This is a genomic window from Micromonospora sp. CNB394, assembly GCF_000374985.1.
GTDB lineage: Bacteria > Actinomycetota > Actinomycetes > Mycobacteriales > Micromonosporaceae > Micromonospora > Micromonospora marina.
Genome location: NZ_KB895844.1, coordinates 56,703 through 113,933 on the forward strand (window position 1 = coordinate 56,703; position 57,231 = coordinate 113,933).

The following is a 57,231-nucleotide window of genomic DNA, read 5'->3' on the forward strand; positions in this document are numbered from 1 at the left end:
TGCCGGCGCCGTTGGGCCCGATCACGCCGAGGAACTCCCCCGGCGCCAGATCGAGGTAGACGGAGTCGACGATGGCGACCTCACCGATCCGCCAGGTCAGACCGCGGGTGGCGAGCATCGGTCAGCCCTTCATCTGCGCGACCGGCGGCGCGCTCTCGTCACCGGTGAGCGACTTCTGGACGGTGGCCGTGAAGGCGGTGCCACTGCCGGAGAGCTTGGCCTGGTACATCGGCTGGAGCAGCGCGTGGTCCTCGGCGCGGATCTTCATGGCACCCTTGACGCCCTCGAACTCCCAGCCCTCCAGCGCCTGCACCATCTTCTCCACGTCGTCGCCGCCCTCCTGCACGGCACGGACGACCATCTGCGCGGCGGCGAACCCGTCCGGGTGGAACAGGTCGAGCGTGCCGCCCGGCACCTTCGCCTTCGCGGCCTTGGCGGCCTCGGTGTCGCTGGCCCCGTCGAAGTAGTGCGAGAGGAACGAGATCTTGGTGCCGGCCGCGCCGAACGTCGGCCACGAGGCGCGGATGTCCAGGCCGGTGACGACGGTCGTGGAGGCGAGGACGCCCTGCTGGTCGAGCGTCTGCCACATCGCGCCGGCGGTGGTGCCGGCCCAGGCGACGAAGAGCAGGTCCGGCTTGGCGGCCTTGATCTGGCTGGCGAACGGCGTGAACTCGGTGGCGCTGGCCGGGGCCCGGACGCTGCTCACGTTCGCGCCGGCGCCGCCGATCACGGCCTTGACGGCGGCCTCGTTCGCGTCGCCGAACGCGCCGTCCTGCGCGAACACCACGACCTTCTTGTCCGCCGCGTCGCCGATGAACGACCGGGCGGTCACCACGTCCTGCCACGACTGCCGGCCGGAGCGGAACGTGTACTTGTTCGCGCCGGTCACCGCGTCCGTGGCGGCCGGGCCGGAGATGAACAGCACCTTGTTCTGCGCGGCGATCGGCGCCACCTGGAGTGCCACACCGGAGGAGGTGGACCCGGCGATGATCTTCGTGCCCTTGCCGATCATGTCCTTCGCGGCGGACACGGCCTTGGCCGGGTCGCCCGCGTCGTCGGCCTCGGTCAGCTCGATCGTACGGTCACCGACCTTGCCGGTGCCCTCGGTGGCGAAGTCGAGGCCCGCCTTGAAACCCTCGATGTACTGCTTGCCGTAGCTGGCGAGCGGGCCGGACTGCGAGTAGACCAGACCGACCTTGACCGGGGCGGCGTCGCCGCCGCCGGATGCGGTGTCCTGCGGGCTGCCACAGGCCGTGGCGGCCAGAGCGACCGCCACCGAGGTGGCGGCGGTAAGGAACACCCGTCGCGTGTGCCGGATCGTCATTGCGACTCCAGGTGAGGACAGGGGGAATGTCAGTTGTCGGCTCACGCTAGAAGTGACGTCACCCACGGGCTATGTGGTCGGCGCACACAAGTGCCCGCGACGGGGTGGCCGCACGTTACAACGCCGGACATCGGCGCGTAACCGTACCGACCCGGGATGGCCACGCCCGCCACGCACGCCCCGCCGGGAATGTCGGCCCACGCCATCGCGGGCCGGGTCAGCGCCCGCCGCAGTCCCCGTCGTGGTCGGCCGCCCGCGCGCACCGCCGGCCACCGTCACGTACCCGGTCGCACCAGACCCAGTGGCGTACGGACTGCTCGTCCTCCCGCGACACGGTCGTCCCGGCGCGTTCCACGTCGGCCAGGAACCCGAGGGCCCGGCAGATGGCCCGCGCGAACCCCCGTGCGCCGTCGAGGTCGGCCGCGAGCACCGGCAGGTGTACGACGAACCGCTCCCGGCTCACCGCTGCGCGCCCGGAGTGAACCGGGACTGCCAGCTCTTGAGCGCCTGCTTGATCCGGGTGTTCTCCTCGGCGTGCCGGGACGCGTCGCGCCGGGCCAGCGCCAGGTCACCCGCCACCCGGTAGAGGAAGGCGTGCACCTCCGCCGGGTCGAGCCCGTGCCGCACGGTCCGGAACCGCCGCTCGCGGATCTGCCCGACACTCAGCGGGCGGCACGAGTCCGAGCGGTACCAGCCCTGGTTCGGCGGGCCGCCCTTGCCGCGCCGCCGGGACGGCTGGAACAGGTTGAGCACGTTACGCACGCCGATCCTCCTCGCCGAGCCGTGGAGGCGGCCCGCCCGCAGACAGGGGACGCGGGCGGGCCGCCGGCCCCGAGACCGCAGCCCGTTCGGCGGTACGACCCCGGAGCCCATTCGGGGCCCGGCTCCCGAGGTTTGCCGAACCAACCGGAGCCGGACAGGGTCAACCTACACCAGGATCTGGTTATGCGCGAGCCTCCACTCTCGACGCGCCGGGCAACTTGTTGCAGTTACTTGTGCAGGTAGGGCAGGATCGGATTCGCCGAACCAACCGGAGTCCCACCATGCCCACAGCAGAAGCACCGTTCCGCCGCATCGCCAACGACATCGCCGCCAAGATCAAAAGTGGTGAGTTGAAGCCGGGCGACAGGCTGCCCTCCACCCGCGAGTTGGCCGAGTCCTACGGCGTCCACATGAACACGGCCTACCGGGCGATGTCGTTGCTGCATGATCGCGAGCTGATCACCGGCCAGCCCGGCCGAGGCACCTACGTGGCCGAACCCCCGAGCTGACCGGCCCCGATCTTGGAAAGTTCTCGTTCATACCGAACGAGAACTTTCCAAGATTCACATCGATCTTCCGCGAGACCGGGCGGGATGCACCGCGTACAGCGCCCGGAGTGCCTCCGGAGTGACAGGTCAGAGCTGGACGCCCACCTTGCGGCGCATTCGGCTGAGGCCGATCAGCAGGCCGCCCGCGGCCAGCAGCCCACCACCGATGCCGACCATCGGCGTCGTGCTGCTGCCGGTGACGGGCAGGTGCTTGCCGGGTCGACCACGGCGACGTCGGTGATCGTCACCGTGCCGGTGTTGGTCACCCGGTAGGTGTAGAGGATCTTGTCTCCCTTGGCCGCGTACCCGTCGGGCTCGCACTCGTTCTTGCAGGTCGACTCGACCCGGGCCTTCTTGTCGATCGACAGGCTGGCCCGCACCGGCGGGGGCGTGACCGTGGTGACTGTGAACGTGGCCTCGTTGGAGGTGACCTGCTGCTCACCGAACGAGCCGTTCGCCCTGGCGGTGTTGACGATCTCACCCGCCGCCACGTCGGCCTCCGTCACGGTGTACGTCCCCGTACAGGTGGTGCTCGCGCCGGGCGCCAGCGAGGTCGTCGCGCAGGTGATGCAGGTGACCTTGTCGTCGGTGATCGCGATGGCCGTGATCGGGTCCGTCGTGCCCGTGCTCGCGTTCCCGACGGTGTACGTGTAGGTGACGACCTGGCCGGCCTTGAGCCCACTCGCGGGCGTGCCGGTCTTCGTCAGCGTCAGCGAAAGGCCGATGTCGCCGGCGGCGCACGTGTGCGTGAGGACGAAGAAGCGGGCGGTGCCCGAGATGACCGCGGTGGCTCCCGTCAGCGTCCAGCCGGCCGGGGTCCGGATCCAGGCCTTGCTGGTGCCGAGGTCGTTGACGATGGCGCTGTTCGGGTCGATGGGAATGGTCCGGGTGACCGGTCCGCCGGGCGTGCTGAATGTGGCCGTGATCGTCTGGAAAGTACCCGTCGTCGCCTGGTTGCCGGGCAGGTTGAAGACCCAGACGTCCTCGTCGGCGAAGGGCGGACCGGCCGGAACGACCCGGCCGGTCCGCCACGCCTTTCGAGGGTCAGCGGCCCGCTCGGGCGGCCACCGCCGTGTCGGGGTGGTCGCTGAACACCCCGTCCAGGCCCAGGTCGAAGAACAGTTCGTACTCGGACGTGATGTCCCCACGCGCGTTCGGGTCGGTGCCGATGCGGAAGTCCACCGGCAGGAACTGGTTCTCGGCCCGGAACGTCCATGCGTGCACCACCAGCTTCTGCCGGTGCGCGTCCCGGATCACCGAGGTCGGCGCGAGCAGCCGACCGGCGGAGTCCCGGGGCACGATCAGGTTCTTGTTCAGGCCGACGCCGTCGGCGTACCGGGAGATCCAGGCCAGCCCCGCGGGCGTGGCCAGGTCGGCGTAGGTCCGCTTGTCGCCGCCGGCGACAAAGTCGTAGGGCGCGCCGCTCGCGTCCATGAGCTGCACCAGCCGCACGTCGATCATCTTGTCGAGCTTGCGCAGGTTGGCGGTCTCGAAGCTCTGCACGAACACCGGGTCGTTGCGGTGGGTGAGCCGGTTGCGGCGCAGCACCGCGACCAGCGGCTCCTCCAGCGGACGCCCGATCGACGCGAAGTAGGTGGGGTGCTTGGTCTCCGGGTAGACGCCGATGGTCCGGCCCCGGGCCTTCGACTCGGCCCGCGCCAGGTCGATCACCTCCTGGAACGTCGGGATCTCGAACTTGCCGTCGAACGCGGTGTTGGCGACCCGCACCTGGGGCAGGCGCTCCTTGGCGCGCAGCGTCTTCAGCTCGGCCAGCGTGAAGTCCTCGGTGAACCAGCCGGTGACCGTCACCCCGTCGATGGTCTTCGTCGCCTTGCGGCCGGCGAACTCGGGGCGGGCGGCCACGTCCGTCGTACCGGAGATCTCGTTCTCGTGCCGCGCGACCAGGACGCCGTCCCTGGTCGAGACCAGGTCCGGCTCGATGAAGTCGGCGCCCTGGCGGATGGCGAGCCGGTAGGCCTCCAGGGTGTGCTCCGGGCGGTAGCCGCTCGCGCCGCGGTGGCCGATCACGATCGGCCGCTGGGGCGCGCGGGCCTGCTCGGCGCGGTGGTCCGGGCCGGCCTGGGCGGCCACGGCCGGCACCACCACAGCGGCCGCCGCGAGCAGCGCGCCGGCCACGCCGAGGGCGGAAAGGGTACGTCGCAACGCCGTCTCCTGTCGTCGATGGGTACGCACAGCAGACCGGGTGTGGTTGACCGCCAGTTGGTCGGTTCCTGACCTGCCGGTGAATCTCCGGACGGAAGATGACGGGATGCGCCGCCTGCTCCGGAAGCCCGTACGGCTGGTGCCGTTGGGGTTCCTGGCGGTGATCCTGGTCGGCACCGGTCTGCTCATGCTGCCCTGGGCCACCAGCGAGCAGCGGCACACCCCGTTCGTCACCGCGCTGTTCACGTCCACGTCGGCGGTGTCGGTGACCGGCCTGACCGTCACCGACACGCCGAACTACTGGAACCACTTCGGGCTCGTGACGATCACCGTGCTCACGCAACTCGGCGGGCTCGGCATCCTGACCGGCGCGTCACTGGTGATCCTCGCCGTCTCCCGCCAGCTCGGCCTGCGTAACCGGCTGCTCGTCCAGGCCGAGACCGCCGAGTTCGGGCTCGGTGACCTGCGCCGGCTGCTGGTGCGGATCGCGGCCACCGTCTTCGTCACCGAGGCGCTGGTGGCCGCCGTGGTCGGCGGACGGGTGTGGCTGGTCTACGACTACACGCCGGGGCGGGCGCTCTGGTCCGCCGTGTTCCACTCGGTCCAGGCGTTCAACAACGGCGGCTTCACGCTCTACTCCGACAGCCTCGTGGCCTTCGGTCGCGACCCCTGGGTGACGCTGTCGCTCAGTGCCGGGGCGATCGTCGGCGGGCTCGGCTTCCCGGCGATCTTCGAGGCCACCCGGGAGTGGCGACGGCCGACGCGCTGGACGGTGGCCACCAAGCTGACCGTCTGGGGCAGCGTGGTGCTGACCGTCGTCGGCGTGGTCTACCTGCTGCTGGCCGAATGGTTCAACCCGTACACGATCGGCACCTACGACGTGCCGGGCAAGGTGCTCGCGGCCTTCGGCCAGATCGCGCTGAGCCGCACCGGTGGTTTCGACCTCGTCAACGTGGACCGGCTCACCGAGGAGAGCTATCCGATGTTCGTCGGCCTGATGTTCGTCGGTGGCGGCAGCGCCAGCACGGCCGGTGGCATCAAGGTCTCCACGTTCTTCCTGCTCGGCTTCGCCATCTGGGCCGAGCTGCGTGGCGAGCCGGACATCACCGTGGGACGACGCCGCGTGTCCCCGTCCAGTCAGCGGCAGGCGCTGACGGTGGCGCTGCTCAGCGTGGCGCTGGTGGCCGTCGGCACCGTCGTCCTGATCGCGCTGACCGCGCAGGTGCCCTTCTACGCGGCACTGTTCGAGGTCACCTCCGCGTTCAGCACCACCGGCCTGAGCGTCGGCCTGTCCCAGCAGCTCTCCCCGGCGGGCCAGTACGCGCTGACCGCGCTCATGTACGTCGGCCGGGTCGGGCCGCTCACGCTCGGCTCGGCGATCGCGTTGAACACCCGTCGGCGGCTGTACCGCTACCCGGAGGAGCAACCCATTGTCGGTTAGACATCCGAACGAGACGGGCATCGTGGTGATCGGCCTGGGCCGGTTCGGCTCGCGCCTGGCCGAGTCGCTGTCCCGGCTCGGCCACGAGGTGCTCGCGGTCGACCGAGACCCGGTCCGGGTTCAGCACTGGTCCGGCGAGCTGGACCGGGTGGTGCAGGCGGACAGCACCGAGGAGGAGGTGCTGCGCCAGCTCGGGCTGGCGGACTTCCGCCGGGTGGTGGTCGCGATCGGCGCGTCGCTGGAGGCGAGCGTGCTCACCGTGCTGGCGCTCGCCGAACTGGGGATCGAGCAGATCTGGGCGCGGGCCACCTCGGAGAAGCACGCGAAGATCCTGCACTCGGTCGGCGCGCACCACGTGGTCTTCCCCGAGGCGGAGACCGGCGAGCGGGTGGCGCACCTGATCGTCAGCCGGATGCTCGACTTCATCGAGTTCGACGACGACTTCGCCATCGCCAAGATCCGGGTGCCCGCGCCGCTGGTCGGGCGGTCGCTGCGCGACGTCGCCCCGCAGGACCGGTACGGCGTGATGGTGGTGGGCGCGAAGCGGTCCGGACAGCCGTTCCGGTACGCCGGACCGGACACGGTGCTGACGCCGGACAGCGTCCTCATCGTGGAGGGCGGCATCACCCAGGTGCAGCGGTTCTCCGCGCTGGGCTGAGCAGGCACCACTGCCCCTCAGTCGTCGTCCTCGTCCTCGTCGTCGTCATCGTCGTCGCTCTTCCCGGCCTCGCCCTTGGCGGGCTTCGGCGCCTTGGGCTTGGGCGCCGGCTTCGCCTTCGCCGGGCCACCCTTGGTGGCCTTGGTGGCCGGCTTGGTGGCCGGCTTTGCGGGTGCCTTGGTGGTCGGCTTGGCGGGCGGCTTGGCGGGCGCCTCGGTGGTCGGCGCGACGGTGACCGGCACCGAGCCGGCGATCCCCGACACCTGCACGCCGCACGTGCGACCACCGACCGTGAACTCCACCGGCAGCGTGTTGCTCCCGGTGTAGCGTCCGGCCAGCGTGAGCTTCGTCGACGCGCCCGGCGCCAGCGCCGGGGTCGCCGCCGCAGCGGTGACCGACACGGTCTGTCCCACCTGGCGTGCCGGCGGCTGGGCCGTGGTGACCGTCTGCTTGCCGGGGAACGTGAAGTTCATCGTCCAGCCGCGCAGCTCGCGGTCGCTGGTGTTGGTGAGCGTCAGCTCGGCGGAGAAGTCCTTGCCGGTGTCGCGGCGCAGCGAGTAGTCGACAGCGCAGGGAGTCGGCTCGGGCAACCCCATCTTCGCCTCGGTCGGCTCCACCCCGCCGCTGGCCGGGCTCCGCGACGTCACGCCCCACAGCGTGGCGGTGACCGCGATCAGTCCGACGGCGGCCACACCGGCCTCCAGCTTGCGCCGCCGCGCCGCCGCCCGCCGGGTCCGGGTGCGCACCGCCGAGAACGGCAGCGCACCGGTCTCCGCCGACCACGGCAGGATCGTCGTGCCCGCGTTCTCCGCGAGCGCCGGGTCCATCCGGCCGAACGCCGGTGACACCGGCACGACCGCCGCGATACCGGCCGCCTCGGCGAGCGTACGGGCCACCTCGGCGGTGGCGGGGCGGTCCTCGGGGCGCTTGGCCAGGCACCGCTGCACCAGCGCGGCGACCGGCTCGGGCAGGCCCGGCACCGCGGGCATCGGGTCCGGGTCGCGGTACATGTGGGCGCGCAGCATCTCGGTGGTGGTGCTGGCCTGCCACGGCAGGCGGCCGGTGAGCATCCGGTAGAGCAACAGCCCCACCGCGTACACGTCGGTGGCAGGCGAGACGTGGCCGTTGTCCAGCCGCTCCGGCGCCAGGTACGCGGGCGTGCCGAGCAGCGCGCCGTCCGGTCCCTTGTCGCTCTCCCCCACCAGCGCCGAGATGCCGAAGTCGACGACCTTCACGCCGGTCGGCGTCAGCATGACGTTGCCCGGGGTCACGTCCCGGTGCACCACGCCCCGGGCGTGCGCGGCGGTCAGCGCCGAGGCGACCTCCGCGCCGATGGTCATGGCCTCCCGCCAGGGAAGCTGCCCGTCGCGGCCGAGCCGCCCGCTGAGCGGACCGCCGTCGACCAGTTCCATGACCACGTACGGCACGGTCAGGCCGACCTGCACGGACTCGCCGTAGTCGTACACGTTCGTGATGTTGGGGTGGCACAGTCGCGCCGCGGCCTGCGCCTCCACCCGGATCCGATGCCGGAACGCCTTGTCGCTGGCCAGCCGCGAGGCCAGCACCTTGACCGCGACCTGCCGGCCCAGCACCTCGTCGTAGCCGCGCCAGACGACCGACATGCCGCCCGCACCCAACTGCTCGACGAGCCGGTACCGCTCGCCGAGCAGTTGCACGCCGTTCCTGACCGGTCCACCCATGGTCGGTCCTGTTGCCCGAAGTCGACCCCGGTACACCTCAGCGGTCGGAATCGGTCAGGAAAGTCACCCGTTCAGGCTGTCGCGAGCAGTTGGTCCACCGGCGCGTAGTCGTCGGTGAGCACCATCGCGTCCCCGACCCATCCGGTCACCGCCGCCTCGTCCATCAGTTCGGCCCGCTCCGGCAGCAACTTGAGCCCGGCCGGGATCGCGGCGAGCGGCAGCGGCGCGTCCGAGGCGACGATCACGAAGTTGGCGCCCTGCTCCCCGTCGATCGCGCCGGGCGGGGCGATCAGCGCGACGTGCGCGAACTCGGCCTTCACGGTGGCCAGTTCGGCGCGGATGAACCGGCCCGGCGGATAGTCGATGACGTTCTGCACGTAGATCCCGTCCGGGCGCAGCACCCGCCGGATGTCGGCGGCCATCTCCCGGGTGGCCAGGTGCCACGGCACCACCAGGTGGCCGAACGCGTCACCGACTATGAAGTCGCGGCTGTCGCCCGGCTCGCCGCGCAGCAGCACCCGCGCGTCGCCCACCTCGGCTCGCATCTGCGGGCCGGTGCGCAGGCCCAGCTCCCGCCGGTCCAGCTCGACCAGGCCGCCGTCGAGTTCGAAGACCAGGTTGTCGGTGCCGGGCCGGGTCGCGACCAGGTAGTTCGGCACGGTGAAGCCGCCACCGCCCAGGTGCAGCGCGTCCATCGGCTGCCGCGCCGGCCGCGCCACGTCCGCGACCAGGCCGATCCACTGCGTGTACGCGTACTTCAGGTGGTTCGGCTCGTTCAGGTCGACGTACGAGTGCTCGGCCGAGTTGAGGTAGAGCGTGCGCCCCTGCGGCCACGACGGGTCCACCTCGACGCGGGCGCAGTGGTACGCCGTCTCCACGTCGCACGGGTTCGGCGCCGCGGCGGTGAGCCCGGCGGCGGCGAGACCGAGCAGTGCCAGCGCGGCCTTGACCCGGCCCGGCGCGGACAGCCCGGTGGGGCCGGCCTGCCGGCGCAGCCAGACGCCGAGTGCCAGCCCGGTCACCCCGATCACCGCGGCCAGTGCCAGCACGATGACGGAGCTGCGCAGCGCGGCCACCAGGATGAAGCCGGTGCCGAGCGTGGCGGTGATGCCGCCGAGCGTGCCGATGCTGGACAGCTTGCCCACCACCTGGCCGGTGCGGCGCAGGTCGGCGAGCTGGAGCTTCACCACGAGCGGGGTGATGGCGGACAGCAGCGCCGCGGGCAGCACCACGGTCAGCGCGGTCAGCAGGAGCACCGCGCTCGCCGCGCCGCCGCGCAGCACCTCACCGGCGTACCTGACGATCGGCAGCGTGACGGCGGTGGCGATGCCGGCCAGCACCAGCGCCGGGGCGAGCAGGGTGCGCGGGTCACGCCGGTCGGCGAGCCACCCGCCGAACCACGCCCCGTACGCGATGGCGGCCAGTGCCATGCCGATGACCGAGCTGGTCACCTGGAGGGTCACCCCGACGTACGGGCCGACCAGGCGCAGCGAGACGGTCTCCAGCACCAGCACCGCCCCGCTGGAGAGGAAGACGAGGAACGCGGCGAGCCCGTTGGGCAGGGCCCGGGGCGGAACCGGTGCGTCGGCGGCCGGTTCCGCCGTGACGTCGGACGAAGTGCTGCTCATCGTGGCGATGGTACGCAGCGCCGCTGAGACACCGGGTCAATACATCGAGATGTGAACATGGTTTGTGTGGTCCGCCGCCGGGCTGCCGCCGCCGCTGTACGCCCGCCAGCCGGTGTTCGGCATCCAGATCTGCCGATACCAGATGACGTACATGATGCCGAGCTTGTTGGCGTTGTTCTTCGCCCAGGCGGCGAGGCTGTCGCCGTACGACTTGTCGCCGCCGGTGGCGGTCTTGTCCTCGAACCCGCCGCTGGCGGCGGAGAAGTCGCAGGCCCGGCCCTTGGGGTGCTCGCCGCCGCCACCGCTGCGGTGACACGAGGCGTAGCGCTTGTAACCGGCCGACTGGGCCTGCTGGAGCATGTGCAGCGTGCGCGGCGTGATGCAGCCGGACGCGGGCGTCGGGTCGTCCACCGAGCAGGACTCCGACGGCCACGAGCCGTCCGAGTTGCGCGGCGCGGGCTTCGCCGACGAGGAACTGCCGTTGAACCCGGACCCGGCGCCGGAGCTGACCTTCGCCAGCGCCACCTCGGCGTCCTTCTTCTTGCGGGCCTGCACCGCCACCTGCTTGGCCTGCTCGCGTACCTCGGCGTCGATGGCGAGCTTCGCCTCGGCCGCCTGCGCCTTCGCGTCGGCCAGCTCCCGCAGCCGCTTGCTGTCGCGCTGGGCCATCACGTCCAGCTCGGCCGCGCGCTTGAGGAAGTCGTCCGGGTCGGCGCTCGCCAGCAGCATCGACGTCGCGGTGAGCCGGCCCAGCCGGTACGACTGCGCGGCGACCTCACCGGCCTGCGCGCTGAGCCCGACGAGGCGTCCCTCGATGTCGGTGAGCTGGGCGGCGAGCGCCTTCTGCCGGCGCTTGGAGTTCTCCAGCTTGTTCTGGGCCTCGATGTGGCCCTTCGCCGCCGCCTCCAACGCCGCCCGCAACTGCTTGCTGTCGCCCTCGTCCGGGGCGTTCGGGCTGGGTACGGCGGCAGCCGGTCCGGCGGCCACGCCGGAGCCGAGCAGCACGGCCACCGCGGCGAGCGCGGCGAGCAGCGACCGCCGGACGCGCCGGCCGGTAGGGCTGGTCCTGGGCACGTGATGGTCCTTCCGTCGACCGCCGGCCCCCGTACACCGAGCGGCGTCTCCGCCGGCGCCGGACGGCGGCCTGCTGGCGGAGACCGCCGGTCACGATACCGGACCACGCGCGCCACGCCAGGCCGGCGACGGCGTACGGCCTCCGGTGTCGACGCAGCGTGCCGCGCCCGTCGCGCAGCGCCGCTCAACCGCTCAGCAGGGCCGCGCTCACCTCGTCCCAGATCTCCGGGCTCGCCGCCACGAGCAGTCCCCGGCCCTCGTCGGCCGGCTGGTAGTCGGCGCCGTCGAACCGGCGGGCCACGCCCCCGGCCTCGCGCACCAGCAACGCGCCGGGCGTGTGGTCCCACGGCAGGGTGCGCCAGAACAGCACGAACTGCTGCGCGCCGGTGAGCATGTCCAGGTACTCCCGGCCGGCGCAGTGCTGGCCGGGCAGCAGCTCACCGACGCGACGCCCGCCCTCCTCCACCTGGCGGCGGAAGTCCGGGGGCAGGAACTTCGTCGCCGCGGTGCCGCGTAACGCGCCCACCCGCGGTTCGGCCTGCGGCGCGCTCAGCGACGCCCCGTCCAGCTCGGTGCCGGCGCCGAGCCGGGCCGCCGCCATCGTGCCGTCCAGCGGGTCGTACACCCAGGAAGCCACCGGTACGCCGTCGGTGAGCAGCGCCGCCATCAGCGCGAACGGCCGGCGACCGGCGGCGAAGTTGGAGGTGCCGTCGACCGGGTCGACGAGCCACACGTCGCCGCTGCCGCGCAGGTGCCGCAGCAGGCCGGGATCCTCGGCCACCGCCTCCTCGCCGACCACCACCGAGCCGGGACGCAGCCGCCGCAGGCCCTCGGAGATCAGCGCCTCCGCCTCGCGGTCGGCGACGGTGACCACCTCGCCCGGTGCCTTCTCGGAGATGTCGGACGCGTCGAGCCGGCGGAACAACGGCACGACGACCTTGGCCGCCGCCTCCCGCAGCAGCGCGCCGACGTCGTCCAGCAGCGGGTCAGCCACGCGGCGGCAGCTTGACCACGCTGACGAAGAACTCGTCGATCTGGCGGACCACCGAGATGAAGCGCTCGAAGTCCACCGGCTTGGTCACGTAGGCGTTGGCGTGCAGCTGGTAGCTGCGCAGGATGTCCTCGTCGGCCTGCGAGGTGGTGAGCACCACGACCGGGATGCGACGCAGCTCGTCGTCCTTCTTGATCTCCTTCAGCACCTCCCGGCCGTCCCGGCGGGGCAGGTTCAGGTCGAGCAGGATCAGGTCGGGCGTCACCGCGTCCGCGTACTGGCCCTCGCGGCGCAGGTAGGCGAGCGCCTCGGCGCCGTCGGAGACGACGGTGAGGCGGTTGCGGAGCTTGTGCTCCTCGAACGCCTCCTGGGTCATCAGCACGTCGCCGGGGTCGTCCTCGACGAGCAGGACCTCGATCGGGCTCTTGCCGTCCGCGGGCGCGGTCATCCCACCGTCTCCTTCATGCCACCGTTTGTACCGTGTCGGTCCGCCCCTGCGGGCGACTCTTCGGGTGCCTCGCCGTCCGGCTGCCGCCCGGCGTCCGGCGGGTCGCCCTCGGTTGCCTCGGTCTGCTCCCCGGCTTCGGCCTCCGGTGCCGTCGCCGCCGCCTGGGCCGCCTGGGCCGCCTGGGCGGCGGAGATGTCGGCCTCCAGCGCGGGCAGCGTGAACCGGATGACGGTGCCCTCGTCGGTGTCGGTGTCCACCCAGACCCGGCCGCCGTGATACTCCACGATCTTCTTGACGATGGCCAGCCCGATGCCGGTGCCCGGGTACGCGTCCTTCGAGTGCAACCGCTGGAAGATCACGAAGATCTTGTCGGCGAACTCCGGCTCGATCCCGATGCCGTTGTCCCGGCAGCTGATCTCCCACTCCCCGTCCACCAGCCGCGCCGACACGTGCACCTTCGGCGGCACGTCGGGCCGGCGGAACTTCACCGAGTTGCTGACCAGGTTGACCAGCAGGTTGGTCAGCAGCGGCTCCTCACCGCGGATGGTCGGCATCTCGCCCCAGGTCAGCTCCGCGTCGGCGTACTGCAACGCCGCCTCGGTCTGCCCGGCCACGTCGCCCATCACCTTGTTCAGGTCGACCTCGGTGAAGCCGGTGGTCAACCGGCCGATCCGGGAGAACGCCAGCAGGTCGTTGATCAGGCGCTGCATACGCTGCGCACCGTCCACCGCGAACGCGATGTACTGGTCGGCGCGCTCGTCGAGCTGCCCGGCGTACCGCCGCTGGAGGAGCTGGCAGAAGCTCGCCACCTTGCGCAGCGGCTCCTGGAGGTCGTGCGAGGCGACGTACGCGAACTGTTCCAGGTCGCGGTTGGAGCGGGTCAGCTCCTCGGCCTGCTTCTGCAACTGGCTGTTGACCCACTCGATGCGCTCGCGCGCCTCGCGTACCTCGTCCAGATCCCGGGCGATCTTCATCCGCATCTGGTCGATGTCCTCGGCGAGCCGCCGGAACTCCGGCGGACCGGACCCCTCGATGTGGTGCCGGTAGTCGCCGTCGGCCACCTCGCGCACCTGGCTGACCAGGTCGGCCAGCGGGCGGATCAGGATCCGGTCCAGCGAGAGCAGCATGACCACGCCGGCCGTCGTCACCACAAGCGCGGCGATGATCAGCAGCACGACCAGGGTGTTGCTCGTCGAGTTGACGCGGTCGGCGGCCTCCTGCCGGACGGAGAGGATCTCGTCCTGGAGGGTGTCCACCGACGTGCGGATCCCGTCGAACTGCTGCCGGGTCTCGTCCGTGATCAGCGCCCGCCCGGCCGCCGGACCGTCGCGTTCGACCGTGGCGATCACCGGCTCGGCGACCTGGGTCCGCCACTGCGCGGACTCCTGCTCCACCACTTCCAGCGCGCGGCCGACATCCGGGTAGCCCGCGGACAGGCCCCGGATCGAGGCGAGGAGGGTCTGCTCCCGCTTCACGCCCTCGCGGTAGGGCCCCAGGTCACCGAGGTCGCCGTTCACCGCGTACCCGCGTACCGCGGTCTCCTGGTCGAGCAGCGCACTCATCAGCTCCTGCGCCTGGACGCGCAGCGGGCCGGTCCTGAGCAGCACGACGTCGATGTTCTGCCGGTTCTGCGCGGCGACCGCCGCCTCCGCGCCGGCCAGCCCGAGCAGCAGCACGACCACCACACCGAGCAGCGCGGCCACCCGCCGCCGCAGGGTCCACCCCTGCTGGTACGCCTTCACAGTCCCCACTCCCGCTCGTTCCTCGCACTCACCGGCCGGTGCCCCGGCTGACCAGCAACATCGCCACGTCGTCGGCGAGCGGGCCACCGTTTATCTGCTCGGCCCGCCCGACCAGCCAGGCGGGCAACTCGGCCAGCGGCACCGCCCGGTTCGCCGGTTCGGCGAGCAGCCCGGTCAGACCCGGCACGTCGAGCCGTTCGTCACCGCCGTCCACCCGGCCCTCGATCAGGCCGTCGGTGTACAACAGCAGGGACCAGTCGGCGGTGTCGAACTCCAGGTCGAAGGCGACCGGGCGGCGCGGGCGTACGCCCAGCAACAACCCGCCCTTGGCCGGTACCGGCGCGACAGTCCCGCCGCTGAGCAGCAGCGGCGGCGGGTGACCGGCGAGGCGTACGGTGGCCCGTGCCGACGCCAGGTCGAGCCGGGTGGTGGCCACCGTCGCGAAGATCTCCTGGAGCCGGCGCTCGCTCATCAGCACCTGTTCCAGCGCGGGCAGCACCTCGTCGTCCGGCACCCCGGCCAGTACGAGTGCCCGCCAGGCGACGCGCAGTTCGACGCCGAGCGCCGCCTCGTCCACGCCGTGCCCGCAGACGTCGCCGACGATCAGGTCGATGCGGTCCGGCCGGGTCTGCACCACGTCGTAGAAGTCGCCGCCGATCAGTGCGGCGTGCCGGCCGGGCCGGTAGAACGTGTGCACCGACACCTCGTCGGTGGTCATCAGCGGCTGCGGCAGCAGGCCGCGCTCCAGGCGGGCGGACTCGGCCTGGCGCAGCTCCACCTCACGCAGCCGGCGGGCGTTCTCGTCGGCCCGCTTGCGCTCTACCGCGTACCGCAGCGCCCGGGTCAGCAGGACACCGTCCACCTGGCCCTTGACCAGGTAGTCCTGCGCACCCTCGGCGACCGCGACGATACCCAGGTGCTCGTCCGACCGGCCGGTCAGTACGCAGACCGCGGCGCCGCTGGCCATCTCCAGCACCCGGCGCAGCCCGTCCAGCCCCTGCGCGTCGGGCAGACCCAGGTCGAGCAGGACGCAGTCCACGCCCATCACCCGCTGCCGGGCCTCGCTGAGGCTCGTGGCGACCAGCAGGTCGATCATCGAGTTGGTCTCGGCGAGCAGTTCACCGACCAGGAACGCGTCGCCCTCGTCGTCCTCGACCAGCAGCACCCGCAGCCGCTCCCCCGGGGGTACGGTGCCGTGCAGCCCCGCCCCGGCCGACGGCACGAAGGCACCACCCGACGCGCCGGCACCCCGGTACGGTCGGGTCACCGCCGCTAGTCGCGGGAGTTCGCTGGTGATGTCGGACTCCTTCCGAATGCCCTGCTGATCATGGCCGACACAACGGTCCCATCCCGACAGCGGCACGGTTGACCCACGATGTTACGCCGGGAGCGCTGTCACGCCCGCAGCGCACCGACCGGGGACTGCCGCCGCGGCCCTCGGGGGTGCAGGATGATCTCACCCCGCAGATCCACCCCGAGGAGTCCCAGTGGGCGCACCCCCCACCCGCCCCGCCGACCGTGCCTTCGCCAGGCCCCGCCGCCGGCCGATCGCCGCCCTGGCCGCGCTCGCCGCGCTGCTCGCCGTCGGGGCGGGCGTCCTGGTCGGCCTCTCCACCCCGGCGCCGCGCCCGGCAGACGCGCCCGAGAGCGACTTCAGCGCCGCCCGGGCGTTCCGGAACGTCGAGGTGATCGCGGCCGAGCCGCACGTGGCCGGCAGCGCCGCCAACGACCGGGTACGCGAGCACCTGGTGGGCACGCTGCGCGGGCTGGGCCTGCAGACCGAGGTGCAGGACGCGGTCGCACCCGAGGCCGGGCAACTGTCCGGCGCGGCGGGCGGGGCGGCGCTGGCCCGGGTCCGCAACGTGGTGGCCCGGCTTCCCGGCACCGACCCGACCGGGAAGGTCTTCCTGGTCTCGCACTACGACTCGGTGCAGACCGGGCCGGGCGGCAACGACGACGCCGCCGGCACCGCCACGATCCTGGAGGTGGCACGCGCGCTGACCACCGGCCCGCGCCCCCGCAACGACGTCGTCTTCGTGCTCACCGACGCGGAGGAGGCGTGCCTGTGCGGCGCCGCCGGGTTCGCCGCCGATCATCCGCTCGCCCGCGACGGCGGCGTGGTGCTCAACCTGGAGGCGCGCGGCTTCACCGGCCCGGTGATCATGTTCGAGACGTCCCGGGACAACGCGAAGCTGGTCGAGATCTTCGGCAAGGCCGCCCCGCACCCGGTGGGCACCTCGTTCGCGGTGGAGATCTACCGGGCGCTGCCGAACGAAACCGACTTCACCGCGTTCCTCGACCGGGATTTCGTGGGCCTGAACTCGGCCTACATCGACGGCGGCGCGATCTACCACACCCCGCTGGACGTGCCGGCCCGGATGGACCGGGGCAGCCTCCAGATGCACGGTGACAACGCGCTCGGCCTGACCCGCGAGTTCGGCCGCACCGACCTGGGCGACCTGCGCGCCGGCCACGACGACACCTACTTCCCGGTGCTCGGCGGCCTGATCAGCTACCCCGGCTGGCTGACGCTGCCGCTGGCAGTGGCCGCGCTGCTCGCCGTCGGCGCGCTCGGCTGGCTGCTGCGCCGCCGGGGCCGGGCCACCGCCGGCACGCTCGCCGCCGGCTCCGGCCTGACCCTGGTGCCGGTCGTCGTGGCCCCGCTCGGCGCGTGGCTGCTCTGGGCCGCGATCACCACGATCCGACCCGGGTACGCCGAACTGCTCGACCCGTACCGCCCGGTGGCGTACCGCCTCGCCGTCGTGGCGCTCGCCGCCGCTGTGCTGTTCTGCTGGTACGCGCTGCTGCGCCGCCGGGTCGGCCCGGCCGCGCTGGCGTTCGGCGGGCTGGCCTGGCTCGCCGTGTTCGGGGTGCTGCTCGCGGTGGCGGCGCCCGGCGGGGCGTACCTGACGACACTGCCGGCGCTGGCCGGCGCGCTCGCCGGGTTCGCGGCGCTCGCCACCCGGCCCGACGGCCCGTGGCCGGTGGTCGCGGTGACGCTGGCCGCCGCGGTGGCGGTGGTGATCCTGCTGCCTCCGGTGGTGCTGCTGTTCCCGGCGCTCGGCATGGGCATGGGCGCGGTAGCCGCGCTCGTCGCGGTGCTGCTCGGCCTCGCCGTACTCCCGGTGGTGGACCTGCTGCACCCCCGGGCCGGCGGCCAGCGCGGCCTGCTCGCGCTGCGCGCACGCCGGCTCGGCGCGCTGCCCGCCGCGGCCGCCGCGCTGGCGGCGGCGGTGCTCGCCGGGGTCGGCCTCGCGGTGGACCGCTTCGACGCCGAACACCCCGTGCCGACCCACCTGATGTACGCGCTGGACGCGGGCACCGGGAAGGCGGCGTGGCTCAGTCGCGAGGAGAGGCCGCAGCCCTGGACCGACGGCTACGTCGACCGGAGCATCTCGCTGGCCGACGACTTCCCCGGGCTGGGCGACGGCGAGATGCGCGCCGGACCGGCCGCTGCCGCTTCCCTGCCCGCGCCGAAGCTGGACCTGCTCTCCGACAGCACTTCCGGTGACCAGCGCGTGCTGCGGGTACGGGTGGTGCCGCAGCGGCAGGTACGCCTGCTCACGCTGCACGTCGACACCAGCACGGCGACAGTGCGGTCCGCCACCGTGGCCGGGCGGGACGTGCCGGTCGAGCCCGGCGACGGCAGGTGGGGATTCGGGGTCGTGTTCCACGCCCCGCCGCCGGAGGGTGTCGAGGTCACGCTGACGCTCGTGCCCCGGGGCGGTGCCGTTTCGGTGCGGGCCATGGACGCCAGTGACGGACTGTCCGGGGTGCCCGGGTTCCGGCCCCGGCCGGAGGGTGTGGGAGTGGTCGGGTCGCACAGCTCGGAGATGCTGGCGGTGGCGCGCACGTACCCGCTCTGACCATCGTTTGATCGTCACCACCTCGGCGTATCGGAGTGGATCAAACGCCGCGGCTGGTCACTTCCAGCGGTATTGATCTAGGCTCTGGGCATAGTCAAGCACAGTGGGCGACGGCAGCCCCGAGCTGCCGCTACCCGCGTCGTGGGTGGTCACCGGTGGTCGTCGTTGGTCCCCCTTCGACGGCCTGGAAACGGCATGATCTCGATTTCACCGCTCGAACGCGCTAGAGCCAACTGGCGAGCTTCCGCTGTCACCGTCTCGCACGGCTGTCCGGCTTCGGTGCCCTCCAGCGCTAACATGGCCCCATGACCGCCGCGCACGCGTTCGAGTACGAGGTGCCACCTCATGCCGGTCCGCCGCCTGAAGCTGTCGAAGCTGCCGAGGAAGGCAATGTTGTCTACCTGACTCGTCACGGTCAGCGTGTGGCCGCGATGGGGCCACCGGCATCGCTCGATCCTCACGACCTTGAGACGATCGGGCGGTTCCTGGAGTCGGTGGCAAGCAACCCGAACCGGACCCAAGCCCTGAGGGCATGGGCTCGTGAGCAGCTTGCACAACTTGCCGAGATCATGGAACAAGTGATCAATGAGGAAGACGCTCAGGCTTGCGACGAAGCGCTGAGGTCGGTGCGTGCTGGCGAGCCGACCCAGCCTTGGAGCGCCGTCAAGCAGGAGCTCGGCCTGTGACATGGACAGTAGAGCTCACGAACGCCGCAGCACGGGAACTGGCAAAGCTTGATCGCTCAGTTCGAGTCCGCGTCGGTTCCGCGATCGATCAGTTGGCGGTCGACCCACGGCCCGCTGGCTGCGTGAAGCTGTCCGGCGGGGACGACAATGTCGCGCCGCCGGCGGGCTGCAACCGCCGGGGTGCCGCCAGACGCTTGCGCCAGGGCGGCGGGGTCCCCGAGCGGCGGCCCCATCGGGGCCGGCCCTGGTACGGCGGCGCGAGCGGCCTGCCAGCGGGCCGCCTTGGTCCCGTACAGAAAGTTGGCCGACTCGCACCGGCGAAGGCGCAAATGCGGAACCCCCGTGAGTAGCAGCTACTTCCAGCGGAAGTGGACGAACAGGCGGCCGAAGTTCTTCGAGTCCTTCTCGACCCGGTGGTAGAGCTGCTTGACGTCCCTCTGGTCGAGGAAGCGCAGCACCTTCTTCTTCAACGCGCCCGACCCCTTGCCCGGGATGATCTCCACGAGCGTGGCCTTCTTCGCCACCGCCTCGTCCATGATCCCGCGCAGCGCGCGGTCGATGTCGTGGCCCTTGTTGTAGATGTCGTGGAGGTCGAGCTTGAGCTTCACGGTCCCATCCTAGGTACGCGGAAGGGCAGCCCGCCCGGGCTGCCCTTCCGCGTCATCGGTCAGCGACCGACCTTGCCCTCCACCCGGCGCAGGGCGGTGGCGTAGTCGGTGTTCGTCGAGTACATCGCGGCCGCGATGCGCAGGTGCCGCAGCGCGTCCACCGGCCGGTTCATCCGCTCCAGCGTGCGGCCGAGCACGTGGTGCGCGTAGTGGTCGCTCGGGTCGCGGTCGACCAGCTCGCGCAGCTGCTCCTCGGCCCGGTTGAGCTGGGCCGACTGGAAGTACGCGCGGGCCAGCAGCTGCCGGACCGAGGAGTTGTCCGGCTCCGCCTCGATGATCGGTTCGAGCAGCCGGGCCGCTCCGGTCGGGTCACCCGCTTCGAAGAACATGGTCGCCCGCCGGTACTCCGCCAGAAGATCCACTCGACCCACCTCCTCGTGTCGCGCCAGACCCTTGGTCCGACGCTGGCACAACACCGGCGCGAGCGCGAGTGTTCCTGCGGGTGAAGATCAGGCGGTGGGGTCGTACCGGCCGCCGACCAGATCCCAGGCCCGGACACCACCGACGATTCCGGCCGTGTTCGGGACGATCACCACGTCGTCGCCCATCCGGGCCACCTGCTCGGGCCGGATCAGCCGGGAGTTGCCACCGCCGAGATACAGCCGGTCCCAGCGGAACACCGGCCGCAGGCCGTCCACCACCTGCCGGATCCGCCGCGACCAGAACGCGTCACCCAGGCGCCGCCGTTCCGGCTCCCCCACGTACGTGTCATAGGTGGTGTTCCACCGCACCGGCGCGTGGGACAGCTCCAGGTGCGGGGCCAGCATCCCGCCGTCGAACAACGCGCTGCCCAGCCCGGTGCCGAGCGTCAGCACCAGCTCGCAGCCGGTCCCGGCGACCACGCCCGCGCCGTGCACCTCGGCGTCGTTGAGCACCAGCGCGGGCACGCCGAACGCCCCGGCCAGCGCGGTGCGCGCGTCGTACCCGGACCACTCGGCCACCAGCTCCGGGTCGACGCGGCTGCGCGGCCCGGAGCGGGTCACGTAGTGCGGCGTCGCCACCACCACGCCGTGCCGGATCATGCCGGGCATGCCGACGGTGAGCCGGTCCGCCGTGGGCAGGCGGGCGCCGAGATCCAGCAGCGTCTTGACGAACAGGCCGGGCGGCAACGGGTACGGCGTGGGCACGCGCAACGGCCGCGCGCGCATGGTCCCGGCGGCGTCCAGCACCGAGGCCTTGATCCCGCCGCCACCACAGTCGATCGCCAGTGTGGTCACCACGGCTGTGAGTCTCCCTCAGACCGGCGCCGCCGCGAGCACGGGTCACGGCAATCCGGATGCGCCCGCAGGTAGGCTCGGTCACCTGATGAGCGCCACGTTGATCGCCAAGGATCTCACCGCCGGCCACGGCGACCGCCTCCTCTTCGAAGACCTCGACCTGGTCGTCGCGCCCGGCGACGTGGTGGGGCTGGTCGGGGTCAACGGCGCGGGCAAGTCCACGCTGCTGCGTACCCTCGCCGGTCTTGCCCCCCGCGAACGGGGCTCGGTGGCGCTGAGCCCGCCCACGGCGACAGTGGGCTACCTGCCGCAGGAGCCGGAGCGCCGGCCCGGCGAGACGGTCAGTGGGTTCCTGGCCCGGCGGACCGGGGTGAGCGCCGCGCAGGCGGCGCTGGACGCCGCCACCGAGGCGCTCACCGCGGGGGCGGCGGGCGCCGACGACGCGTACGCGAACGCTCTGGAACGCTGGCTCGACCTCGGCGGCGCGGATCTGGACGAGCGGGCCGAGCAGGTCGCCGCGGAGCTGGGTCTCGACGTCGGCCTGGACCACCCGATGACCGGCCTGTCCGGCGGGCAGGCCGCCCGCGCCGGGCTCGCGTCGCTGCTGCTCAGCCGGTACGACGTCTTCCTGCTCGACGAGCCCACGAACGACCTGGACCTGGCCGGGCTGGACCGGCTGGAACGCTTCGTCACCGGCCTGCGCGCCGGGACCGTGCTGGTCAGCCACGACCGGGAGTTCCTCACCCGCACCGTCAACCGGATCGTCGAGCTGGACCTGCACCAACGGCAGGTCAACCACTACGGCGGTGGCTACGCGGCCTACCTGGAGGAGCGTGCGGTGGCCCGCCGGCACGCCCGCGAGGAGTACGAGGAGTACGCCGACACGAAGGCCGACCTGGAGGCGCGCGCCCGCACCCAGCGGGCGTGGATGGAGAAGGGCGTCAAGAACGCCCGCCGCAAGGCCACCGACAATGACAAGATCGGCCGCAAGTACCGGGCCGAGTCGACCGAGAAGCAGGCCGCGAAGGCGAAGCAGACCGCCCGGCTGATCGAGCGGCTGGACGTGGTCGAGGAGCCGCGCAAGGAGTGGGAGCTGCGGATGGAGATCGCCGCCGCGCCCCGCGCCGGCGCCGTCGTGGCCTCGCTCCGACAAGCTGTGGTACGCCGTGGCGGCTTCACGCTCGGCCCGGTGGACCTGCAGATCGACTGGGCCGACCGGGTGGCGATCACCGGCGCGAACGGCTCCGGCAAGAGCACCCTGCTCGCCGCGCTGCTCGGCCGGCTGCCGCTGGACGAGGGGCACGCCGCGCTCGGTCCGGGTGTGGTGGTCGGCGAGGTCGACCAGGCCCGGGGACTGTTCCTCGGCGACCAGCCGCTGCTCGACGCCTTCGGCGCCGCCGTACCGGATCTCGCCCCGGCGGACGTGCGGACGCTGCTGGCGAAGTTCGGGCTGCGCGCCGACCACGTGCTGCGGCCGGCGGCGACGCTGTCCCCCGGTGAGCGGACCCGGGCCGCGCTGGCCCTGCTCCAGGGCCGGGGCGTCAACCTGCTGGTGCTCGACGAGCCGACCAACCACCTCGACCTGGCGGCGATCGAGCAGCTCGAATCGGCGCTGGCGAGCTACCCGGGAACGCTGCTGCTGGTGACCCACGACCGGCGGATGCTCGACGCGGTGAGCGTGAACCGGCGCCTGCGCGTGGCCGACGGACGGATCGCCGAACACTGATCCGTGCCGACCGGCTCGCGCGGGTCCACAATGAGCGCATGCTCAAGTGGGAGTACGCGCTGCTGGTCCGTCGCCGCCAGGCCGCCACCACCGACACCGGGTGGGAGGTCGTCTTCATCTGGTACGGCCCGGACGGCTCCATGATCGACGTATCGTCGTACGGCGACACCGCGCTGGCCCACCTGAACCGGGCCGGTGACCAGGGCTGGGAACTCGTCTCGATGAGCGAGGACCCGTCGCTGCCGGGCAACAACGAGCTGCACCGCTACCACCTCAAGCGCCCGAAGACGGCCCCTGCCCAGCCCCGTCAGCGCATGCGCGGCTCCCGCACGGTCCGCCGAGCCCTCTCCCCCTGATCCCCTTCCCCCGATCCCTCGCCTCTCCGCGCACCACCCGCCCCGCGGCCTCGCCGATCAAGGAGTTTGAGGGCTCCGGGGCGTCCTCTGCCGGCACGGACTCCTTGGTCAACGAGGCGTGGGGCGAGGGCGACAGGGGCGGGGCGAGGGGCGGGAGCATATCGGGGCGAAAAGGGGGTAACGGGCGCGCATGGTGGCGATGGGGCAGACCGCGCTCTCGGGTGAGCGACTCCGGCAGACCGACGGCTTCCTCGCCGAGGCGTGGGCCGACATGGTCCGGCACGACGAGCGGCTGCGCGGTACGGCGGTCGAGGTGCGCTTCGACCGGGGCGTGGCACACCTGACCGGCGAGGTCGCCGACCCGGAGCGGCTACGGCTGGTGCGGGAGCTGATCGGTCGGCTGTCCGGCGTACTCGGGATCTGGTGCCGGGTCAGCGTGGCCGGGCGGGCGCCGGTGGTGGTCGACCTGGGCTGCGGCGCGACCAAGCAGTGGCCGGGCAACCTGGGGTTGGACATCTATCCGGCGGCGGGGGTGAACGCGGTCGCCGACCTGGCCGGTTCGCTGCCGCTACGGGACGACTCGGTGGACGTGTTCTTCGCGGTGCACATCGTCGAGCACCTGATCGACTTCCTGCCGCTGTTCGACGAGTGCCACCGGGCGCTGCGTCCGGGCGGGGTGCTGCACGTCATGAGCCCGTGGTGGCGGCACGTCAACGCGGTGGCCGACCCGACGCACGTACGCCTGCTCGACGTGCAGACGTTCAAGGGCATCTGCGGTCAGCGCCCACCGGGTGCGCCGCGCTGGTATCCGCTGCACGTCGGCTGCGACGGCGCGTCGATCTTCGCCGACCTGACCCCACTGCCGCCGGACGCCCCCGCCCCCGCTCCTTCCCACCTGGCCCGCTTCTTCGACTGAGGACGCCCACGAACCACCCCGTCGATCATGAAGTTGGCGGCACTCAAGGAGATCGACTTCGGCGTCAACTTCATGATCAACGCGGCCGGCGGGGGCCGGCTAGGCGGATTCACGCAGGGCCAGGTGGTGAGGGGTTACCAGCTCGCGCGGTGGGGAGTCGCGGTCGGGGCCCAGGCGGCCGGCGAGCAGCTCGACCGCGAGCCGGGCGATGCGCTCCTTGTCCGGCGCGACGGTGGTCAGTGTCGGGATCGAGAAGCGACCGTCCTCGATGTCGTCGAAGCCGGCCACCGCGACGTCCTCGGGCACGCGCAGGCCCACCTCGTGCAGGGCACGCAACGCACCGAGGGCGAGCGTGTCGTTGAAGCAGAAGACGGCGTCGGGGCGTACCCCCTCGGTGAGCAGGTTGCGCACGGCGGCGGCGCCGCCCGCGCGGTGCCAGGCCGGCGCGGGCGCCACCAGGCGGTCGTCGTAGGCGATGCCGGCCTCGGTCAGCGCGGCGGTGTAGCCGGCCAGGCGGAGCCGGGCGCTGGCGCCCTCGGGGGTCCGCTGGGAGCCGATCGCGGCGATCCGGCGACGGCCGAGCCCGATCAGGTGGGCGGTGATCTCGCGGGCGGCGGCCACGTTGTCGACCACGACGTGGTCGGCGGGGCCGTGGTCGGCGGGACCGTGGTCGACGCGTTCGCCGAGCAGCACAATCGGCAGGCCGGCCAGGGCGGCGAGGTGGTCGGCGGTGAGCGCGAGCGGGCTCAGGATCAGGCCGTCGATCATGTGGTCGCCGATCCCGCTGGCGGCCTTGCGTTCCCGCTCGGAGCCGCCGCCGGTCTGGTCGATGAGCACGGTCCAGCCGTGGTCGGCGGCGGCGGTGAGGACGTGCCGGGCCAACTCGGCGAAGTAGGGGATGTCCAGTTCGGGTACGGCGAGCGCGATCACCCCGGTCCGACCCTTGCGCAGGTTGCGGGCCGACAGGTTGGGCCGGTAGTTGAGCGCGGCGATGGCCTCCTCGACCCGGGCCCGGGTGTCGGCGCGCACGTGCTGGTAGCCGTTGACGACGTTGGAGACGGTCTTCACCGACACTCCGGCGCGCTCCGCGACGTCCTTGAGCCTGTGCCGCACTGCACTTCCTTCCGGCGAATGCTGGCCGCACTGTACCGCTTCACGACGACGTGACGGCCTCCTCACACAGGCGCTTACAACGTTGCATAATCCACTGCCAGAGGGTGACCGCGGTCACCCGCACCAGCAGCGTGCCCGCCTCAGGGGTGGGGGATGCTGACCAGGTCGACCAGGATCGCGCTGGCGAGACCGGCGACGGCGGCGATGGAGACGAGCACCGCGGTCCAGCCGGCGCCGACCACCCGGAACGCGGACGCGATCGGCGACGCCGGACATCGATCGGCCCCCAGGGTCTTGCGCCCGGCACGGATAGGTGAAAGTTTTCTACCTGAGGCTCGGGCAGAGCGGCGAATCTTGCCGCTGCGCCCGCCGCCGCCCGTCCCCCCGGACCCGACGAAGGGACCGCACCGCATGAAGGCAACTCGGCTCGGAGCCGCCGCGCTGGCCGCGGCGCTGCTCGGCACGCTGGTCGCCGGCACGCCGGCCCAGGCCGCCCCCGGCGACACCGGCACCGCCACTTCCCCCTCCACCGAATGCGTCACCGACCCGGCCACCCCCAAGCGCCAGTTCCGGGCCATGTGGATCGCCTCGGTGACGAACATCGACTGGCCCAGCAAGGACTCCTGGACCGCGCCGGACCAGGTGGCCAAGCAGAAGGCCGAATACCTGGCCTGGCTCGACCTCGCCCGGAAGCTCAACCACAACGCCGTCGTGGTCCAGGTCCGCCCGACCGCCGACGCGTTCTGGCCCTCGCCGTACGAGCCGTGGTCGGAGTACCTGACCGGCGTACGCGGCCAGAACCCCGGCTGGGATCCGCTGGACTTCCTGGTCACCGAGTCGCACAAGCGCAACCTGGAGTTCCACGCCTGGTTCAACCCGTACCGCGTCTCCATGCCCGCGCCCGGCGGCGCCGGCGCCGACCTGTCGCAACTGGCCCCGGACAGCCCGGCCCGCCAGCACCCCGACTGGGTCTTCGCCTACCCGCCCGCCGGAGTCGCCGGCAGCCGGCTCTACTACAACCCCGGTATCCCCGAGGTCCGCGAGTTCGTCCAGACCGCGATGATGGACGCGGTCAACCGGTACGACATCGACGGCGTTCACTTCGACGACTACTTCTACCCGTACCCGAGCGGCACCCACCAGGTGCCCGACGACGCGACGTTCGCCGCGTACAACAGGGGCTTCACCGACAAGGCCGACTGGCGGCGGGACAACGTCAACCTGCTGATCCAGGAGATGAACGCCAAGATCAAGGCGGCCAAGCCCTGGGTGAAGTTCGGCGTCAGCCCGTTCGGCATCTGGCGCAACGCGTCGGCCGACCCGAACGGCTCGGACACCACCGGCTCGCAGTCGTACGACATCATCTCCGCCGACTCCCGCAAGTGGGTCAAGGAGGAGTGGATCGACTACATCGTGCCGCAGCTCTACTGGTACATCGGCCAGTACCCGGCCGCCGACTACGCCCGGCTGGTGCCGTGGTGGGCCGAGCAGGTGCGCGGCACGCGGGTGCAGCTCTACATCGGCCAGGCCGACTACAAGAGCGGTGAACCGGCGTACGGGTCGTTCTGGATGAACCCGCAGGAGCTGTCGAACCACCTGACGCTCAACCGGTCGTACCCGGAGGTGCTCGGCAACGTGCACTTCTCCGCGGTGCAGGTCCGGGCGAACCGGCTCGGCGCCACCGACATCTACGCGGCCGAGCACTACTCCCGCCCGGCGCTGGTGCCCACCATGACGCACCTGCCGCGCAAGCCGCTGCTGTTCCCGGTGGTCACCAAGGCCCAGCGGGAGGCGGACGGGGTACGCCTCAGCTGGCGGCAGCCGGCCGACGGCAAGGGTCCGCTCGGCACCGCCGCGTCGTACGCGATCTACCGGTTCGACGGGCTCGGCCTGGCCGGGCGCTGCGACTTCGCCGACGCCTCACACCTGGTCGGCACCGTCCGCGCCACCGACGGCGCTGCCCAGTCCTGGGTGGACACCACGGCGGCCGACGGCGCCCGGTACACCTACTACGTGACCGCACTGGACCGGCTGGCCAACGAGAGCCTGGCGAGCCCGCCGCGCTTCGTGCGCTGACCCTCACCGGATGCCTCCGGGCCGCCTCGCCGGCCCGGAGGCATTCGTCTGTTCAGGCGGATGTCAGCGAGCCGTTCCCCGGAGCATCGGCCCAGCTCACCCATTTGATCGACACTTGTCGACACCCGGAGATCCCGGCCACCCCCCGCGGAGGTACCCGTGTCCCGTCGCCTCGCCACCACCCTCGCCGCCGCAGCACTCGCCCTGCTCACCATGCTCGGACCGGCCACACCGGCCGCCGCCGCGGTGAGCACCCAGCAGAAGCTGTCCGTCCTGACCAGTTGGACGCAGACCAGCGCGTCCAGCTACAACGCCTGGAACAGCGCCCGGCAGAACCGGGCCCCCTGGACCGAGTACGGCTTCGACTGGTCCACCGACTACTGCTCGTCCAGCCCGGACAATCCGATCGGCTTCAGCTTCAAGCTCTCCTGCTACCGGCACGACTTCGGCTACCGCAACCACAAGGCGATGGGTGTCTTCTCGTCCAGCAAGTCCCGCCTGGACAGCGCCTTCTACGCCGATCTGAAGCGGGTCTGCGCCACGTACAACGCGGTGGTCCGGCCCGCCTGCTACAGCCTCGCCTGGACGTACTACCAGGCGGTGAGCGTCTTCGGTTCGGTCGCCGCCGTGTCGCAGGCCGACCTCGACCGCGCCGCCCGGATGAAGGCCGACGCCCAGCGCCGCGCTGCCGCCCGCACCTGACGCACCGCGGGGAGTCCGCCATCCGGCGGGCTCCCCGCCCGGTTCAGCCGGCCGTGCTGCGCGGCTCGAACGCCGGCCACGAACCCGGCGTCTGCGCGCCGAACCGGGGCGAGTCGGCGGCCAGGTCCGGGTGCTCGACGTGCAGCGCCAGCGCCGCCACCTCGTCCAGCCGCAGCCCCGTCCCGGCGCCGTAGGCGGCGTCGAACGCCTCGTCGCCCAGCACCCGCCGCAGCTCCGCCTGCCGAGTTGACCAGTACGGGCCGTAGATCCCCGGCGTGGCCCGCAGGTTCGCCCGGGTGGCCTGCGCCGCCCCGAACAGCCGGGCCGCGGCGAGCGCGTCCCCGGCGAGCGCGCAGCGCACCGCTATCGCGTTGATCGTGTCGCAGGCCCGGCCCAGGTAACCGTGGCTCATCCGGGACCGCAACGCCACCAGCAGGTGCTCGTGCGCGGCGACCAGATCGCCCCGGGCCAGGGCCACCATCCCGAGCAGCATGTCCACCGACCGGCCGCCCCGCTCGGCCGGCCGGGCCGCCTCGACCGGGCGGGCCGCCGCGAGCAGATCGGCTGCCTCGTCCAGCGCGCCCCGGCGCCAGAGCAGTTCGGCGAGGTTGTAGACGGCCAGCAGCGCGTCGCCCACCACGTCCTGCGCGTACGCCCAGTCGATCACCTCGCGGCAGATCCGCTCCGCCTCGGCGAACTGCCCCATGTCGACAAGCGGCGCCGCGCGCCCGGCGAGCACCCGGGCCAGCAGCCCCCGGTCGCCGGACTGCCGCGCGGCCGCCTCGGCGCGCTGCGAGTACCGAAGCTCCTCGCCGAACTCGCCGTCCGCGCCCGCGTGCAGCGAGTGCATGTGGTACGCGGCGGCCAGCTCGGCGTCCGGCATGACCTCGCCCGTCTCGGCGAGGCGTCCGTAGAGCCGGAACAGCCAGAGCCGTCCCTCCCGGGCCAGCCCGCGCTCCCGCCACCACTGGTCCAGGTCACCGGCCAGCACCAGACCCGACCGGGCGCTGCCGCCGGTGGCGCACCAGCGCAACGCGGCCCGCAACTCGTTCGCCAGCGGGTCGAGCGCGTACAGGGACAGCGTCACCGGGCGGCCGTCCGGCCCCAGGTGCGCCCGGTCCAGCGCGTGCCGGCACCAGGCGACGTGGCGAGCGCGGGCGCTCTGCTCCTCGCCCGCCTCCACCAGCCGCCGGGCCGCGTACGCCCGGATCGGGTCGAGCATCCGGTACGTGCTGCCGGAGGCGTGCGGCTCGGCCAGCACCATCGACTTGTCCACGAGCACCGAGAGCGGATCGAGCGGATCCTCGTCGAGCAGCCACTGCACGGTGGGCAGGTCCACCGGGCCGGCGAACACCGCCATCCAGCGCAGCAGCCGGGCCGAGCGCGCGCCGAGCGTCCGGTACGACCAGGTCACAGTGGCCTGGATGGTCAGGTGCCGTTCACTCGCCGAACGCTGCACCGCCCGGGTCGCCGGGGTGGGCGGGGCGGCGCCGGTCGCGGCGGCCACCAGGTCCACCGTGTCCTGCTGGTTGCCGCTCCAGCCGGCCTCCACCGGCGGCGGTTCCGCCGTCTCGCGGCCGGCGTCGAGCGTGCCGAGCATGTCGTCCAGCCGCTCGGCGAGTTGCCCGGCCGAGAGCACCCGCAACCGGGCCGCGGCCAGCTCGATGGCCAGCGGCAACCCGTCCAGGCGGCGTACCACCCGGTGCAGGTCGGCCTGCTCGGCCGGCTCCGGTGCCCGGCCGCCCCGGGCCACGGCGGTGCGGTCCAGCAGCAGCGCCACCGCGTCGCTGCCCCCGCCGTCGGGCCCCTCGTCGACCGACAGCGGCGGGATCCGCCACACCACCTCGCCGGGTACGCCGAACGACTCCCGGCTGGTCGCCAGCACCCGCACACCCCGGCCCCCGGCGAGCAGCCGGCCGATCACGTCGGCCGACGCCGCGGTCTGGGCGTCGCAGGTGTCCAGCAGCACGAGCATCCGGCGCGGCGCCGCGTACTCGACGAGGGTGTCGACCATCGGCCGGCCCGGCTCCGGGCGGAGACCGAGCACGGCGGCGATCTCGAACGCCACCAGCCCCGGGTCGGTCACCGCGGCGATGTCGACGAACCAGACGCCGTCCGGGTAGTCCTCGACGATCCCGGCGGCCAGCTCCACCGCCAGCCGGGTCTTGCCGGCACCGCCCGCGCCGAGCACCGTCACCAGGCGGTACGCCTCGACCAGCCGCCCCAGCTCGGCACGCTCGGCCTGCCGGCCGACGAACGAGGTGACCTGGGTGGGCAGGTTGTGCGCTGTCGCGTCGGCGGTACGCGGACGCGGGAACCGCCGCTCCAACCCGGGCGCGACGAGCTGGAACAGCCGCTCCCGGTCGTCGAAGCCGCGCAGCCGGTGCAGCCCGAGGTCCAGCAGGGACACCCCGTCGGGCAGCGGGTCGGCGTGCCGGGCGGTGGCGGCCGAGCAGAGCACCTGCCCGCCGTGCGCGGCGGCGGCCACCCGCGCCGCCCGGTGCACCTCGGGGCTGGCGTAGTCGCCGTCGCGGGGCTCGGCGTAGCCGGTGTGCAGCCCCATCCGGACCCGAGGGGTGGCGTCCGGGTTCGGCCACTCGTGGCCGGCGAGCGCGCGCTGGGCGGTCAGACAGGCGCGGACCGCGGCGGCCGCGTCGGGGAACGCGAGGAAGAACGAGTCCCCCTCGGTCAGCAGCTCCGCGCCGTCGGTGCCGGCCAGGGTGTCGCGCAGCAGCCGTCGGTGCTCGTGCAGGACCGGGCGGTAGACCGGGCCGAGCATCCGGGCCAGCCGCGTCGAGCCCTCGATGTCGGTGAACACGAAGGTCACCCACCCGCTGGGGAGGTGGCGTCCTTGCGACATACGTCGAACCTCCGCCCGGTGACGTCGGGTTCATGCTGCCCTATGGTCGTGCCGTCACGCATCGTGAGAACGGCTGGGCAGATTCCGCCCCAAGGTGCCAAAAGATCACACCGGCGGCAAGACCCCGATCGACCCGCGGGACGGACGGCGGAAAGTCAGCAGCCGCAGGAGCCGCCGCAGCAACCGCCGCCGCTGGGCATCCCACCGCTCGGGGCGGAGCCGCCCCGGCCGGTGACGGCCACCGTGGACAGCAGTTTCACCGTGTCGGCGTGGCCCTGCGGGCAGGCGGCCGGCTGCGCGGCCTCGGCCATCGGGCGGCTGACCTCGAAGGTGTCGCCGCAGGCGCGGCAACGGAACTCGTACCGGGGCATGCCCCAAGCGTACGGCCGGGCCTGACGTCGTCACCCGGATGGGTGATACTCGACGGGTGGTGGACGGCGAACGGCGAGCGACGGCCCGGCCCCTGCGACGCGCCGCGCCACCCGACGACGGTGTCCCACCCGTCCCGCGGCCCCGTAGAGCCGGTGCCGAGCCTGTCGAGAAGCCGCAGCCCATGCCGGGCGCCGAGCGCGACGCGGACGCCGGGCCGGGCGGGAAGCCGCAGCCCGGTCCGGGCGAGGGCGAGCAGCCGGATTCCGGGTCGGCGCCGAAGGGCGAGGCGCCGGCCGACAGCGGCGGGCGTCGTCGGCGGATACCGTTCACACGCGCCATCCGGACGCGCCCGAGGCAGCTCACCGTCGGCGCGGCCCGGGCCACCCGCGCCTGGTCGCGGCGGCCCGGCGGGCGCACCACACTGCCCGCGCTGTTCCTGCTCGCGCTGGTCGCCGCCGCCACCACCGCCGGCGCGGTGATCGTGCCGGCGGCGCTCGGCCGGTCGGAGCCGGTCACCGAGGCCCTTTCGGAACCGAGCGTGCCGCAGACCGCCGCGGCACCCGCCACGCCCCCGCTCCCGGCCCTGACCGGCCTGCCCGGCACCGCCGCGCCGACCGGCACTCCGCTGCCCGGCGCGACCACCGCCCCGGTGCTGCCCACCGGGCGCCCGGCCGACACGCTCACCGGCTGGGCGCAACGGGTCAGCGCGGTGACCGGCGTCCCCGCGGTGGCGCTCCAGGCGTACGCCTACGCCGAGCTGGTGCTCGCGCAGAGCAACCGCGCCTGCCAGTTGAGCTGGACCACGCTGGCCGCGATCGGTCACGTCGAGTCGCGCCACGGCTCGGCCAACGGCGCCACGCTGCACGCCGACGGGCGGGCCCTGCCGGAGATCAGGGGAGAGCCGCTCGACGGGCAGGGCGGCCGGTCCCGCATCCTCGACACCGACCAGGGGCTGCTCGACGGCGACCGCGTCCACGACCGGGCGCTCGGCCCGATGCAGTTCATCCCGACCACCTGGCAGGAGATCGGCGCGGACGCTGACGGCGACGGCGTGAAGAACCCGCACGACATCGACGACGCGGCGCTCGCCGCCGGGCTCTACCTGTGCAAGGGCGGCCGGAACATGACCATCCCGGGTGACTGGTGGGGCGCCATCCTCTCCTACAACGATGTGCGCCGGTACGCCCAGGCCGTCTTCGACAAGGCCGACGAGTACGGCAGACTCAGCCGCAACGTGAGGTGACGGCTCGCGTACATTCGCGGACTGAACCCTTCCCCCCGGCTGCCGTTGACGGCAAGCTAGACGGGTGATGGTGCGCGAGTGGGATCCCAGGACCGCGTCGTCCGCCGAGATCGCGTCCCTGCTGGACACGCTGAACGCGGTCCTGGCGGCCGATCTGCCGCAGGATCCGCCCTGGCGGGAGAGCTCCATGCGGGAGTATCTGTCCGAGGTGATGCCCGGCGAGCGGCGGATCTCGTGGGTCGCCCAGGAGGACGCCCCGGAGGGCACGCCTGGGGCGATCCTCGGGCATGTGCACGTGCTGCTGCTCGGCGGGATCGGCGTGCTCGAAGTGCTGGTGCACCCGGCGATCCGGCGCGGCGGCATCGGCCGCGAGCTGGTGCGGGTGGCCGCCCGCCGGGTCTGGGACGAGGGCTTCCAGTCGATCGGCGTGGAGGTGGTCGGCGACACCCCGGCCGTGGGGTTCTACGAGTCGCTGGGCTTCACCCGCGACTACGTGGAGACCCGCAGCGTGCTCGACCTGCGCTCGGTGGACTGGCCGGCGCTCACCGAGATGGCCGCCGAGGTCGGCGCGGGCTACCGCGTGGAGTTCTGGCCGGGCGGCCCGCCGGACGAGCTCATCGAGGCGTACGCGCGGGCCAAGGCCGAGGTGCGCGACTCCGACGACGTGGAGCTGCGGCCCAGCTCCTACGACCCGGACCGGCTGCGCGACAGCCTCGCCACGCTGCACCGGCGCGGCATGAAGCCGTACATCGTGCTGGCGCTGCACGAGCAGACCGGCGAGGTGGCCGGGTTGACCGAGGTGGTGGTGCCGGCGCAGCACCCGACCCGGGCCGACCAGTACGACACGATCGTCGTCCACGACCACCGCGGCTACGGCATCGACCGGGCCATCAAGGCGCGGATGCTGCTGGAGCTGCGCTCGGCCGAGCCCGAGGTGGCCGAGGTGCAGACCTGGAACGCGCAGGACAACGAGTCGATGCTGAAGGTCAACGCCGAGCTGGGCTACCGCCCCGACCGCGACTGGTGCGAATACGGTGTGGACGTGGCCGAGTTGGTGCACCGGCTGGACAGTCACCGCTGAGCGTTCACCGGCCGGTCATCGAAGGGGCTGGACGGTGCACCCACGAGAGCCTTAACGTTCGTTAGTTCCTGTCCACCCATCGTGGAGGCCCCATGCGCCCGCGCCGCACCCTCGCCGCGCTCGCGACCACCGCCGCCGTCACCCTCACGGCGATCGTTGTCGCACCCACCGCGGCCAGCGCCGCGCCCGCCGACCTGTTCATCTCCGAGTACGTCGAGGGGTCGTCCAACAACAAGGCCGTCGAGCTGTACAACGGCACCGGCGCCCCGATCGACCTGGCGGCCGGCGACTACCAGCTCCAGCTCTTCTTCAACGGCGCCTCCACCTCGACGAACGTGTCCCTGACCGGCACCGTCGCCGCCGGTGACGTGTTCGTCTTCGCCGCCGCGGCGGCCGCGCCAGCCATCCTCGCCCAGGCCGACCAGACGTACTCCGGCTCGCTGTTCAACGGCGACGACGCGATCGTGCTGCGCAAGGGCGGCACGGTGGTCGACTCCCTGGGCCAGGTCGGCGTGGACCCGGGCAGCGAGTGGGGCAGCGGCCTCACCGGCACGGCGGACAACACCCTGCGCCGGCTGCCGTCGGTGACCGCGGGCGACACCGACCCGGCGGACGCGTTCGACCCCGCCGCGCAGTGGGCCGGCTTCGCCACCGACACGTTCGACGGGCTGGGCAGCCACACCACCGGCGGCGGCCCGGCCGACCAGCCGCCCGCCCTGGCCTGCGGTGACACGCTGACGCTGTCGGCGGGCGCCACTGCCACCCGTGAGGTCACCGCGACCGACGCCGACGACACGGTCACCGACCTGGCGGTCACCGCGGTCGTGCCGGTGCCCGCGAGCGGCTCGATCAGCCGTACCGCCTTCACCCCGGCGACCGGCGACGGTGGCACGGCCACCGCGACGCTCACCGCCACCGGCCTGCCGGCCGGCAGCTACGCGGTCACCGTGACCTCCACCGACGCCGCGGGCGACACCGCCACCTGCACGCTCACCGTGCGGGCCACGAGCGTGCTGTCGATCGGCGAGGTGCAGGGCCGCACCGCCGACGAGGACGGCCGCACCGACCGGTCGCCGCTCGCGCCGGCCAGCGGCAACGGCACCAGCTCCACGCTGTACGACGTGCGCGGCGTCATCACCGGCAAGTCGCTGACCCGCAGCTCGGCCGGGGCCGACCAGTGGGGCTTCTACCTCCAGAGCCGGCTCGGCACCTCCGACGACGACCCGCTGACCTCCGACGGCCTGTTCGTCTTCATGGGCTCGTTCACCACGCTGATCGGCGGATACGCGCCGACCGTCGGTGACGAGGTGGTGCTGCGCGGCCGGGTCTCCGAGTACTTCAACCAGACCCAGCTCTCCGGCGCCTCGCTGGTCCGCAAGCTGGACTCCGGCCTCGACGTGGACACCGTGGTCCGGGTCGACGACGCGGTCCCGCCGGCCGAGGCGGCCGCCGCCGACCTGTTCTGGGAGCGGCACGAGGGCGAGCGGATGCGGGTACGCGCGGGCAGCGGCGTCTCCGCGCCCCGGCACATCTTCTCCTCCACCACGGACTCCGAGATCTACGTGCTGGATCGGGAGGACCCGGTGATGAAGCGGTCCGACCCGTACGCCCGGCGCGTGTTCCGGGACGCGCACCCGCTCGACGACATCCCCGGCACTCTGTTCGACAACGGCAACAACCAGCGGATCCTGCTGGGCGCCGGCGGCGTGAAGGCGACTGCCGGTGACTCCCGGGCGCTGCTGCCCGAGGCGCGCACGTTCGACACGCTCACCGAGGACGCCTACGGCTCCGTCTCGTACGCGTTCAGCAAGTACAGCGTGCAGCCGGAGCAGCTCACGCTGACCGGCGGCGCCGACCCGGCGGCGAACCACCCGCCGCAGCCGGCCGACCGCGGCAGTGAGGTCGCCATCGCCACGTACAACGTGGAGAACCTGTACGACTACCGGGACGACCCGTTCGACGGCTGCGACTTCGCCGGCAACACCGGTTGCCCCGGTGTCAGCCCGCCGTTCGACTACGTGCCGGCGAGCCCGGAGGCGTACGCCGCCAGGCTGGCCGTGCAGGCCCGGCAGATCGTCCGGTCGCTGCACAGCCCCGACCTGATCCTGGTGCAGGAGGCCGAGGACCAGGACATCTGCTCGGTGGTCAACGGCGCGCTGGCCTGCGGCGACACCAACGACGCCGACGGCGCGCCGGACACCGTGCAGGAGCTGGCGCTCGCGGTGGCGGCCAACGGCGGCCCGGCGTACGCCGCCGCGTACGACCGGACCGGCGCGGACGCCCGCGGCATCACCTCGGCGTTCCTCTACCGGACCGACCGGCTGTCCCTGGCCGAGGCGACCGCCGCGGACCCGCTTCTGGGCTCCGCGCCGACGGTGCAGTACCGCTCGGCGGCACTGCCGTCCAACGCCGACGTGCAGAACCCGAAGGCGCTCAACGCGGTGCTGCCGGACGACGTGGACCGGTCGACCGGGGTGGACGGCAGCAACGTCTACACCCGCGCGGCGCAGGTGGCCCGGTTCACCGTCAAGGCCGGGCCCGGATCGACCGAGCGGTTCACGCTCTGGGCGGTCGCCAACCACTTCTCGTCCGGGCCGGACAGCCGGGTCGGGCAGCGCCGCGAGCAGGCCGCGTACGGGGCGGCGATCGTCCGGGCGGCCGAGGCGAACGACCCGGACGCCCGGGTGGTCTACGGCGGTGACCTTAACGTCTTCCCCCGGCCGGACGACCCGATCGCCACCGCCCAGAACCCGACCCCGTCGGACCAGCTCGCCCCGCTCTACGAGGCCGGGTTGCACAACCTCTGGGACGATCTGGTGCAGGATGCTCCGGCGTCGGCGTACTCGTACACCTTCAGCGGTCAGGCGCAGACGCTGGACAGCCTCTTCGTCAACGATCCGATGCACGACGACCTGGTGCAGGTGCGGACGGCGCACATCAACGCCGACTACCCCACCGACGCGCCGGACCTGGGTGACCGGGGCGCCAGCGACCACGACCCGCAGGTGGCCCGGTTCCGGTCGCGCGCCTCGCTGCGCGTCGCGGACACCTCGGTCACGGAGGGCGACAAGGGCACCAGCACGATGACGTTCACGGTCACCGTGTCCCGCCCGCTCTCCGAGCCGGCCCTGGTGTGCGCGGCCACCTACGGCACCACCGCGCAGGCCGGGTCGGACTACGACCCGTACGTGGGCTGCCGGATGCTGGCCGCGGGCCGGACCTCGCTGACGTTCCCGGTCACCGTGCGCGGCGACCGTAAGCGCGAGGCGGACGAGAAGCTCACGCTGTACGTCGCAGGCGTGCCGGGCCTGCGGCTCGCCGACCCGGCCGGCGTCGGGACGATCCTGAACGACGACTGAGCGGCGTTCCGCTCGGCGGCCCGTCGATCCGCTCATGGGCGGATCGGCGGGCCGCCGCGGTATCCGCACCGTTGTGGATCGGGCGGTGGCGGCACGCTGCGGTACTTGGCCACCCGCACCTCCCACTGGCTGCGGCGGCGCAGCCAGTCCCGGACCTCCCGGTTGCGGTAGAAGGTCTCCGGTGGGCGGGCCAGCCCGTACCGGTCGGCCCACCACTCGCCCGGCTCCGGGTCGGTGACGATGTCGAGGTGGGACGGGTACCGCCGCTCCGCGCCGTCGCGCAGGTCGGCCCGGTCACGCATCGGCTTGAGCAGCCGGCCGGCCTCGTCGACGACCACGAGCCGGAAGCCGGCCGTGCCGACGATGCGCGACAGCATGGCCAGGCTCGGCGTCAGGCTGCCCGCCTCGATCCGCCCGATCGTGCTCGGGTGCACCCGGGCGAACCGGGCCAGCTCACGCTGGCTGGCGTCGGCGCGGCGGCGCACCGCCCGGACGATCCCCGGCGCCGGGAACGGGACGTCGAACGGCTCCGTGAGCAGCGCCGGCGCGCCGTCTGCCGCCGTCGCGGCGCCGGGGGTGGTAGCGGCGCCGGGGGTGGGAGCGGCCTCCGGCCCGGTGTCGGAGATGTCTGTCACGCCGCCCACGGTCCCGCCTGCCGCACCGGCTCGGCAACCCTGCGCCCTGCCCCTGTGGAAAACCCGGGACAGGGCGCTCGCCCCTGCGCGGTACCGATCGGAGGCGCGCACAGAGGGTGACCCTCACTCAGCGTCAACACCACACCGAGACCGGCGGCCCAGCGCGACGGAGCAAAATACACGAATACGGACACAAACCCGGGCCCGTCCCGGCAGGCGAGTCCACCTCGGCAGACTTTGCTCTGCAGCCACCGAGGCGGCGCTCACGCTTGGTAATGGGTGCGCCGGTGGCTGCAGAGCAAAGGCGGGGCGAGGTGACATGGTCCGCAAGCCGGAATGTTGCTCTGAGTGACCACATCGGCTGTGGGCAAGCGTTGGCCGACCATGCGAGCCCGAGCGGGGGCGAGCCCTCGGCTGCCGTACCTCCGGCAAGGCAGCCGACAGCCGGCAGCGGTCAGTAGCGCTCGCGCAGCAACTGGGCGGCCTCGACCGCCCAGTAGGTGAGGATGATCTGGGCGCCGGCCCGGCCGATCGAGGTGAGCGTCTCCAGCATCACCCGCTCCCGGTCGATCCAGCCGTTCGCAGCGGCGGCCTCGACCATCGCGTACTCGCCGGAGACCTGGTAGGCGGCGACCGGGACGTTCACCGCGGCCCGGACCGCCGACACCACGTCGAGGTAGGGCAGCGCCGGCTTGACCATCACCATGTCGGCGCCCTCGGCCACGTCCAACTCGACCTCGCGCAGCGACTCGCGCAGGTTCGCCGGGTCCTGCTGGTAGGTGCGCCGGTCCCCCTCCAGCGCCGACTCCACGGCGTCCCGGAACGGGCCGTAGAAGGCGGAGGCGTACTTCACCGCGTACGCGAGCACCGAGACGTCCCGGTGCCCGGCGGCGTCCAGCGCCTTGCGGACCACGCCGACCTGACCATCCATCATCCCGGACGGCCCGACCACGTGGACCCCGGCCGCGGCCTGGGCCACCGCTATGTCGGCGTACGCGGCGAGCGTGGCGTCGTTGTCAACCCCACCGTCCGGGGTGAGCAGGCCGCAGTGCCCGTGCGAGGTGAACTCGTCCAGGCACAGGTCGCTCATCACCACGGTCGAGTCGCCGACCTCGGCGACCACGTCCCGGATCGCCGTGTTGAGCACACCGGCCGGGTCGACGCCACCGGAGCCGGTCTCGTCCCGCGTCGCCGGCACGCCGAACAGCATGATCCCGCCGACCCCGGCCTGGACCGCCTCCACGGCGGCCTTGCGCAGCGAGTCCCGGGAGTGCTGGAGCACCCCCGGGAGCGACGCGATGGCCCGCGGCTCGGTCAGCCCCTCCTTGACGAACATCGGCACGACCAGCTCGGCCGGGTCGAGGCGGGTCTCGGAGACCAGCCGCCGCACGGCCGCGTTGCGGCGCAGCCGGCGGGGCCGGATCTCGGGGTACGGCATGACGGGCCTCCTGTCAGCGGAACCGCAGGGCGGTCGGGCCCTGCACCTTCGAGCCGCGGCGCTGCTTCGCCGGCATGGCGGCGAGCTTCTCCCGCAGCTCGACGGCGTAGGCGGCGAGCGCCTCCACCAGGTCGGGCACCGAGGCGTGCGGCGGCTGCACGTCGATGCGCAGGCCGAACTCGGTGGCGGTCTCCGCCGTCTTGGGCCCGATCACTGCAACAACGGTCCGGGCGTGCGGCTTCCCCGCGATACCGACGAGGTTCCGCACCGTGGACGACGAGGTGAACAGCACCGCGTCGAACCCGCCCGACTTGATCGCGTCCCGGATCTCGGCGGGCGGCGGGGCCGCGCGCACGGTCCGGTACGCGGTCACGTCGTCGACCTCCCAGCCCCGCTCGGTGAGGCCGGCGGCCAGGGTCTCGGTGGCGATGTCGGCGCGCGGCAACAGCACCCGGCCGACCGGGTCGAGGATCTCGTCGTGCGGCGAGAACTCGGCCAGCAGGCCCTCGGAGGACTGCTCGCCGGAGGGGATCAGCTCGGGCTGGATACCGAAGGCGCGGACCGCCTCGGCGGTGGCGTCGCCGATGCAGGCGATCTTCACGCCGCCGAAGTGGCGGGCGTCGAGGCCGTGCTCGGCGAACTTCTCCCACACCGCCCGGACCGCGTTCACCGAAGTGAAGATCACCCAGGCGTACCGGCCGTCGACCAGACCCTTGACCGCCCGCTCCATCTGCGCCGGGGTACGCGGCGGCTCGACCGCGATGGTCGGCACCTCGCACGGGATGGCCCCGTACGCGCGCAGCCGCGCGCTCATCACGCCGGCCTGCTCCTTGGTGCGGGGCACCAGCACCTTCCAGCCGTACAGCGGGCGGTTCTCCCACCAGCTCAGCTTGTCGCGGTCGGTGACGGCAGCGCCGACGGTGAGCACCACCCGGCCGGTGAAGCCGAGCGCCGCCGCGACGAAGGAGTCGACGCTCGACGTGGTGGTGTACTGCGTCTCGCCGGTGCCGTCGCCGGTCACCCCGACCGCTGTGGTGCCGTCGACCCCGGCGGCCAGCAGGCCGTCCCGGACGGCGGCCAGGTCGCCGGCGTCCACGGCGAGCGCCAGCGAACCCCGGGCGACCGCGGCGGCGAGCGCCTCGAAGTCCAGCGCGGTGACGTCCTCGATGTCGGCGGCGGTGCGTACGCCCGGCAGCGGGACGCCCGCGTAGGTGGCCACGCCCTCGGCCTGGCCGACGCCCGGCACCACCTCGAAGTGCGCGGCGGTACGCGCGACCGCCTGCACCTCCTTGACCACCGAGTCGTGGCCGAACGGGTCACCGGCGACCAGGTGCACGGCGTTCTGCCCGGACCGGGCCGCGGAGATCAGCACCTTCGCCACGTCTCCCGGCACGCCCTCGGCGGGGCTGAACTCGGCGTCCGGCCGGGCCTGGGCGCGGACGTGCGCCAGAAGCGACTCGGGTACGCCCCGGTCGTAGACCACCTGGTCGGCCTCGACCAGGGCGTCCAGCGCCCGGCGGGTCAGCAGGCCGGGGTCGCCGGGGCCGGCCCCGACGAATGCGATCTGGCCTACGGGCTTACGGGTGCGGGTCATTCTGTGCTCCCAAGTTGCTGGGTCCCCGGGCCGGCCTGTGCGTCCTGGCCGAGGATCGAGTCGGCGCCGAGTTCGAGGAGTTCGGCGGCGAGTGCCTTGCCGATCTCCGCCGCGTCGGCGGGCGTTCCGGTGCGGGACAGCCGGAGGTCACGGGTACCGTCCGGGCTGATCACCGCACCGCGCAGGTAGATCTCCTGATTGATGTCGCCCTCGTCGGTGGGCTCGCCCTCGGCGAGAACGGCGTACGCGGCCACGGGTGCGCTGCACCCTGCCTCCAGGGTGGCCAGCAGCGCCCGTTCCGCGGTGATCGCGGCACGGGACGGTGCGTGGTCGAGCAGCGCGAGCAGCTCGACCACGTCCTGGTCGTCGGCCCGGCACTCGACGGCCAGCGCACCTTGGGCGGGCGCGGGCAGCATGAGCATCGGGTCGAGCGTCTCGGTGATGACGTCGGCGCGGCCGATCCGGTTGAGCCCGGCACGGGCCAGCACGACGGCGTCGAGGTCGGCGTCCGGGCCGAGCACCCGGCCGAGCCGGGTGTCGACGTTGCCCCGGATCGGGCTGACCTCCAACTGCATGCCCAGCGCGTGCAACTGGGCGATCCGGCGCAGCGCGCCGGTGCCGACGCGGGCGCCGGGCGGCAACTCGGCGAGCGTACGGCCGTTCGTGGCCACCAGCGCGTCGCGCGGGTCCTGCCGGGGCGGTACGGCCGCGACGTGCAGGCCGGGCGCCGCCGCGGTGGGCAGGTCCTTGTACGAGTGGACGGCGAAGTCGATCTCGCCGGCGGTCAGCGCGTCGCGCAGCGCGGAGACGAACACACCGACACCGAGCCGCTGCACCGGTGCGGTGGACCGGTCGCCGGCGGTCACCACCTCGACCAGCTCGACCGGCCGGCCGGTGGCCGCGGTGAGGGCCTCGGCGACGTGGCCGGACTGGGCCAGCGCCAGGGTGCTGCCCCGGGTACCGAGGCGAAGGGGGGCAGTCATCGCGCACCTCCGGTGGGCGGGACGTCGGCGGCGTCGAACGACGACCGGCCGTCGAAATCGGTGGCGACCACGTCGGGGACGGTGTCGACCGGGGACGTCTGCGGAACGTCCAGGTCGAACAGTTCGCGAAGCAGCGCCGCGTACTGGTCGCCGCCGGGCTCGGCGGCGAGCTGGCGGACCCGTACGGTCGGCTGGTGCAGCAGTCGCTGCACGACCCGGTGCACGGTCCGGGCGACCTCGGCGCGCTGGTCGTCGCTGAGGTCGGGGCGGCGCTGGCCGAGCCGGCGCAGCTCGGCGGTGACGACGTCCTCGGCCCGGCCGCGCAGGGCGGCCACCGTCGGTGCGACGTCGGCGCCGCGCAGCCAGCTCAGGAACGCCTCGACCTCGCCGGTCACGATCCGGGCCACCTCGGCGGCGTCGGCCGCGGCCGGTCCGTCGGCGAGGACGGCGGCCATCCGGTCGATGTCGATCACCTCGACGCCGGGCAGCTCGGCGACACCGGGCTCGACGTCGCGCGGAACGGCCAGGTCGAGCAGGATCAGCGGGCCCCGGCCGGCGTCCCGGCGGGCCAGCGCCCGGGTCACCACGTCGCGGGTGAGCACCGGCTCGGTGGCGGCGGTGGCGGCGACCACGACGTCGACAGCGGCGAGCGCGGCGATCAGCTCGGCCATCGGCACGGCGGACGCGCCGTACGACTCGGCGAGCCGGACGGCACGGGCGGTGCCCCGGTTGGTCACGGTGAGCGGGCCGGCGCCCAGCCGGGACAGCGTGGCCACGCCCAGCGAGCCCATCGCGCCGGCACCGACCACCATGGCGGGCCGGCCGGTCAGGTCGCCGTCGAGCAGGTCGGCGGCGAGGTCGAGGGCGGCGGTGACGACGCTCTGCCCGGCCCGGTCGATGTTGGTCTCGGCGTGCGCGCGCTTGCCGACCCGCAGCGCCTGCTGCATCAGCTCGTGCAGCAGCCGCCCGGCCGAGTCGGCGCCACCGGCGCAGTGGTAGGCGTCGCGGAGCTGGCCGAGGATCTGCGCCTCGCCCACCACCATCGAGTCGAGCCCGGCGGCCACCCGGAAGACGTGGTCCACGGCGGCGGCGTCGTAGTGCACGTAGAGGTGCGGTGCCAGCGCCGCCGGCTGGCAACCGGCCTGGTCGGCCAGGACCGCGCAGATGTCGCCGAGTCCGCCGTGGAACCCGGAGACGGCGGCGTAGACCTCCACCCGGTTGCAGGTGGAGACCAGGACGGCCTCGGCGACGTACGGCTGGGTGATCAGGCGGTCCAGCGTGCGGGTGAGGTCGGCGGGCGGGACGGCCAGCTGTTCCAGGGTGGCGACCGGGGCGGTGCGGTAGGACGCGCCGACGACGAGCAGTTTCACGTGCCGATCGCCTCCTGGGTGTCGGTTGCCGCGAATCCGCCGGGCAGGGCGGTGAGGGCGGACCCGCCGGTGGCGGGGAGCGCGGTCAGCGATGCCTTGCGGTGCTCGTGGAAGGACAGGATCTGCAGCTCGATGGCGAGGTCGACCTTGCGCACGTCGACCCCGTCCGGGACCGAGAGTACGCAGGGCGCGAAGTTGAGGATGCTCGTCACGCCGACGGCGACCAACTGGTCGGCCACCGCCTGGGCAGCCGGCGCGGGGGTGGCGATGACACCGATCGAGATGGACTCCTCGGCGACGATCTGGGGCAGCTCGTCGACGTGCCGTACGACCAGGCCGTTGATCACTTCGCCGACGCGGGACCGGTCGGCGTCGACGAGCGCCGCGATGCGGAAGCCGCGGTTGGCGAAGCCGTCGTAGCCGGCCAGCGCGTGACCGAGATTACCCACGCCGACGAGCGCGACGGTCCGGCACTGGGTGAGGCCGAGCACCGAGGAGATCTGGTCGACCAGCAGCGCCACGTCGTAGCCGACGCCGCGGGTGCCGTACGAGCCGAGGTGGGACAGGTCCTTGCGGAGCTTCGCGGAGTTGACGCCGGCCGCGTTGGCGAGGCCCTCGCTGGACACCGTCTCGTGCCCGGCGTCGGCGAGCGCATGCAGCGCGCGCAGGTATTCCGGGAGCCGGGACACGGTCGCCTCGGGCAGGTCCGGGAGCGCCGGTATGGCACCGGTGCGACCGGACGCGCCTGGTTGACGGTGCTGGCTCATGAGACTCCGTGCGGTGCGATCCTCGACCAGCGACGGGGGCCGGTCGTTTCGGGACTCCCGCTGGCGACCGAGATTGCCGGCTGTGCTAGCAGGGCGCGTCGGAACTACAGAGTAGGTGTTTGTGAAGGGGTGCACAAATCGCGATCTTGATAGCTCGCGACGCGCCTTCACCTGCCCCTCCATTCCCGCAAGATCGATCAACCGCGTCCCCGGCGGCGCATGGCGATTATTGCTCAATCCAGACTTCCCTGACCAATCGCGCGGAGCCCGTAGCGCTCCGTGACGGGCGTGGCGAGTCGAGGCTCACGTTTTCCGGTAGGGAGAACCCCACCCCGGACAGGCCAGCGCGCGGGATGGGTAGGCGGGTCACACGCCCATAGCCTCGAACCATGACCGCCGTACCACTGGCCACCGCGCCCGCCCCGCTCTCCCCCGTACGAGGGCTCCTGCGACGCCTCGCCCGCGACACCACCTACGTGCTCGTGGGCCTCCCGCTGGCGCTCGTCGGCTTCGTGCTGGCAGTGGTGGGGATCTCACTTTCCGCCGGGCTGCTGGTGACCACGCTCGGCCTGCCGATCATCGCCGGCCTCCTCTACGCGGCCCGCGGGCTGGCCGACGTCGAGCGGCTCCGGCTCGCCGGGGTGCAGGACCGGCCGCGGGTACGCCCGGTCTACCGGCGGCCGGAGCCGGGCGCCGGGTTCTGGCGCCGGGTGTTCACCCCGATCCGGGACGCCCAGTCGTGGCTCGACCTGCTGCACGCCTTCGTCCAGCTGCTCGTGGCGGTGCCCACGTTCGTGGTGCTGGTGGTCTGGTGGGTGCTGGCCCTGGGCGGCACCCTCTACATCACCTACGACTGGGCCATCCCGCGCGGCGCGGGTCACCAGGACCTGAGCCAGCTCCTCGGGATGGGCGACGGCCCCGGCCCACGGATCGTCCTGAACACCGCGATCGGGCTGTTCGCCCTGTTCACCCTCCCGCTGGTGGCGCGCGGCTGCGCCCGGCTCCAGGCCGGGCTGGCGTACTCGCTGCTCACCGGCGTGGCCGAGATGCGGCAGCGGATCGTCACGCTGGAGGAGCAGAAGCGGGCCGCCGCCTCCGCCGAGGCGGTCGCGCTGCGCCGGCTGGAGCGCGACATCCACGACGGCCCCCAGCAACGGCTGGTCCGGCTCGCCATGGACCTCGGCCGGGCCCGGCACCAGCTCACCGCTGACCCGGAGGCGGCCCGGCAGACGCTCGACGAGGCGGTCGCGCAGACCCGGGAGACGCTGGACGAGCTGCGCGCCCTGTCCCGGGGCATCGCGCCGCCGATCCTGGTCGACCGGGGCCTGCCCAGCGCGCTCGCCGCGCTCGCCGCCCGCGCCCTGGTACCCACCGAGCTGACCCTGGACGACGACCTGGGCACCGCCGCCGGGCGGCTCGACCCGGGGCTGGAGAGCACCGCGTACTTCGTGGTGGCTGAGGCACTGACGAACGTGTCGAAGCACAGCCGGGCGACGGCCTCCCGGGTGGAGGTCACCCGGAAGGTGGGCCGGCTGGAGATCACCGTCACCGACGACGGGGCCGGCGGCGCCCACCTGGCGAAGGGGCACGGACTCAGCGGCATCGCCGACCGGGTCCGGGCGGCGGGCGGCACGCTGGAGGTGACCAGCCCGGCCGGCGGGCCCACCCGGATCCACGCCGAACTGCCGAGGTGACCCGGCCCGCCCGGGCTCCGGGCGTGATAGACACCGGACCCATGCGGGTGGTGATCGCGGACGACGCCGTACTGCTCCGGGAAGGGCTGGTCCGGCTGCTGACGGAGTACGGGCACGAGGTGGTGGCCGCCGTCGGTGACGGTGACGCGCTGGTCGAGGCGGTGGTGGCGCACCGGCCCGACGTCTCGGTGGTGGACGTGCGGATGCCGCCGTCACACACCGACGAGGGACTGCGCGCCGCGGTAGAGGCCCGCCGCCGGGTGCCCGGCACGCCGATCCTGGTGCTGTCCCAGTACGTCGAGGTGTCGTACGCCGACGACCTGCTGGACACCGCGGGCGGGGCCGGCGGCGGGATCGGCTACCTGCTCAAGGACCGGGTCGCCGCGATCGACGAGTTCCTCGACGGCCTGGCCCGGGTAGCCGCCGGCGGCACCGTCCTCGATCCGGAGGTGATCAGCCAGTTGCTGGTCCGGCGGCGGCGCGACGACCCGCTGGCGTCGCTGACGCCGCGCGAGCGCGAGGTGCTGGCGCTGATGGCCGAGGGCCGCTCGAACACCGCCATCGCCAGGACGCTCGTGGTCAGCGACGGCGCGGTCGAGAAGCACGTCCGCAACATCTTCACCAAACTCGACCTGCCCCCGGACGCGACCACTCACCACCGCCGCGTCCTGGCCGTCCTGGCCCACCTGCGCGCCTGACCGGGCGGGTCAGGCGAGCGTCCGGGCCAGTGTCACCGCCTCGGTGAGCGTGTCGGCGGCCGGGTGGCCGCTGCCGCGCAGCCGCTCCGGGTCGGAGAGGCCACCGGTGTAGAGGACGCAGCGGGCGCCGACCGAGGCGGCCGCGTCCGCGTCGTCGAGCGAGTCGCCGATCAGCACCACCTCGTGCCCGCCCAGCCCCAGCTCGGCCAGGTGCTTCTCCAGCCACTCGGCCTTGTGCCCGCCGCCGACTGTGGCGCGCAGCCCGTCCACCCGGCGGAAGTGCGGCGTCAGCCCGTACGTGTGCACGGTCGGCACGAGTTCGTCGTGGAACCACATGGACAGCAGCGACTGGCTGCCCTCCCAGGATTCGATCGCGGTCGTGGCGTCGGCGGCCAGGGCGCAGGTGGTCAGCCCGGCCCGGTAGGCGTCGTGGAAGACCCGGTCCAGCGTCCCGAACGCCTCGGCGTCCACGGCCCGGCCGAGCATCTCGGCGTAGTAGTCGGCGATCGGCCGCCGGAACCGTACCCGGTGCTCGGCCGCGGTGACCGCCGGCCCGCCGGCGCTGGCGAAGGCGACGTTCGTGGCCTGGACCACCAGGTCGAGGTCGTCGAGGAGCGTTCCGTTCCAGTCCCACACGAGGTGGCGTCGCATACCCGTCACCCGAGCACCATAGTGCTAGAGCTGCGGCGTGGTCAGGTCGCGCAGCAGCCGGTCCTCCTCGACCCGCCAGTAGCCGTGCTCCTTGCCGTCGAGCAGCACCACCGGCAGCCGGTCGCCGTAGTCGCGCTCCATCTCCAGGTCTCCGGTGACGTCGCGCTCCACCCAGCGGTCGCCGGTGACGGCCACCACCCGGTCGAGCGCGGCCTTCGCGTCGTCGCACAGGTGGCAGCCGGGCCGGGTGATCAGGATGAGCCTCGGGTCACTGGACATCGGATACCTCCGTGCGGATCTCGGTCGGCGGCGCTGGCGACGGCACCACGTACGCCCGCACAGTCTCGCCGGTCCGCGGGTGCGGCGCGCCCAGGACCGCCGCGCGGGACCGCAATTGTCGTCTGGTGGGTTTCCTGTATGCGGGATGAGGATCTCTGCCGGCGTCCGGAAGGACCGCCGGACGGGCACCGTGCGCACCGCTCCCGCGACACGCCGAGCGAAAAGAAAATCGGCTCCGACCAGGACTTTCCACGACGAACCAGGCTCCGGCGCGAAAGTCAACCACACACGACGGACAACGGGTCCGCCATGTGTGCGATCCGGCGGGAAATACTTCCGCTCTGTGTAACGGACTTGCCACGCGTGGGTGACGTTGGCCCTATCATCACTCGGGTCGGCTCACCCCATTTGCCGTGAGTCGACACCCCTCAGCCCGAGGAGGCCCCCGTGCCCGTGAGCGCATTGGACCAGCACCTCAAGGGGATCTGCCGCCCGCCGGCATGTCCCGACCCGGCCGTGCCCGACCGGGTGATACCCGGTCCTCCGGCGCGGCCACTGTCCACTGAGCCTGGGGAGGCGCGGTGACCACCTTCGGTTACGCCGAACGACCGGCCGGTGTCACCGGCCCGGCCCAGCGCAACCCGCTCAACGAGCGCGCGGACCCCGGCCCGCGGGGCGCCGACGGCCAGCTCGCCGTACGCGGCGACGGGCGGCGCGTCCGCAGCCGCGCGCACCACACCAACGAGGCACCACCCCGCCCCGCGACCCCGGGCGGCAACGCGAAGCCCACGACCGGCCGCCTGGGCAGCCCGGCCCGCCCGGCCATGCCCGTCCAGGTGCGGCGCGGCGACGCGGCGACCGAGGCCGAGCCGTCCGCCGCCGAGACCGCGGTCCTGCCGGCGGTGACCACCGGCGACACCGCCGTCCTGCCCGCCGTGCCGGCCGCGGCGCCCGCCACCGGCTTCCCGAGCCGTCCCGACCCGTCCGACCCGGCCACCGAGGTGTGGACGCTGGTCGAGCGCGCGCAGGCGGGCGAGTCCGAGGCGTTCGGGCTGATCTACGACCGGTACGTCGACACCGTGTTCCGGTTCGTCTACTTCCGCGTCGGCAACCGGCAGCTCGCCGAGGACCTCACCTCCGACACGTTCCTGCGGGCGCTCAAGCGGATCGGCAGCTTCACCTGGCAGGGCCGCGACCTCGGCGCCTGGCTGGTCACCATCGCCCGCAACCTGGTCGCCGACCACTTCAAGTCCGGGCGCTACCGGCTGGAGGTCACCACCGGCGACGTCCTGGACGCCGACCGGGAGGACCGCGGGCCCGAGGGCAGCCCGGAGGCGGCCGTGGTGGAGCACATCACGAACGTCGCCCTGCTCACCGCCGTCAAGCAGCTCAACCCGGAGCAGCAGGAGTGCATCGTGCTGCGGTTCCTCCAGGGCTTCTCGGTGGCCGAGACGGCCCGCGCCATGGGCAAGAACGAGGGTGCCATCAAGGCCCTGCAGTACCGGGCGGTCCGGGCGCTGGCCCGGCTGCTGCCCGACGGCTTCCACTCCTGACCGTCCCGACCCGGCCGGCGCACGGACGCCGGGCGGTGTCGCATGCCCGACGTACCCCCGCCCGCCCCTCACTCCCGGTGATTTCGCCGCCGTCCCAGCCGTAACCGGCGACCGGCGCGGTCCGTTTCTCCGGGTGCGACCAGTGGTTGTCCCGGCGTCCCCCGGGCCACCCGGTCCGGCGGGTCAGGTCGGCCGTCCCGGTCGGCCCTGGGCCACACGCTGCCACCGGTCGCTGGTGACGACGACGGCCGCCCGGCCGTGACCAGCGAGAGGGGGTGCCGCGGTGGACAGCGACCTCTTCTCCCGTCGGCGAGCCGAGCGCTTCGCGCAACTCCTCGACGAGGCCAATGGCGGACGCCGGCACCACGTCCGGTCCAAGGCGGACGGTGAACTCACCACACTCGTCGAGGTGGGCCGGCGGCTCACCGCCGAACGGCCCGACGTCGAGGTGGACGCCCAGTTCCGTACCGGCCTGCGGGCGATGCTCGTGGCCACCGCCGAACGCGAGGGCGTCGGCGCTCCGGCCAGGACCGGCACCTCCGGCGTACGCGGGGCGCTGCTGCCAGCCATCACCGGCCGCCGGGCGCGGGCCCGGGGCGCGATCCTGGTCGGCGTGGCCGCCGGGGCGGTCGCCCTGTCCGGCATCTCCGCCGCGAGCGAGAACGCGCTGCCCGGTGACGCCCTGTACGGCATGAAGCGCTCCACCGAACGCGCCCAGCTCGCACTCGCCAGCTCGGACATCAGCCGCGGGCAGCTCTTCCTCGACTTCGCCCGTACCCGGCTCGACGAGGCCGCCTCGGTCCGCGACGACCGGCTCGGTTTCAGCGCCGTCCTGGACGACATGGACGCGGACACCCGTCAGGGCGTACGCCTGCTGACCACCGTCGCCGCGCAGCGCTCGGACCCGGCGGCGCTGGACGCGGTGGACACGTTCCTCGCCGGCCAGCGCCGGGTGGTCAGTGGCCTGCTCGACCGGCCCGACAGCGCCGACCGGGACCGCACCCGCCGCTCGCTGTCCCTGCTCGACGCGGCGGGCAAGCGCGCCGACGCGCTGCGCGAGGCGATCGCCTGCGGGCTGCCCGCGCCGCAGGCCAGCGACATGCTCGGGCCCGCTCCGGCCACCTGCCCGGCCGGCCGCTGAGGGGCGGGCGTACCGCGCCACACTTCTCCCGCCGGACACCCGGCCGTCACGCCGTGCCGGATACGCTCGACCCGGGGCAGGCACGCGTCGTCCAGGCAGGGAGGTCACCGTGGCCGGGAGCCGGAAGGTGACCGTCAGCACCGACGCGCACGGGCACACCGCGGGCTGGTCGGAGACCCCGGCGGCACCGGCGACGACCGGCACGCCCGATCCCACCGCCGCCGCGTTCTTCGACGTGGACAACACGATGATGCAGGGCGCCTCGATCTACTGGTTCGCCCGCGGGCTGGCCGCCCGGAAGTACTTCACCGCCGGTGACCTGGCCCGGTTCGCCTGGCAGCAGGCACGGTTCCGGCTGCTCGCCATCGAGCACGCGGGCGACATGTCGCAGGCCAAGGAGGCCGCGCTCGCCTTCGTCCAGGGCTGGCGGGTCGACGACATGGAACGCCTCGCCGACGAGATCTTCGATGAGCTGATGGCGCCGCGCATCTGGGCCGGCACCCGTCGCCTGGCCCAGCGTCACCTCGACGCGGGCGAGCGGGTCTGGCTGGTCAGTGCCGCCCCGGTGGAGATCGGCCGGGTGATCGCGGCCCGGCTCGGCCTGACCGGCGCGATCGGGACGGTGGCCGAGGTGGTCGACGGCGCGTACACCGGGCGGCTGGTCGGTGACCTGATGCACGGCCCGGCCAAGGCCGAGGCGGTCACCCAGCTCGCCGACGCGGAAGGGTTGGACCTGGCCCGGTGCGCCGCCTACAGCGATTCGGCGAACGACCTGCCGATGCTCGGTGCGGTCGGCCGCGCGGTGGCGGTCAACCCCGACCCGGCGCTGCTGCGGCAGGCCCGCGAGCGGGGCTGGGACGTGCGGGACTTCCGCACCGGGCGACGGGCCGTACGCATCGCCGTGCCCTCCACCGCGGCCGCCGGGCTGCTCGCCGGCGCGGTGACGGCCGGTCTGGCGCTGCACCGGCGCCGCCACCGCGAGGTCTGACCCCGCGTGGCCCGGCTCACGGGCCGAACGGGTCCGGCCGGCGTTCGAGCAGCTTGTGCAGCGTCTGCTGGATCGTCTCCCGCACCTGGTCGGCGAGGTTGAACACCACGAGCGGGTCGTCCGCCGCGTCGCGCAGGTGCGCGGTCGGGATCGGCGGGCAGAACTCGATCAGCCACTTGCTCGGCAGCGGCACCATGCCCAGCGGCCCCAGCCAGGGGAACGTCGGGGTGACCGGGAAGTACGGCAGTTTGAGCAGCCGGGCCAGCGGCTTGATGTCGGCGAGCATCGGATAGATCTCCTCGCCGCCGACGATCGCGACCGGCACGATCGGCGTCCCGGTACGCAGCGCGGCGGAGACGAACCCGCCCCGCCCGAAGCGCTGGAGCTTGTAGCGGTCGGCGTAGAGCTTGCCGACGCCCTTGAAGCCCTCCGGGAACACGCCCACGAGTTCCCCGTTGCCGAGCAGCCGCTCCGCGTCCGGGCTGCACGCGACGGTGCCGCCGGTCTTGCGGGCTATCTCGGAGACCACGGGCATCCGGAAGACCAGGTCGGCGCCGAGCAGCCGCAGGTAGCGGCGCGCCGGGTGCCGGTCGTGCAGCGCGGTGGAGAGGATCAGCGCGTCGAGCGCCACGGTGCCGGAGTGGTTGCCGACGACCAGTCCGGCGCCCTCGGCCGGAAGGTGCTCGATGCCGCTGACCTCGGTGCGGAACCAGTCCCGGTAGAGCAGCCGGACCAGCGGGTGGACCACCGCGTCGGTCAGGTCGGGGTCGAAGCCGAACTCGTCGACCTCGTAGTCACCGGCGAGCCGCCGCCGCAGGAACGCCAGCCCCTGGGCCACCTTGCGGTCCCAGTGGTCGCCCGGCCGGTCGGCGACCGCCGGCCCGGCGGGGTTCTGCGTCTCGCCGGCCGGCGTGCTCCCGGCCGGCTGATCAGCCACCGCCTTCTTGGCGACCGCCTTCTTCGCCACCGCCTTCTTCGCGACGGCCTTCTTGGCGACCGACTTCCTGGCCGGCTGGTGGGGCGTGGCCGGGCCCGGAACGCCCGGCTCGGCAGCCGCGCCGGGCTCGTCGGCGGAGGTGTCCGGCTCGTCGGCCGGGTCCGCGGCCGCCGCCGGGCGGGCGGATGGCGCGGTCAGCCGGCGGTGCCCGTTGCGCCGCGCCGGCTCCGCGCCCGGATCCGGCACACCCAGCGGTACGTCGTAACGAGCGTCACGCCGCTCGTCGGGGCTGCTCACGAGCGCTCCCGTACGGTCGAGCGGACCTGCCGGATGCTCTCCAGCACCAACTGCTCGGCGGTGGCGAGCTGGTCCCGGGTGACCACGACGCCGCCGTGGTGGGCGCGGATGAAGTCGTCGAACGCGGCGGCGGTCGAACGGGGCGTGAAGCCGTACTCCCGCTCCAGTCGGCTGGTGTCCACCACCCGACCGTGCACGAAGAGGTCCACCTGGTCCAAGCCGTACCGGCCGAAGCCGAGGCTGCGGGCGATCGCGGCGACCCCGGCCAGGCCCGGTTCCAGCACCGGCACCGCCACCCGGCCGGCCCGGCGGATCGCCTGCGACAGCGACAGCACCCCCGGCCCGGCGACGTTGTACGTGCCCGGGTGCTTCTCGGCGACGGACCGGTGCAGCACCTCCAGCGCGTCGTCGAAATGCACGAACTGCAGGCGCGGGTCGCGGCCGAAGACGGTCGGCACCACCGGCTGGGAGAAGTAGCGGGTGAGCGTGGTGTCGGCGGCGTACCCGATGAACGGCGCGAAGCGCAGCACCGTCGCGGTGACGTCGGGCCGGCGGCGGCGGAACCCGCGGACGTACCCCTCGATGTCGAGGATGTCGCGGCCGAAACCGCCGCGTGGCACCTCGCGCGGCTCGGTCTCCTCGGTGAAGACGGCCGGGTCGCGGAACGACACCCCGTACGCGGCGGTGGACGAGCGGACCACGAGCTTGCGGAGCCGGGGCGCGCGCTGCGCGGCGGCGAGCAGCTGCATGGTGCCGATGACGTTCTGTTCCTTCATCCCCGCCCGGCCGCCCTGCTGCGGGTCGGGGGCGGTGACGAGCGCCAGGTGCACCACCGTGTCGACGTCGAGGTCGTGCAGGAGGCCGCCGAGCGAGTCGAGGTCGAGGCGGATCCGTTCGACGTCGGAGAGCAGGTCGGTCAGCTCGGGGTTGGGTGGCGCCGGATCGACCCCGATGACACGCTCGATCCGCTCGTCGGCGGCGAGCCGGGCGGCCACGTGGGCACCGAGCCAGCGACCGACCCCGGTGACGACGACGACCCCCGGGGCACCTGAGGTGTCACCGGGGGTCATGTCGTGCGCCTAGCGCGGCAGGCGGGATCGAGCCGGGACGTCCACGGCCTGATCACCTGAGCCTCCGAGGGTCGACAGTTGGCAAGTGGTGCCGGTGCCGGGCCGCTGCCCGGCACCGGTCACTTGCCGAGACGGCGACGCTGGACGCGGGTCTTGCGCAGCAGCTTGCGGTGCTTCTTCTTAGCCATGCGCTTGCGGCGCTTCTTGACCACCGAGCCCATACGACAGCCTTTCGATGCAACGTGCGGGGCGGACCGGACGGCACCACCACGGGTGGCGCCGTGACCGCTTGCGGACAACGGACCGGACCAGCGTGGTGGGCAGGGCACACCAGAGAGCGGTCACGGTCGTGGCCCAGCCTAACCGGAGTGCGTCAGCAGGACCAACGCGCCCCCGTCGATGCCCCTTTTCGTCGCACTCGGCGGACGGTGCGCCGAGGGCTCAGGCGGACTCCTGGAAGGCGCCCCGGAGGTATTCGTGCACGGCGTGCTCGGGCACCCGGAACGACCGGCCGACCCGTACCGCGGTCAGCTCACCGCTGTGCACGAGGCGGTAGACGGTCATCTTGGAGACCCGCATGACCGTCGCCACCTCGGCGACGGTCAGGAACCTGACATCCGACAGCCGTGCGTCGGACTGCGACCCGGCCATGGCTCACCGACCCATTCCCGTGCCCGGCGCGTGTCACCGGGCAGGTGCTCCCGCCTCGACGAGCGACGCGCGTGTAACCAGTACGGTAGCGGGACGGCTGTGGCCTGCGCGATCCCTTCCACCCTTTGATCATGGCGAGACAGCCGTTCACCCGGTGTCCACCAGGGCTTTTTCGCCCGGACGGGTGGCTCGTCCGATAACGCCTACTCGGCGCGCAGCGCCATCGCCTACTCGGCGCGCAGCGCCACCACCGGGTCGAGCCGTCCGGCCCGCTGCGCCGGCACCACGCCGAAGACGATGCCGACCGCCGCGGAGACGCCGAACGCCAGCGCCAGCGACCACCAGGTGATCGCCGCCGGGATCGGCGAGAACGCGTCCACGAGCAGCGCGGTGCCCACGCCCAGCGCCATCCCGGTCAGCCCGCCGACCGAGGTGAGCAGCACCGCCTCCAGCAGGAACTGCACGCCGATGTCGCGGGGGCGGGCACCGACCGCCTTGCGCAGGCCGATCTCGCGGGTCCGCTCGCGTACCGAGACCAGCATGATGTTGGAGACGCCGACGCCGCCGACCAGCAGCGAGATGCCCGCGATGGCGGCCAGCACACCGGTCAGGACGCCCAGGATGTCACCGAGCACGCCGAGGATCTGCCGCTGGGTGACGGCGCTGAACTCGGTGTCCGGGTGCCGGCGCGACAACTCCGCGACGATCCGGTCACCGAGCTCGTCGATCCGCTCCCGGTCCGGCGCCTTCACCGCGATGCCGTCGATGCGCTGGGTGCCCCACAGCCGTTGCGCCGCCGTCACCGGTACGTGCACCTCGTCGTCCCGGTCCACGCCGAGGCTCTGCCCGAGCGGAGCGAAGACGCCGATCACCCGGAACCGCACGCCGGCCAGCGTGACCTGCTGACCGAGCGGATCCCGGTCGGGGAACAGCGCCCGGGCCACCGAGTCGCCGAGCACCGCCACCCGGCGGCTGGTGTCCACGTCCGCCCCGGTGAGGTAGCGGCCCCGCGACAGCGACCTGGTGAACACCGACGGGGTGGTCTCCAGGACGCCCTGCACGGTGGTGAAGTCGGACCGGTTGCCGGCCCGCGCGGTCGCGCCGGAGGCCACCGTGACGGCGACCCGGCCGGGGTCGCCGACCACCCGGGACACCGCGTCCGCGTCGCTGAGGTCCAGCGGTGAGACCACCGGCGCGTTGCCCACCTCGATCCGGCCCGGCACCACCAGCAGCAGGTTCGAGCCGAGCCCTTCGACCTGCTGCTCGACCTGCTGTTTCGTGCCGGTGCCGATAGCCACCAGGATCACCACCGAGGCCACCCCGATGATCACGCCGAGCATGGTCAGCAGGCTGCGCATCCGGTTGGCCCGCAGCGCGTCCGACGCCACCCGCCACGCCTCGGCCAACCTCATCCGGCGTCTTCCCGCGGAAGGCGCCCGGTGGCTCCGGTGGCGCCACCGGAGCCACCGGGCGGGTGCCCCGGGCCGCTTCCGGACGCGGACCGGGGCTCCGCGCTGGGAGCGGGGTCCAGTGTCGCAGGTACGCGGGAGCCGTCCGACGCCGGTCGATCAAGGAGGCTGTCGGACCGGATCAGCCCGTCCCGTACCGCGATCCGCCGGTGTGCCCGGGCGGCCACCTCCTGGTCGTGGGTCACCATCACCAGCGCCACCCCGGACTCGGCGTTCAGCCGTTCCAGCAACTCCAGCACCGCCTCGCCGGTGGCGCTGTCCAGGTTGCCGGTCGGCTCGTCGGCGAGCAGCACCGCCGGTTCGGTCACCAGCGCCCGGGCGATCGCCACCCGCTGCTGCTCGCCGCCGGAGAGCTGGTTGGGCCGGTGGTGCAGCCGATGGCCGAGCCCGACCCGGCCCAGCATCGCCGCCGCCCGTTCCCGCCGCTGCCGCGCCCCGACGCCCCGGTAGACCAGCGGCAACGCCACGTTGTCCACGGCCGACGTCCGGGCCAGCAGGTGGAACGCCTGGAACACGAAGCCGATGGTCTCGTTGCGCAGCGTCGCCAGTTCCGGCGCGGTGAGTGTGGTCACGTCCCGCCCGCCGATCACCAGCCGGCCGCCGCTGGGCCGGTCCAGCCCGCCGAGCAGGTGCATCAGCGTCGACTTGCCCGAGCCGGACGGGCCGATCACCGCCACGTACTCGCCCTGGTCGATGGTGAGCGACACCCCGCGCAGCGCGGACACCGAGACACCGTCCAGCTCGTACGTGCGCCAGACGTCGACCGCCTCGACCGCCGGTACGGTCACGGCAGTTCCTGGCCGTCGCGCACCTGGTCGGCGCCGCGCACCACCACCCGGTCACCGGCCCGTACGCCGTCGACGATCTGCACCAGGTCCTGCCCCTGCACGCCGACCGTCACCGGTACCCGGCCGGCCCGGCCGTCGCGCAGCACCCAGACCGCGTCCCGCCCGTCGGCGGAGAACACCGCCGACGCCGGCACGGCCACCGCGTCGGCGGCCTCCCGCACCCGCAGCCGCACCACCGCGTTCATGCCGGGGCGGGGCGCCGGGGCGGCCTCGGCCTCACCGAGACGGCCGGTGCCCAGGTCGAGCCGGACCCGGTAGGTCACGCCGCCCCGGGCCGAGCTGGTGGGCAGCACGTCCACCGACCGCACCGTCGCGTCGTACGTCGCACCGGTCACCGCGTCCAGCTCGACCGACGCGGGCACCCCGGCCCGGACCAGCAGCACGTCGGTCTCGTCCACCTCGGCGAGCAGGCCGAGCCGGCCGATGTCCACCACGGTGAGCACCGGCGTCCCGGCGGTGACCCGGCCACCGGCCGGGATCGCGTCGTCCACCCCCGGCGGCGGGCCGCCCTGCCCGCCCGTGCCGAGCGCCGACGGGTCGAGACCGGGCACCGCCGCGCCACCGGTCGCACCGAGCAGCCCGGCCAGGTCGGCTTCAGCCGCCGCCCGGGTGCCGCCCGGCTGCACCACACCGGCGATCGGCGCGCGCAACGTCAGCGCGTCCACTGCCGCCTTCGCCAGGTCGTACGCCTGCTGGGCCTGGATTCGCTGCGCGGCCGACAGCGCGCCGACGGCGCTGTTCAGGCCGGCGACCCCGCGCTGCACCTGGGCCACGGCCCGGTCGGCGGCGCGGGCGGCCGACTCGTACTGCCGCTGCGCCGACTGGACGTGGAGCAGCAGCGCGGCGCGTACCTGCGGGTCGCCGACCTTGCCGGCGGCGGCGCGGGCGGCGGCGAACGCCTCGTCGGCGGCCCGGTCGGTGCCGCGCCGGCTGCCGCCCAGGTCGCCCGGGCCGGTGCCCGGCCCGGCCCGCTTCGCCGCGCGCAACGCGTCCCGCGCCTTGGCCAGGCGGTCCCGGGCCGACGGCGAGTCGATCACCGCGAGTACCTGCCCCCGGCTCACCCGCTGGCCCGGCTGGACCCGCAGGCGGGCCAGTGTGCCGTCGGCGGGGGCGGTGAGCGTGGCGGCGGCCCGCGCGGTGACGGTGGCGGGCGCGTCGATCACCTCGCTGACCGGCGCGCGGCCCACCTCGGCGACGGTGACCGCCGGGGCGTCGTCGCCGCAGGACGCGGCGGTCGTGCCGGTCAGCGCGACGACCGCGAGAAGTGCGGTGACGAGACGGGGGCGGCGGGCCGCGGGCAGCCGCGGCGAGGGAGTGCGGGCCACCCGGACCATGCTACGACCCGTCGACAGGCGTCGACGGCTCAGCCGACGACCGCCCGCAGGTACGCCATGCAGTCGTCGTGCAGCATCGACCACGGGTCGCCGAACACCTCGTCTGCGGCCTGC

At 73.1% G+C, this 57,231-nt stretch carries 54 protein-coding genes (2 of these 54 running past the window's edge); 18 read left to right on the forward strand and 36 right to left on the reverse strand.

Features of this window, described 5'->3' with window-relative positions:
• The 4 genes from C569_RS0120620 to C569_RS0120635 all read right to left on the reverse strand — a co-directional run.
• Positions 1-118: the beginning of an ABC transporter ATP-binding protein gene (locus C569_RS0120620; protein WP_013288706.1), read on the reverse strand. Its footprint begins 626 nt before the window's first position; the window shows 118 of its 744 coding nt (coding positions 1-118); its start codon is at positions 116-118; its stop codon lies off the left edge, out of view.
• Between the two features lie 3 nt (positions 119-121).
• On the reverse strand, positions 122-1,324 hold the full coding sequence (locus C569_RS0120625) for a substrate-binding domain-containing protein (protein WP_018787666.1): 1,203 nt from the start codon (positions 1,322-1,324) through the stop codon (positions 122-124).
• A gap of 217 nt (positions 1,325-1,541) precedes the next feature.
• Positions 1,542-1,787: a hypothetical protein gene (locus C569_RS0120630; RefSeq protein WP_018787667.1), complete on the reverse strand. Its 246-nt coding sequence runs from the start codon at positions 1,785-1,787 to the stop codon at positions 1,542-1,544.
• Positions 1,784-2,086, reverse strand: coding sequence for a DivIVA domain-containing protein (locus C569_RS0120635; protein WP_018787668.1), 303 nt, complete (start codon positions 2,084-2,086; stop codon positions 1,784-1,786). Before C569_RS0120635 ends, C569_RS0120630 begins: the two co-directional genes overlap by 4 nt.
• A gap of 281 nt (positions 2,087-2,367) precedes the next feature.
• Here C569_RS0120635 and C569_RS0120640 point away from each other — a divergent pair, with 281 nt between their 5' ends.
• Complete coding sequence (locus C569_RS0120640) at positions 2,368-2,595, forward strand: GntR family transcriptional regulator (RefSeq protein ID WP_018787669.1); 228 nt, start codon at positions 2,368-2,370, stop codon at positions 2,593-2,595.
• Positions 2,596-2,721: 126 nt separating this feature from the next.
• Here C569_RS0120640 and C569_RS35095 read toward each other — a convergent pair whose 3' ends face one another.
• The 3 genes from C569_RS35095 to C569_RS0120650 are packed head-to-tail and all read right to left on the reverse strand — an operon-like array spanning position 2,722 to position 4,797.
• Positions 2,722-2,802 (reverse strand): hypothetical protein, encoded by an 81-nt coding sequence (locus C569_RS35095; protein WP_369753841.1) that lies wholly within the window; start codon positions 2,800-2,802, stop codon positions 2,722-2,724.
• Positions 2,766-3,782 carry a hypothetical protein gene (locus C569_RS0120645; RefSeq protein ID WP_018787670.1) on the reverse strand — a complete coding sequence of 339 codons (1,017 nt, stop codon included), beginning with the start codon at positions 3,780-3,782 and terminating at the stop codon, positions 2,766-2,768. The genes C569_RS35095 and C569_RS0120645 overlap by 37 nt, the downstream gene beginning before the upstream one ends.
• Positions 3,679-4,797: a glycerophosphodiester phosphodiesterase gene (locus tag C569_RS0120650; RefSeq protein ID WP_026268435.1), complete on the reverse strand. Its 1,119-nt coding sequence runs from the start codon at positions 4,795-4,797 to the stop codon at positions 3,679-3,681. Before C569_RS0120650 ends, C569_RS0120645 begins: the two co-directional genes overlap by 104 nt.
• A 106-nt stretch (positions 4,798-4,903) precedes the next feature.
• Between C569_RS0120650 and C569_RS0120655 the strand changes: the two genes are divergently transcribed.
• Both C569_RS0120655 and C569_RS0120660 read left to right on the forward strand, forming a co-directional pair.
• Entirely contained in the window at positions 4,904-6,238 is a 1,335-nt protein-coding gene (locus tag C569_RS0120655) for a TrkH family potassium uptake protein (RefSeq protein WP_018787672.1), read from the forward strand.
• Positions 6,228-6,896, forward strand: coding sequence for a TrkA family potassium uptake protein (locus tag C569_RS0120660; RefSeq protein WP_036346403.1), 669 nt, complete (start codon positions 6,228-6,230; stop codon positions 6,894-6,896). The genes C569_RS0120655 and C569_RS0120660 overlap by 11 nt, the downstream gene beginning before the upstream one ends.
• A 17-nt stretch (positions 6,897-6,913) precedes the next feature.
• Here the strand turns inward: C569_RS0120660 and C569_RS0120665 are convergent, their stop codons facing one another.
• From C569_RS0120665 to C569_RS0120695, 7 genes are all read right to left on the reverse strand, one after another.
• Positions 6,914-8,596 carry a serine/threonine-protein kinase gene (locus C569_RS0120665; protein ID WP_018787674.1) on the reverse strand — a complete coding sequence of 561 codons (1,683 nt, stop codon included), beginning with the start codon at positions 8,594-8,596 and terminating at the stop codon, positions 6,914-6,916.
• A gap of 71 nt (positions 8,597-8,667) precedes the next feature.
• Entirely contained in the window at positions 8,668-10,224 is a 1,557-nt protein-coding gene (locus C569_RS0120670) for a fused MFS/spermidine synthase (RefSeq protein WP_018787675.1), read from the reverse strand.
• A 36-nt stretch (positions 10,225-10,260) separates the two neighbouring features.
• A complete protein-coding gene (locus tag C569_RS0120675) occupies positions 10,261-11,298 on the reverse strand; it encodes a hypothetical protein (protein WP_018787676.1) in 1,038 nt (345 codons plus the stop codon).
• 184 nt (positions 11,299-11,482) lie between these two features.
• A complete protein-coding gene (locus tag C569_RS0120680) occupies positions 11,483-12,292 on the reverse strand; it encodes an inositol monophosphatase family protein (protein WP_018787677.1) in 810 nt (269 codons plus the stop codon).
• Positions 12,285-12,737, reverse strand: a complete 453-nt coding sequence (locus C569_RS0120685; protein WP_018787678.1) for a response regulator — start codon at positions 12,735-12,737, stop codon at positions 12,285-12,287. The genes C569_RS0120680 and C569_RS0120685 overlap by 8 nt, the downstream gene beginning before the upstream one ends.
• Positions 12,734-14,479, reverse strand: a complete 1,746-nt coding sequence (locus C569_RS0120690; RefSeq protein WP_018787679.1) for an ATP-binding protein — start codon at positions 14,477-14,479, stop codon at positions 12,734-12,736. The genes C569_RS0120685 and C569_RS0120690 overlap by 4 nt, the downstream gene beginning before the upstream one ends.
• A gap of 28 nt (positions 14,480-14,507) precedes the next feature.
• On the reverse strand, positions 14,508-15,746 hold the full coding sequence (locus C569_RS0120695; protein ID WP_018787680.1) for a PP2C family protein-serine/threonine phosphatase: 1,239 nt from the start codon (positions 15,744-15,746) through the stop codon (positions 14,508-14,510).
• Positions 15,747-15,966: 220 nt separating this feature from the next.
• Here C569_RS0120695 and C569_RS0120700 point away from each other — a divergent pair, with 220 nt between their 5' ends.
• Entirely contained in the window at positions 15,967-18,345 is a 2,379-nt protein-coding gene (locus C569_RS0120700; protein ID WP_018787681.1) for a M28 family peptidase, read from the forward strand.
• Between the two features lie 305 nt (positions 18,346-18,650).
• Entirely contained in the window at positions 18,651-19,031 is a 381-nt protein-coding gene (locus C569_RS0120705; RefSeq protein ID WP_155945568.1) for a hypothetical protein, read from the forward strand.
• Between the two features lie 353 nt (positions 19,032-19,384).
• Here C569_RS0120705 and C569_RS0120710 read toward each other — a convergent pair whose 3' ends face one another.
• The 3 genes from C569_RS0120710 to C569_RS0120720 form a co-directional block, all read right to left on the reverse strand.
• Entirely contained in the window at positions 19,385-19,639 is a 255-nt protein-coding gene (locus tag C569_RS0120710; protein WP_018787683.1) for a Smr/MutS family protein, read from the reverse strand.
• Between the two features lie 59 nt (positions 19,640-19,698).
• Positions 19,699-20,061, reverse strand: a complete 363-nt coding sequence (locus C569_RS0120715) for a M48 family metallopeptidase (protein ID WP_018787684.1) — start codon at positions 20,059-20,061, stop codon at positions 19,699-19,701.
• Between the two features lie 87 nt (positions 20,062-20,148).
• Complete coding sequence (locus C569_RS0120720; RefSeq protein ID WP_018787685.1) at positions 20,149-20,919, reverse strand: ROK family protein; 771 nt, start codon at positions 20,917-20,919, stop codon at positions 20,149-20,151.
• Between the two features lie 85 nt (positions 20,920-21,004).
• On the opposite strand from C569_RS0120720, the gene C569_RS0120725 reads away from it, so the two are divergent.
• The 3 genes from C569_RS0120725 to C569_RS0120735 all read left to right on the forward strand — a co-directional run bounded on the left by C569_RS0120725 (position 21,005) and on the right by C569_RS0120735 (position 23,914).
• Positions 21,005-22,642 carry an ABC-F family ATP-binding cassette domain-containing protein gene (locus tag C569_RS0120725; protein WP_018787686.1) on the forward strand — a complete coding sequence of 546 codons (1,638 nt, stop codon included), beginning with the start codon at positions 21,005-21,007 and terminating at the stop codon, positions 22,640-22,642.
• A gap of 38 nt (positions 22,643-22,680) precedes the next feature.
• Positions 22,681-22,998, forward strand: coding sequence for a hypothetical protein (locus C569_RS0120730; RefSeq protein ID WP_018787687.1), 318 nt, complete (start codon positions 22,681-22,683; stop codon positions 22,996-22,998).
• Positions 22,999-23,188: 190 nt separating this feature from the next.
• Positions 23,189-23,914: a BON domain-containing class I SAM-dependent methyltransferase gene (locus tag C569_RS0120735; RefSeq protein WP_018787688.1), complete on the forward strand. Its 726-nt coding sequence runs from the start codon at positions 23,189-23,191 to the stop codon at positions 23,912-23,914.
• Between the two features lie 99 nt (positions 23,915-24,013).
• On the opposite strand, the gene C569_RS0120740 is transcribed toward C569_RS0120735, so the two are convergent.
• Complete coding sequence (locus tag C569_RS0120740; RefSeq protein WP_018787689.1) at positions 24,014-25,027, reverse strand: LacI family DNA-binding transcriptional regulator; 1,014 nt, start codon at positions 25,025-25,027, stop codon at positions 24,014-24,016.
• A 411-nt stretch (positions 25,028-25,438) separates the two neighbouring features.
• On the opposite strand from C569_RS0120740, the gene C569_RS0120750 reads away from it, so the two are divergent.
• Positions 25,439-27,103, forward strand: coding sequence for a glycoside hydrolase family 10 protein (locus C569_RS0120750; protein ID WP_018787691.1), 1,665 nt, complete (start codon positions 25,439-25,441; stop codon positions 27,101-27,103).
• A 159-nt stretch (positions 27,104-27,262) separates the two neighbouring features.
• Positions 27,263-27,805: a phospholipase gene (locus C569_RS0120755; RefSeq protein ID WP_018787692.1), complete on the forward strand. Its 543-nt coding sequence runs from the start codon at positions 27,263-27,265 to the stop codon at positions 27,803-27,805.
• 43 nt (positions 27,806-27,848) lie between these two features.
• Here C569_RS0120755 and C569_RS0120760 read toward each other — a convergent pair whose 3' ends face one another.
• Both C569_RS0120760 and C569_RS0120765 read right to left on the reverse strand, forming a co-directional pair.
• Complete coding sequence (locus tag C569_RS0120760; RefSeq protein WP_026268436.1) at positions 27,849-30,665, reverse strand: adenylate/guanylate cyclase domain-containing protein; 2,817 nt, start codon at positions 30,663-30,665, stop codon at positions 27,849-27,851.
• A gap of 155 nt (positions 30,666-30,820) precedes the next feature.
• Positions 30,821-31,036, reverse strand: coding sequence for a zinc ribbon domain-containing protein (locus C569_RS0120765; RefSeq protein WP_018787694.1), 216 nt, complete (start codon positions 31,034-31,036; stop codon positions 30,821-30,823).
• A 56-nt stretch (positions 31,037-31,092) separates the two neighbouring features.
• Between C569_RS0120765 and C569_RS0120770 the strand changes: the two genes are divergently transcribed.
• The 3 genes from C569_RS0120770 (at position 31,093) to C569_RS0120780 (ending at position 36,720) form a co-directional block, all read left to right on the forward strand.
• On the forward strand, positions 31,093-32,280 hold the full coding sequence (locus C569_RS0120770; protein WP_155945569.1) for a lytic transglycosylase domain-containing protein: 1,188 nt from the start codon (positions 31,093-31,095) through the stop codon (positions 32,278-32,280).
• 67 nt (positions 32,281-32,347) lie between these two features.
• Positions 32,348-33,361: a GNAT family N-acetyltransferase gene (locus C569_RS0120775; protein ID WP_018787696.1), complete on the forward strand. Its 1,014-nt coding sequence runs from the start codon at positions 32,348-32,350 to the stop codon at positions 33,359-33,361.
• Between the two features lie 92 nt (positions 33,362-33,453).
• Positions 33,454-36,720 carry a lamin tail domain-containing protein gene (locus C569_RS0120780; protein ID WP_018787697.1) on the forward strand — a complete coding sequence of 1,089 codons (3,267 nt, stop codon included), beginning with the start codon at positions 33,454-33,456 and terminating at the stop codon, positions 36,718-36,720.
• 32 nt (positions 36,721-36,752) lie between these two features.
• On the opposite strand, the gene C569_RS0120785 is transcribed toward C569_RS0120780, so the two are convergent.
• The 6 genes from C569_RS0120785 to C569_RS0120810 all read right to left on the reverse strand — a co-directional run bounded on the left by C569_RS0120785 (position 36,753) and on the right by C569_RS0120810 (position 43,507).
• A complete protein-coding gene (locus C569_RS0120785) occupies positions 36,753-37,355 on the reverse strand; it encodes a helix-turn-helix transcriptional regulator (protein ID WP_231394851.1) in 603 nt (200 codons plus the stop codon).
• Between the two features lie 454 nt (positions 37,356-37,809).
• A complete protein-coding gene (gene hemB, locus C569_RS0120790; protein ID WP_018787699.1) occupies positions 37,810-38,793 on the reverse strand; it encodes a porphobilinogen synthase in 984 nt (327 codons plus the stop codon).
• Between the two features lie 13 nt (positions 38,794-38,806).
• Entirely contained in the window at positions 38,807-40,387 is a 1,581-nt protein-coding gene (locus tag C569_RS0120795) for a uroporphyrinogen-III synthase (RefSeq protein WP_018787700.1), read from the reverse strand.
• Positions 40,384-41,370 (reverse strand): hydroxymethylbilane synthase, encoded by a 987-nt coding sequence (gene hemC / locus C569_RS0120800; RefSeq protein ID WP_018787701.1) that lies wholly within the window; start codon positions 41,368-41,370, stop codon positions 40,384-40,386. Before hemC ends, C569_RS0120795 begins: the two co-directional genes overlap by 4 nt.
• A complete protein-coding gene (locus tag C569_RS0120805; RefSeq protein WP_018787702.1) occupies positions 41,367-42,740 on the reverse strand; it encodes a glutamyl-tRNA reductase in 1,374 nt (457 codons plus the stop codon). Before C569_RS0120805 ends, hemC begins: the two co-directional genes overlap by 4 nt.
• Positions 42,737-43,507 (reverse strand): redox-sensing transcriptional repressor Rex, encoded by a 771-nt coding sequence (locus tag C569_RS0120810; RefSeq protein WP_018787703.1) that lies wholly within the window; start codon positions 43,505-43,507, stop codon positions 42,737-42,739. Before C569_RS0120810 ends, C569_RS0120805 begins: the two co-directional genes overlap by 4 nt.
• Before the next feature lie 389 nt (positions 43,508-43,896).
• On the opposite strand from C569_RS0120810, the gene C569_RS0120815 reads away from it, so the two are divergent.
• Positions 43,897-45,201 carry a sensor domain-containing protein gene (locus C569_RS0120815; RefSeq protein WP_018787704.1) on the forward strand — a complete coding sequence of 435 codons (1,305 nt, stop codon included), beginning with the start codon at positions 43,897-43,899 and terminating at the stop codon, positions 45,199-45,201.
• Between the two features lie 41 nt (positions 45,202-45,242).
• Positions 45,243-45,899: a response regulator transcription factor gene (locus tag C569_RS0120820; RefSeq protein ID WP_018787705.1), complete on the forward strand. Its 657-nt coding sequence runs from the start codon at positions 45,243-45,245 to the stop codon at positions 45,897-45,899.
• A 9-nt stretch (positions 45,900-45,908) separates the two neighbouring features.
• Here the strand turns inward: C569_RS0120820 and C569_RS0120825 are convergent, their stop codons facing one another.
• Both C569_RS0120825 and C569_RS0120830 read right to left on the reverse strand, forming a co-directional pair.
• A complete protein-coding gene (locus C569_RS0120825; RefSeq protein WP_018787706.1) occupies positions 45,909-46,550 on the reverse strand; it encodes an HAD family hydrolase in 642 nt (213 codons plus the stop codon).
• Positions 46,551-46,574: 24 nt separating this feature from the next.
• The gene (locus C569_RS0120830) at positions 46,575-46,829 is read right to left on the reverse strand and encodes a glutaredoxin family protein (RefSeq protein WP_013288752.1); all 255 of its coding nucleotides are present in this window, start codon (positions 46,827-46,829) and stop codon (positions 46,575-46,577) included.
• Between the two features lie 581 nt (positions 46,830-47,410).
• Here C569_RS0120830 and C569_RS0120835 point away from each other — a divergent pair.
• From C569_RS0120835 to C569_RS0120845, 3 genes are all read left to right on the forward strand, one after another.
• Positions 47,411-48,382 carry an ECF subfamily RNA polymerase sigma factor, BldN family gene (locus C569_RS0120835; protein ID WP_018787707.1) on the forward strand — a complete coding sequence of 324 codons (972 nt, stop codon included), beginning with the start codon at positions 47,411-47,413 and terminating at the stop codon, positions 48,380-48,382.
• 283 nt (positions 48,383-48,665) lie between these two features.
• Positions 48,666-49,523, forward strand: coding sequence for a DUF5667 domain-containing protein (locus tag C569_RS0120840; RefSeq protein ID WP_018787708.1), 858 nt, complete (start codon positions 48,666-48,668; stop codon positions 49,521-49,523).
• Between the two features lie 109 nt (positions 49,524-49,632).
• Positions 49,633-50,511, forward strand: a complete 879-nt coding sequence (locus C569_RS0120845; protein ID WP_018787709.1) for an HAD family phosphatase — start codon at positions 49,633-49,635, stop codon at positions 50,509-50,511.
• Positions 50,512-50,527: 16 nt separating this feature from the next.
• On the opposite strand, the gene C569_RS30650 is transcribed toward C569_RS0120845, so the two are convergent.
• The 8 genes from C569_RS30650 to C569_RS0120885 all read right to left on the reverse strand — a co-directional run.
• Positions 50,528-51,349 carry a lysophospholipid acyltransferase family protein gene (locus C569_RS30650; RefSeq protein ID WP_051090511.1) on the reverse strand — a complete coding sequence of 274 codons (822 nt, stop codon included), beginning with the start codon at positions 51,347-51,349 and terminating at the stop codon, positions 50,528-50,530.
• 392 nt (positions 51,350-51,741) lie between these two features.
• Positions 51,742-52,815, reverse strand: coding sequence for an NAD-dependent epimerase/dehydratase family protein (locus C569_RS0120855; protein WP_018787711.1), 1,074 nt, complete (start codon positions 52,813-52,815; stop codon positions 51,742-51,744).
• Positions 52,816-52,934: 119 nt separating this feature from the next.
• Positions 52,935-53,036, reverse strand: a complete 102-nt coding sequence (locus C569_RS32515; protein ID WP_007465623.1) for a 30S ribosomal protein bS22 — start codon at positions 53,034-53,036, stop codon at positions 52,935-52,937.
• Positions 53,037-53,256: 220 nt separating this feature from the next.
• The gene (locus C569_RS0120865) at positions 53,257-53,466 is read right to left on the reverse strand and encodes a helix-turn-helix domain-containing protein (protein ID WP_013288759.1); all 210 of its coding nucleotides are present in this window, start codon (positions 53,464-53,466) and stop codon (positions 53,257-53,259) included.
• Positions 53,467-53,693: 227 nt separating this feature from the next.
• A complete protein-coding gene (locus C569_RS0120870) occupies positions 53,694-54,878 on the reverse strand; it encodes an ABC transporter permease (RefSeq protein ID WP_013288760.1) in 1,185 nt (394 codons plus the stop codon).
• Positions 54,875-55,723, reverse strand: coding sequence for an ABC transporter ATP-binding protein (locus C569_RS0120875; protein ID WP_018787713.1), 849 nt, complete (start codon positions 55,721-55,723; stop codon positions 54,875-54,877). Before C569_RS0120875 ends, C569_RS0120870 begins: the two co-directional genes overlap by 4 nt.
• A complete protein-coding gene (locus C569_RS0120880) occupies positions 55,720-57,117 on the reverse strand; it encodes an efflux RND transporter periplasmic adaptor subunit (protein WP_018787714.1) in 1,398 nt (465 codons plus the stop codon). Before C569_RS0120880 ends, C569_RS0120875 begins: the two co-directional genes overlap by 4 nt.
• Before the next feature lie 29 nt (positions 57,118-57,146).
• Positions 57,147-57,231: the 3' end of a hypothetical protein gene (locus C569_RS0120885; protein ID WP_018787715.1), read on the reverse strand. It continues 1,325 nt past the right edge of the window; the window shows 85 of its 1,410 coding nt (coding positions 1,326-1,410); its start codon lies beyond the right edge, outside the window; the stop codon is at positions 57,147-57,149.

Excerpts from the sequence above, each read along its gene's own strand:
- C569_RS0120625 (WP_018787666.1), bottom strand. The coding sequence starts at position 1,324 with ATGACGATCCGGCACACGCGACGGGTGTTCCTTACCGCCGCCACCTCG.
- C569_RS0120640 (WP_018787669.1), top strand. The coding sequence starts at position 2,368 with ATGCCCACAGCAGAAGCACCGTTCCGCCGCATCGCCAACGACATCGCC.
- C569_RS0120655 (WP_018787672.1), top strand. The coding sequence starts at position 4,904 with ATGCGCCGCCTGCTCCGGAAGCCCGTACGGCTGGTGCCGTTGGGGTTC.
- C569_RS0120665 (WP_018787674.1), bottom strand. The coding sequence starts at position 8,596 with ATGGGTGGACCGGTCAGGAACGGCGTGCAACTGCTCGGCGAGCGGTAC.
- C569_RS0120670 (WP_018787675.1), bottom strand. The coding sequence starts at position 10,224 with ATGAGCAGCACTTCGTCCGACGTCACGGCGGAACCGGCCGCCGACGCA.
- C569_RS0120685 (WP_018787678.1), bottom strand. The coding sequence starts at position 12,737 with ATGACCGCGCCCGCGGACGGCAAGAGCCCGATCGAGGTCCTGCTCGTC.
- C569_RS0120705 (WP_155945568.1), top strand. The coding sequence starts at position 18,651 with ATGACCGCCGCGCACGCGTTCGAGTACGAGGTGCCACCTCATGCCGGT.
- C569_RS0120725 (WP_018787686.1), top strand. The coding sequence starts at position 21,005 with ATGAGCGCCACGTTGATCGCCAAGGATCTCACCGCCGGCCACGGCGAC.
- C569_RS0120730 (WP_018787687.1), top strand. The coding sequence starts at position 22,681 with ATGCTCAAGTGGGAGTACGCGCTGCTGGTCCGTCGCCGCCAGGCCGCC.
- C569_RS0120735 (WP_018787688.1), top strand. The coding sequence starts at position 23,189 with ATGGTGGCGATGGGGCAGACCGCGCTCTCGGGTGAGCGACTCCGGCAG.
- C569_RS0120750 (WP_018787691.1), top strand. The coding sequence starts at position 25,439 with ATGAAGGCAACTCGGCTCGGAGCCGCCGCGCTGGCCGCGGCGCTGCTC.
- C569_RS0120760 (WP_026268436.1), bottom strand. The coding sequence starts at position 30,665 with ATGTCGCAAGGACGCCACCTCCCCAGCGGGTGGGTGACCTTCGTGTTC.
- C569_RS0120765 (WP_018787694.1), bottom strand. The coding sequence starts at position 31,036 with ATGCCCCGGTACGAGTTCCGTTGCCGCGCCTGCGGCGACACCTTCGAG.
- C569_RS0120775 (WP_018787696.1), top strand. The coding sequence starts at position 32,348 with ATGGTGCGCGAGTGGGATCCCAGGACCGCGTCGTCCGCCGAGATCGCG.
- C569_RS0120780 (WP_018787697.1), top strand. The coding sequence starts at position 33,454 with ATGCGCCCGCGCCGCACCCTCGCCGCGCTCGCGACCACCGCCGCCGTC.
- hemB (WP_018787699.1), bottom strand. The coding sequence starts at position 38,793 with ATGCCGTACCCCGAGATCCGGCCCCGCCGGCTGCGCCGCAACGCGGCC.
- C569_RS0120795 (WP_018787700.1), bottom strand. The coding sequence starts at position 40,387 with ATGACCCGCACCCGTAAGCCCGTAGGCCAGATCGCATTCGTCGGGGCC.
- hemC (WP_018787701.1), bottom strand. The coding sequence starts at position 41,370 with ATGACTGCCCCCCTTCGCCTCGGTACCCGGGGCAGCACCCTGGCGCTG.
- C569_RS0120810 (WP_018787703.1), bottom strand. The coding sequence starts at position 43,507 with ATGAGCCAGCACCGTCAACCAGGCGCGTCCGGTCGCACCGGTGCCATA.
- C569_RS0120815 (WP_018787704.1), top strand. The coding sequence starts at position 43,897 with ATGACCGCCGTACCACTGGCCACCGCGCCCGCCCCGCTCTCCCCCGTA.
- C569_RS0120820 (WP_018787705.1), top strand. The coding sequence starts at position 45,243 with ATGCGGGTGGTGATCGCGGACGACGCCGTACTGCTCCGGGAAGGGCTG.
- C569_RS0120825 (WP_018787706.1), bottom strand. The coding sequence starts at position 46,550 with ATGCGACGCCACCTCGTGTGGGACTGGAACGGAACGCTCCTCGACGAC.
- C569_RS0120830 (WP_013288752.1), bottom strand. The coding sequence starts at position 46,829 with ATGTCCAGTGACCCGAGGCTCATCCTGATCACCCGGCCCGGCTGCCAC.
- C569_RS0120855 (WP_018787711.1), bottom strand. The coding sequence starts at position 52,815 with ATGACCCCCGGTGACACCTCAGGTGCCCCGGGGGTCGTCGTCGTCACC.
- C569_RS32515 (WP_007465623.1), bottom strand. The coding sequence starts at position 53,036 with ATGGGCTCGGTGGTCAAGAAGCGCCGCAAGCGCATGGCTAAGAAGAAG.
- C569_RS0120865 (WP_013288759.1), bottom strand. The coding sequence starts at position 53,466 with ATGGCCGGGTCGCAGTCCGACGCACGGCTGTCGGATGTCAGGTTCCTG.
- C569_RS0120870 (WP_013288760.1), bottom strand. The coding sequence starts at position 54,878 with ATGAGGTTGGCCGAGGCGTGGCGGGTGGCGTCGGACGCGCTGCGGGCC.
- C569_RS0120880 (WP_018787714.1), bottom strand. The coding sequence starts at position 57,117 with ATGGTCCGGGTGGCCCGCACTCCCTCGCCGCGGCTGCCCGCGGCCCGC.